Source organism: Acinetobacter sp. IRS14, assembly GCF_034650275.1.
Taxonomy (GTDB): domain Bacteria; phylum Pseudomonadota; class Gammaproteobacteria; order Pseudomonadales; family Moraxellaceae; genus Acinetobacter; species Acinetobacter oleivorans.
On the sequence record NZ_JAOVFN010000011.1, the window covers coordinates 57,672 to 104,288 of the forward strand.

40 protein-coding genes and 1 pseudogene (1 of these 41 cut by a window edge) are annotated in these 46,617 nt (G+C 38.3%); 18 read left to right on the forward strand and 23 right to left on the reverse strand.

Annotation, left to right across the window (positions count from 1 at the left end; all coding sequences use genetic code 11):
• The 6 genes from rapA to ODQ17_RS11830 form a co-directional block, all read right to left on the reverse strand.
• Window positions 1–695, reverse strand: partial view of an RNA polymerase-associated protein RapA gene (rapA, locus tag ODQ17_RS11805; RefSeq protein ID WP_322903798.1) — the start only. 2,143 nt of this gene lie to the left of the window's left edge; the window shows 695 of its 2,838 coding nt (coding positions 1–695); its start codon is at window positions 693–695; its stop codon lies off the left edge, out of view.
• A 144-nt stretch (window positions 696–839) separates the two neighbouring features.
• Window positions 840–1,478: an RluA family pseudouridine synthase gene (locus tag ODQ17_RS11810; RefSeq protein ID WP_322903800.1), complete on the reverse strand. Its 639-nt coding sequence runs from the start codon at window positions 1,476–1,478 to the stop codon at window positions 840–842.
• 132 nt (window positions 1,479–1,610) lie between these two features.
• Window positions 1,611–2,315, reverse strand: coding sequence for an acyl carrier protein (locus ODQ17_RS11815; RefSeq protein ID WP_322903802.1), 705 nt, complete (start codon window positions 2,313–2,315; stop codon window positions 1,611–1,613).
• 61 nt (window positions 2,316–2,376) lie between these two features.
• Window positions 2,377–3,675 (reverse strand): glutamate-1-semialdehyde 2,1-aminomutase, encoded by a 1,299-nt coding sequence (gene hemL / locus ODQ17_RS11820; RefSeq protein WP_013197129.1) that lies wholly within the window; start codon window positions 3,673–3,675, stop codon window positions 2,377–2,379.
• Window positions 3,676–3,717: 42 nt separating this feature from the next.
• Window positions 3,718–4,329, reverse strand: a complete 612-nt coding sequence (gene thiE / locus ODQ17_RS11825; protein ID WP_322903805.1) for a thiamine phosphate synthase — start codon at window positions 4,327–4,329, stop codon at window positions 3,718–3,720.
• Between the two features lie 115 nt (window positions 4,330–4,444).
• On the reverse strand, window positions 4,445–4,828 hold the full coding sequence (locus ODQ17_RS11830) for a DUF962 domain-containing protein (RefSeq protein WP_151766888.1): 384 nt from the start codon (window positions 4,826–4,828) through the stop codon (window positions 4,445–4,447).
• A 165-nt stretch (window positions 4,829–4,993) separates the two neighbouring features.
• Here ODQ17_RS11830 and ODQ17_RS19190 point away from each other — a divergent pair, with 165 nt between their 5' ends.
• On the forward strand, window positions 4,994–6,457 hold the full coding sequence (locus tag ODQ17_RS19190; RefSeq protein WP_336624782.1) for a CYTH and CHAD domain-containing protein: 1,464 nt from the start codon (window positions 4,994–4,996) through the stop codon (window positions 6,455–6,457).
• Between the two features lie 35 nt (window positions 6,458–6,492).
• Here ODQ17_RS19190 and ODQ17_RS11850 read toward each other — a convergent pair whose 3' ends face one another.
• Window positions 6,493–7,125 (reverse strand): hypothetical protein, encoded by a 633-nt coding sequence (locus tag ODQ17_RS11850; RefSeq protein ID WP_322903809.1) that lies wholly within the window; start codon window positions 7,123–7,125, stop codon window positions 6,493–6,495.
• 107 nt (window positions 7,126–7,232) lie between these two features.
• Here ODQ17_RS11850 and ODQ17_RS11855 point away from each other — a divergent pair, with 107 nt between their 5' ends.
• Window positions 7,233–7,616, forward strand: coding sequence for a DUF3144 domain-containing protein (locus tag ODQ17_RS11855; protein WP_322903810.1), 384 nt, complete (start codon window positions 7,233–7,235; stop codon window positions 7,614–7,616).
• A gap of 61 nt (window positions 7,617–7,677) precedes the next feature.
• Here ODQ17_RS11855 and ODQ17_RS11860 read toward each other — a convergent pair whose 3' ends face one another.
• From ODQ17_RS11860 to ODQ17_RS11875, 4 genes are all read right to left on the reverse strand, one after another.
• Window positions 7,678–10,440 (reverse strand): M16 family metallopeptidase, encoded by a 2,763-nt coding sequence (locus tag ODQ17_RS11860; RefSeq protein WP_322903812.1) that lies wholly within the window; start codon window positions 10,438–10,440, stop codon window positions 7,678–7,680.
• Window positions 10,441–10,562: 122 nt separating this feature from the next.
• Window positions 10,563–11,381, reverse strand: coding sequence for a PhzF family phenazine biosynthesis protein (locus ODQ17_RS11865; protein ID WP_322903814.1), 819 nt, complete (start codon window positions 11,379–11,381; stop codon window positions 10,563–10,565).
• 149 nt (window positions 11,382–11,530) lie between these two features.
• A complete protein-coding gene (locus ODQ17_RS11870) occupies window positions 11,531–12,925 on the reverse strand; it encodes an L-cystine transporter (protein ID WP_005307367.1) in 1,395 nt (464 codons plus the stop codon).
• A 208-nt stretch (window positions 12,926–13,133) separates the two neighbouring features.
• On the reverse strand, window positions 13,134–14,015 hold the full coding sequence (locus tag ODQ17_RS11875) for a LysR family transcriptional regulator (protein WP_322903816.1): 882 nt from the start codon (window positions 14,013–14,015) through the stop codon (window positions 13,134–13,136).
• A gap of 48 nt (window positions 14,016–14,063) precedes the next feature.
• Between ODQ17_RS11875 and ODQ17_RS11880 the strand changes: the two genes are divergently transcribed.
• Together ODQ17_RS11880 and ODQ17_RS11885 are read left to right on the forward strand one after the other, a co-directional pair.
• Window positions 14,064–15,290 (forward strand): YbfB/YjiJ family MFS transporter, encoded by a 1,227-nt coding sequence (locus ODQ17_RS11880; RefSeq protein WP_322903818.1) that lies wholly within the window; start codon window positions 14,064–14,066, stop codon window positions 15,288–15,290.
• Window positions 15,287–15,412: a hypothetical protein gene (locus tag ODQ17_RS11885; RefSeq protein ID WP_013197121.1), complete on the forward strand. Its 126-nt coding sequence runs from the start codon at window positions 15,287–15,289 to the stop codon at window positions 15,410–15,412. The genes ODQ17_RS11880 and ODQ17_RS11885 overlap by 4 nt, the downstream gene beginning before the upstream one ends.
• A 35-nt stretch (window positions 15,413–15,447) precedes the next feature.
• Here the strand turns inward: ODQ17_RS11885 and icd are convergent, their stop codons facing one another.
• On the reverse strand, window positions 15,448–16,704 hold the full coding sequence (icd, locus tag ODQ17_RS11890) for an NADP-dependent isocitrate dehydrogenase (RefSeq protein WP_107882855.1): 1,257 nt from the start codon (window positions 16,702–16,704) through the stop codon (window positions 15,448–15,450).
• A gap of 196 nt (window positions 16,705–16,900) precedes the next feature.
• Between icd and ODQ17_RS11895 the strand changes: the two genes are divergently transcribed.
• Window positions 16,901–17,689 (forward strand): rRNA large subunit pseudouridine synthase E, encoded by a 789-nt coding sequence (locus tag ODQ17_RS11895; RefSeq protein WP_004790791.1) that lies wholly within the window; start codon window positions 16,901–16,903, stop codon window positions 17,687–17,689.
• Window positions 17,690–17,806: 117 nt separating this feature from the next.
• On the opposite strand, the gene ODQ17_RS11900 is transcribed toward ODQ17_RS11895, so the two are convergent.
• Window positions 17,807–20,044 (reverse strand): NADP-dependent isocitrate dehydrogenase, encoded by a 2,238-nt coding sequence (locus tag ODQ17_RS11900; RefSeq protein WP_322903821.1) that lies wholly within the window; start codon window positions 20,042–20,044, stop codon window positions 17,807–17,809.
• 398 nt (window positions 20,045–20,442) lie between these two features.
• Window positions 20,443–22,146, reverse strand: a complete 1,704-nt coding sequence (locus ODQ17_RS11905) for a M61 family metallopeptidase (RefSeq protein ID WP_322903823.1) — start codon at window positions 22,144–22,146, stop codon at window positions 20,443–20,445.
• Between the two features lie 171 nt (window positions 22,147–22,317).
• On the opposite strand from ODQ17_RS11905, the gene ODQ17_RS11910 reads away from it, so the two are divergent.
• From ODQ17_RS11910 to ODQ17_RS11950, 9 genes are all read left to right on the forward strand, one after another.
• Window positions 22,318–23,637, forward strand: coding sequence for a D-alanyl-D-alanine carboxypeptidase PBP6B (locus ODQ17_RS11910; RefSeq protein WP_322903824.1), 1,320 nt, complete (start codon window positions 22,318–22,320; stop codon window positions 23,635–23,637).
• Window positions 23,638–23,736: 99 nt separating this feature from the next.
• On the forward strand, window positions 23,737–25,023 hold the full coding sequence (locus ODQ17_RS11915; RefSeq protein WP_322903826.1) for an NAD(P)/FAD-dependent oxidoreductase: 1,287 nt from the start codon (window positions 23,737–23,739) through the stop codon (window positions 25,021–25,023).
• A 135-nt stretch (window positions 25,024–25,158) separates the two neighbouring features.
• Window positions 25,159–25,641 carry a peptidylprolyl isomerase gene (gene slyD, locus ODQ17_RS11920; RefSeq protein ID WP_005307390.1) on the forward strand — a complete coding sequence of 161 codons (483 nt, stop codon included), beginning with the start codon at window positions 25,159–25,161 and terminating at the stop codon, window positions 25,639–25,641.
• Between the two features lie 118 nt (window positions 25,642–25,759).
• Window positions 25,760–27,202: a cryptochrome/photolyase family protein gene (locus ODQ17_RS11925; RefSeq protein WP_322903828.1), complete on the forward strand. Its 1,443-nt coding sequence runs from the start codon at window positions 25,760–25,762 to the stop codon at window positions 27,200–27,202.
• 191 nt (window positions 27,203–27,393) lie between these two features.
• A complete protein-coding gene (locus tag ODQ17_RS11930; protein WP_151766878.1) occupies window positions 27,394–28,143 on the forward strand; it encodes a hypothetical protein in 750 nt (249 codons plus the stop codon).
• Window positions 28,143–29,039 (forward strand): hypothetical protein, encoded by an 897-nt coding sequence (locus tag ODQ17_RS11935; protein ID WP_322903831.1) that lies wholly within the window; start codon window positions 28,143–28,145, stop codon window positions 29,037–29,039. The genes ODQ17_RS11930 and ODQ17_RS11935 overlap by 1 nt, the downstream gene beginning before the upstream one ends.
• Window positions 29,026–30,276: a glycosyltransferase family 2 protein gene (locus tag ODQ17_RS11940; RefSeq protein WP_005307402.1), complete on the forward strand. Its 1,251-nt coding sequence runs from the start codon at window positions 29,026–29,028 to the stop codon at window positions 30,274–30,276. Before ODQ17_RS11935 ends, ODQ17_RS11940 begins: the two co-directional genes overlap by 14 nt.
• The gene (locus ODQ17_RS11945) at window positions 30,277–32,121 is read left to right on the forward strand and encodes a hypothetical protein (protein ID WP_322903833.1); all 1,845 of its coding nucleotides are present in this window, start codon (window positions 30,277–30,279) and stop codon (window positions 32,119–32,121) included. It begins immediately after the preceding gene.
• Window positions 32,099–33,019 carry a hypothetical protein gene (locus tag ODQ17_RS11950; RefSeq protein ID WP_322903835.1) on the forward strand — a complete coding sequence of 307 codons (921 nt, stop codon included), beginning with the start codon at window positions 32,099–32,101 and terminating at the stop codon, window positions 33,017–33,019. The genes ODQ17_RS11945 and ODQ17_RS11950 overlap by 23 nt, the downstream gene beginning before the upstream one ends.
• Here ODQ17_RS11950 and wecB read toward each other — a convergent pair.
• Both wecB and ODQ17_RS11960 read right to left on the reverse strand, forming a co-directional pair.
• Entirely contained in the window at window positions 33,004–34,146 is a 1,143-nt protein-coding gene (gene wecB, locus ODQ17_RS11955) for a non-hydrolyzing UDP-N-acetylglucosamine 2-epimerase (protein WP_111854457.1), read from the reverse strand. The two genes, ODQ17_RS11950 and wecB, sit on opposite strands and share 16 nt — an antisense overlap.
• A gap of 1 nt (window position 34,147) precedes the next feature.
• Window positions 34,148–35,365, reverse strand: a complete 1,218-nt coding sequence (locus tag ODQ17_RS11960; protein WP_322903839.1) for a tetratricopeptide repeat protein — start codon at window positions 35,363–35,365, stop codon at window positions 34,148–34,150.
• Between the two features lie 266 nt (window positions 35,366–35,631).
• Between ODQ17_RS11960 and ODQ17_RS11965 the strand changes: the two genes are divergently transcribed.
• Both ODQ17_RS11965 and ODQ17_RS11970 read left to right on the forward strand, forming a co-directional pair.
• Window positions 35,632–36,333 carry a VIT1/CCC1 transporter family protein gene (locus ODQ17_RS11965; RefSeq protein ID WP_322903841.1) on the forward strand — a complete coding sequence of 234 codons (702 nt, stop codon included), beginning with the start codon at window positions 35,632–35,634 and terminating at the stop codon, window positions 36,331–36,333.
• 117 nt (window positions 36,334–36,450) lie between these two features.
• Window positions 36,451–37,497, forward strand: a complete 1,047-nt coding sequence (locus ODQ17_RS11970; RefSeq protein ID WP_322903843.1) for an NAD(P)H-dependent flavin oxidoreductase — start codon at window positions 36,451–36,453, stop codon at window positions 37,495–37,497.
• Window positions 37,498–37,534: 37 nt separating this feature from the next.
• Here the strand turns inward: ODQ17_RS11970 and dusB are convergent, their stop codons facing one another.
• Window positions 37,535–38,560 (reverse strand): tRNA dihydrouridine synthase DusB, encoded by a 1,026-nt coding sequence (dusB, locus tag ODQ17_RS11975; RefSeq protein ID WP_322903845.1) that lies wholly within the window; start codon window positions 38,558–38,560, stop codon window positions 37,535–37,537.
• 83 nt (window positions 38,561–38,643) lie between these two features.
• Here dusB and ODQ17_RS11980 point away from each other — a divergent pair, with 83 nt between their 5' ends.
• Both ODQ17_RS11980 and ODQ17_RS11985 read left to right on the forward strand, forming a co-directional pair.
• On the forward strand, window positions 38,644–39,852 hold the full coding sequence (locus ODQ17_RS11980; RefSeq protein WP_322903847.1) for a DUF1615 domain-containing protein: 1,209 nt from the start codon (window positions 38,644–38,646) through the stop codon (window positions 39,850–39,852).
• The gene (locus ODQ17_RS11985; protein ID WP_013197107.1) at window positions 39,819–40,475 is read left to right on the forward strand and encodes an HAD-IB family hydrolase; all 657 of its coding nucleotides are present in this window, start codon (window positions 39,819–39,821) and stop codon (window positions 40,473–40,475) included. The genes ODQ17_RS11980 and ODQ17_RS11985 overlap by 34 nt, the downstream gene beginning before the upstream one ends.
• Window positions 40,476–40,501: 26 nt before the next feature.
• Here ODQ17_RS11985 and proB read toward each other — a convergent pair whose 3' ends face one another.
• The 6 genes and pseudogenes from proB to ODQ17_RS12015 form a co-directional block, all read right to left on the reverse strand.
• Window positions 40,502–41,635, reverse strand: coding sequence for a glutamate 5-kinase (proB, locus tag ODQ17_RS11990; protein ID WP_016137396.1), 1,134 nt, complete (start codon window positions 41,633–41,635; stop codon window positions 40,502–40,504).
• A 15-nt stretch (window positions 41,636–41,650) separates the two neighbouring features.
• Complete coding sequence (cgtA, locus tag ODQ17_RS11995) at window positions 41,651–42,871, reverse strand: Obg family GTPase CgtA (RefSeq protein WP_004790763.1); 1,221 nt, start codon at window positions 42,869–42,871, stop codon at window positions 41,651–41,653.
• A 182-nt stretch (window positions 42,872–43,053) separates the two neighbouring features.
• The gene (locus ODQ17_RS12000; RefSeq protein WP_005307432.1) at window positions 43,054–43,728 is read right to left on the reverse strand and encodes a hypothetical protein; all 675 of its coding nucleotides are present in this window, start codon (window positions 43,726–43,728) and stop codon (window positions 43,054–43,056) included.
• Between the two features lie 11 nt (window positions 43,729–43,739).
• A complete protein-coding gene (locus ODQ17_RS12005; protein WP_004790761.1) occupies window positions 43,740–44,465 on the reverse strand; it encodes a hypothetical protein in 726 nt (241 codons plus the stop codon).
• Window positions 44,466–44,614: 149 nt separating this feature from the next.
• On the reverse strand, window positions 44,615–46,072 hold the full coding sequence (locus ODQ17_RS12010; protein WP_004790760.1) for a glyceraldehyde-3-phosphate dehydrogenase: 1,458 nt from the start codon (window positions 46,070–46,072) through the stop codon (window positions 44,615–44,617).
• A 216-nt stretch (window positions 46,073–46,288) separates the two neighbouring features.
• Window positions 46,289–46,617: pseudogene (locus ODQ17_RS12015) on the reverse strand (EamA family transporter RarD); the annotation flags it as partial.

Sequence of the window (46,617 nt, forward strand, 5' to 3'; positions counted from 1 at the left end):
TGCAAGTTAAAACGACGGCGCATTTCAATCATCCACTGATACTGTAAAGAATCAGGGACTAAAATAAGAATTCGTTCAGAGCGACCGGTTTTAAGCTGTTGGTGGATAATTAAGCCAGCTTCAATTGTTTTACCCAAGCCCACTTCATCGGCAAGTAAAACACGAGGTGCAAAACGTTTACCAACTTCATGTGCGATATAAAGCTGATGAGGGATCAAACCAACGCGCGCCCCAACCATACCACGTAGAGGGCTATTCTGCATTTGTGCTTGCATAAGCATCGCTTCAATACGCAGGTCATACCACTCTTTATAGTCAACCTGACTTGCAAGCAAACGATCTAAAGGCTTCGATAACTGAATTTGCGCACCGATACGTGTTTCATTCAGCGCTTTACGATCTTGTTCGCCATTTTCTAAGGTACGAACAACGTTGTAACGCAAAACACCATGTCGGTCTTCAACAGACTCAACAATCCATTTCTTGCCTTCTTGATCTTGAACTTCATCATTGGTGTTAAAGATGATACGAGATAGTGGAGCATTGTTACGTGCATAGACACGTGTCTCATCACTTTTGGGGAATAAAATGCTGACAGATCTTTCATCTACATCAATAAGCACACCTAAACCGAGTTCAGTTTCTGTGTCTGATAGCCAACGTTGACCAATAGCATACTGCTGCAATTTTTCCACCTTTCTCTCAAGTTCGCACTACATATTGTACGATGCAAATTAGCTTATTTTTGCATCTTTTTATGTAGTCTTTAAAGCAAAATTTTGAAGCAAAAACCAATTAAATGACTTTGCTACAAAAAATCACGCATTAAATTTTTTACATTAAAACGGTACAGGACAGTCAAAAGTTAATATTTCTGCTGTTACAGGATGATTAAAACTTAACTGTTTGGCATGCAAACACAAACGCGGAACAAGTTGCTGCTCCGGTGTTGCATACAGCGTGTCACCTACAATTGGATGCCCAAGATATTGCATGTGTACACGGAGTTGATGGGATCGGCCTGTAATTGGTGTTAATTTCACACGAGTTACAGGCTGTCCCTGAATCTGAAAATGTTCTATTGCCTGCCAATGTGTTAAAGCAGGTTTGTTGTGAGAAGCGTCGACAATATGTAAAGGTGGTCGGCTTGGATCATAGATGACAGGAATATCTACAGTCCCCTCACCCTCTAAATGACCTGCGACAAGCGCTTCATATATTTTTGAAGTCTGACGATCTTGAAATTGACGCGCAATCCCACTTTGACCGCGCTTTGATAAACCAAATACTAAAATACCTGAAGTATCTCGGTCTAGACGATGAATGAGCAAAGTTTTAGGTTCAATTGCAACCAACCTTGTCAAAACACTATCATGTAAATCACCTTTACCAGGAACACTCAAGATGTCCGAAGGTTTATGAATCACCATAAAATCATCATCACGATAGATCAGATGTTCACTTAGAAAATCACTCAAAGTTGTATTCCCAAGGCAAGATGAAAAACAAGCGGGCAATAATAAAAAGCTTACGTCCGAATTACAATGCCGTTCGGGTAAATTAACAGCATAATTTGCAAATATTATGGATCACTTAGAGTCTATAGTTAGTCAAGGCTTCAATAACTGCATAATATGCTGCAATATCGGTGCTTGCATTAATTCTTCAGCGCTCAAGCTCGCACCATTTGCACGCCAAAGTTCGACCAGATAATCCACAGCAGACTGATCTAATCCGTAGTTTCGTAAATCTATTTCCGGGTGAATCTCCATGGGGTGTCGCCCCACCTGTTCAGCAATTGCCAATAAGATTCCTTTATCCGACAAAATATATTCAGACGGCGCACTTAAAGACCATAGGCGCATTAAGGTCTGTGTATTTAAGTGTTTTATATGGTCAAAACTAATCTTTTCAACCCATTGAATGTGCTGCTCTAGATTAGCCGCCAACATCGCATCATTTACAATAGCTACATAATCGGTAATAGATAAAACAAGCTGCATGACTTGTTTAAACAGAGGTGACAAATCACCAGCCATCACAACTTGGGCTTTAGCATTTGACGACAGTCGCTGCCCTAACTGCAACATGGTTTGTTGAAGCTGAGATGCATCAATAAAAATAACTGGAATTTCGAGTGCCTGTGCTCTTTTACTTAGTAATTCTAAATGATCGGCTAATGGCTGGTTCGCCCAGTCAGGTGATTTCTCAAGTTCATTTAGCCCAACCATGAGCAAAATACTTTGTGTAGATTCAATAGGCCAATTTGAAGTATTTGCTGCTAATTGGATTTTTCGAGGTAAGGGATAAAACATTGTTCTCAACAAGTAAAAAATAGCTCAAATTAAAAAGCCCGTTTAACACGGGCTTTTTTGCTTACTTCATTTCAGCGAAAGTTTCTTTGGCAGCCTGAATCGTATATTCGATATCTTCATCAGAGTGAGCAGATGAAATAAAGCCTGCTTCAAATGCTGAAGGTGCTAAGTTTACCCCACGCTTTAACATGCCATGGAAGAACTTTTTGAAAGCTTCAATATCACACGCCAACATTGAGTCAAAGCTTGTAATGTCTTCTTGGTCGGTAAAGTAAAGACCAAACATTGCACCAGCTTGCTGAGTTTTAAATGGAATACCTGCTTCATTAGCTGCGGCTTGTAAGCCTGCAAGTAACTTTTCAAGTTGAGCAGATAAATTGCTGTAAAAGTCTGGTTGGCGTAAATGTTTAAACATCTCGATACCAGCACGCATAGCAAGTGGGTTTCCAGACAATGTACCTGCTTGGTATACACCGCCTAAAGGTGCGATACACTCCATGATTTCACGCTTACCGCCAAACGCACCTACAGGTAAACCAGCACCAATAATTTTGCCTAAAGTTGTTAAATCAGGTTTAACGTTATAAACCGATTGAGCACCACCTAAAGCAACACGGAAACCTGTCATCACTTCATCAATAATGAATACAGATTTATATTCATCACACACATCACGAATAGCTTGTAAGAAACCGTCGATTGGTTTCACCATGTTCATGTTACCCGCGACAGGCTCAATAATAACGCCAGCAATTTCATGACCAAATTTGGCAAAACACTCTTTTAATGCAGCAATATCGTTGTAAGGTAATGTTAAAGTGTGTTTAGCAAAATCAACAGGAACACCCTTTGAAGTCGGTTCACCTTCACCTAAAGTAAGTAAGCCCGAACCTGCTTTTACTAGAAGTGAGTCAGAGTGACCGTGGTAGCAACCTTCAAACTTCACAATTTTGTCACGGCCAGTGTAACCACGCGCTAAACGAATAGCAGTCATGGTTGCTTCTGTACCAGAGTTTGTCATACGTACCAATTCAATTGATGGCATGATTTCACAAATAATATCTGCCAAAGTTGTTTCATGTACAGTTGGCGCACCAAAACTTAAACCATCTTCTGCGGCTGTTTGTACTGCTTTAATAATTTCTGGATGAGCATGACCCAAAATCATTGGTCCCCAAGAACCAACATAGTCAACATAACGCTTACCATCTACGTCCCATAAATAAGCACCTTTTGCTTTCTCGATGAAAACAGGTGTTCCTCCAACGCCATTAAAGGCACGTACCGGAGAGTTCACACCACCTGGAATGTGTTTGCTGGCTTGTTTAAATAACTGTTCTTGCTTTGGAGATAAACTCATGGAAATGCTCGTCTTAAATATCTAAAAAATAATTTTGAAAGCTTAAGAAAATAATTGTGCCCAGGCCTGTACACGGGCAGGAATTTCAGCAGTTGATCGGCCTAATATATCACTAATGACTGCACAGAGGTCAGCCCCAGCCTCAATCACAGGTTTTGAGTTTTCAACAATTAAACCACCAATCGCGCAAATTGGTAAATCATATTGGACTGCTGCTTGCTTAATCACTTCAATACCCACATTACCTGCTTCAGGTTTTGTAGAGGTCGCGTAGACTGCACCAAATGCAATATAAGTCGCGCCATCTGCAATTGCTTTTTGGGCGAGTTCTAATGAGTTTAGACAAGTACGACCAATAATGACGCCTTCTGGTAATTGCGATTTTGCATCAGTAATTTCACCGTCACTTTGCCCTAAATGCACACCTAATCCAAACTGAGCGGCCAGTTTTAGGTCATCATTAATCACAAAAGGAACTTGATATTTTTCACATAAAAGTTTGATCTGTTCAACTTCTGCGGGTTGGTCTGCTTTTTCTACTTTCTTACGGCGGTACTGTAAAATTGCGACCTGATGAGTTGCGAGTGCGGCGTCTAATTTTTCTAATAATAATTGGATTGGGTCATCATTGGTAATGAGATATAAACCGCGCATACTCTACTCTCGCTTTAAAAAACTTCGCTAGTATAACGGATTTATAGGACATCATAAGTACCGATTGATATAGGCTTACCAGTACCAATCGGTATATTTAGAATAGAAAGTAAAATTAACTTGGTATTTTGTCATGCTTGCGATCAACCAAACTCAAACGGCCACGTGCAACATCAGATAGCATTCGCCAATCAGAAATAAAGCTATAGAAAGGTTGTTTAAAACTGGCAGGCTTATTTTTTTCAAACACAAAATGTCCAACCCAAGCATTTGCGTAACCCGCCACCAAACCATAGAGCACATATTTGGCCTGTTTCTTACGAATTGCTTTTGAAAAAAAGTATATGCCAATACTGCTACCCACCACATGTAAGCGTCTGCTCATGATGTTACGGTGTTCAGTTAAATAAAAACGATAAAATTCCTGATAGTTTTTAATCGGCAATTCAAACTCTGGCTGAGCTTCATGGCTAAAGTTTACTGGTGCATTCACAATCATCTTCCTGATTTTTATTTGATCAAAACGTCACCTGATTGTACACCTAAATAAAAACCTAGCGTCATATGTTTGATTGTAACTTTCTCTATCAAAAGCATTACTTTTAGCGCTAAGCTATTATACTTATTCAAGATAGTTTAAATACCTGATTCAGGGAGATATATTATGGTCGAAGTCGAACTAAAGTTTCAGTTACCTGAATCGAAGAAAAAAACTGTCCAGCAATACTTAAAAAAACATAAAGCGAAATATATTCACTTACAGGCAAAGTATTACGATACCCCTGATCGATTACTCGCAAAAAACGGCATGGCTCTACGTTTGCGTAAAGAAGATGATCAATGGGTACAAACATTTAAAGCCGCAGGTCAAAGCCACCTGCACCGTGTTGAAGAAGAAATTCATTTAGGTGTGTGTGACCAAGAACCTGACTTAAACCTTGATTTATATAAAGATAATAAAGTCGTAACTGATTTAATTAACACAGTTTTAGGAACGCAAGCTGAAAAATTAAGTTTGCAGTTTGAGACCGATGTACAGCGTACCTACCATGTGTTTGAAGCAGATAATACAGTTATTGAAGTTTGTTTAGATGACGGCGTCGTAAAAACAGCAGATACACAAAGTATAATTTGTGAAGTCGAATTTGAACTCAAACAAGGCGCAGTAAAAACGCTAATTCAATTTGCACAGCAATGGATTAATCGTTACGCCCTTTGGCTTGATGTAAGAAGTAAAGCCGAGCGTGGTAATTTATTAGCACTGGGGCAAGCAGCCTCGCCCGCTGTACATGCTAAAGCTCTGACATTAAATAAAGATATTACTGCTGAACAGGCTCTAAAAAAGATTATCGAAAACTGTTTAGGACAATTCTTACCAAATATGGCTGTAATTGCCGATGGTGTTGCCGAACCTGAGCATATTCATCAGGCACGTGTAAGTTTACGTCGTTTACGCAGTGCACTAAAACACTTCTCTGGTTGGTCAAGCGAGCTAAATCCTATTTGGGAAGAACAAATTGCGGAGCTTTTCCGTAAGCTTGGAGACACTCGTGATGAAGATGCTATTCGTACCGAGGTGTTACCTGTCATTCAACAACATGGTTCACCTGAGCTTTTACTACCCGTTTCAGTTCAGCCCTCAAAAGAACTCTCAACAATCTTTACCTCTGCGGACACGATTAAGCTATTACTCGATTTATTAGCATTTGCGTATTCAGAAGAAGATTCAAAGAAAAAAACAGGTGGGTTAAAAAAACATATTAAAAAGAGTTTAGATAAATTACATCATAAAGTGATTAGCAATGCTGAACACTTCTCTGAGCTTGAAGTGACTGAACAGCACAAAATACGAAAGACAGCTAAGCAGTTACGTTATTGTGTTGAGTTTATTGCAAGTCTTTATCCTGACAAGAAAGTACAACAATATTTAAAACAGCTACAGCCTGTACAAAACACCTTAGGTCAATATAACGACTTATTTATTGCGGAAGGTATTTTCAATAAAGTTGTCGAAAATGACTCATCTTTCTGGTTTGCATTAGGCTGGGTAAAAGCCAAACAACCTCACCTACAAAAACGGTCTGCCAAAGCTTTACAAACTTTTAGTCAAACTGAAACTTTTTGGTAATTTATAAAAAGTCGCTGTAAACAAGCAGCGACTTTTTATCGGTACTTACCAAATACTTTCCACACGCCATTATCTGCTAACGGGTCATTATAGCTATCACTACGTTGCTTTCTTGGTTTATCACGGGCATCGACCAATTTAAAATGCGGTTCAACACCTAACACAATACCGTTGGTATAAAAACGCGAACGGGTATATTCACTTTGCCCGTGCTGGAATACATACGTTCTTAAATCGATAAATTCACGGTGAGCAACTAAAGCCGCGGTATCATCGCTCTGCAACCATTCTTTCATCGTAAAAATCTGATCAGTTTCGAACTGCCCGCATTTTTCAATAAGACTCGCAACACCACGGAAAGTTTTCGATTCTTTTGCCCGTGTTTTATTAATCCGAATTCGGTCTACATGAAAAAAGAATAGCGGTAAATTTAAATGACTTGGCAAATGAATAGCGTCTGGTAATTCATCTTCCATAAATGGCTGGAAAAGTTCTTGTGCCCTTTCAATTAGACCTTGCCATTGGCGATAATAATTTTCGACTTCTTCTTGCAAGCCATAATAAATCGGCAGTCCTTCAACATGCTCTAAATATTGAGGTGGGAAAACATGTTGGCGTAATAAAGCAATATCTGTTTTTAAACTTTGAATAGCAATCGCATCTTGCATATTAAACTCTCCAACCAATACTTAGGCTATTTACAGACTAAGTCAAAGGTTTTGTTTCCGCAAGCGTTTGCCTATAATAAGCAGCTCTATTTTTGCGGGAATAAGTCATGTCTCAAAAGATTAATGCAACAGATATTACTGAAGAAGAAGCGTTAAATGCGGTTTTCTTTGAGCGTGCGGATGAATTCATTAAAAAAGCCAATGATTTTTGTCGCCCGCCAAAAGGTGAAAAACCAGATCCAGCCGAACTGCGTGGTCAAGTAAGTGCAGCAATGTTGTTTGCTAGTGCCCGTTTTAACACGTGGGTAGCAGCAAATAATTTTAAAGATGGCGAAGAAATGCGCGCTGCTAAAGATCAAGTGATGTCTTATCTTGTGCAACAATTTCAAATGATGCTTGAAGATAACTTTGATGAGTACTGTGAACAGTTCGAAAATTATTTACGTTTCCGTAAAAATGAAGATTTTCATGCGCATAAACATGATCATTAAGATGGGTTAAACATCCAAATAAAAAGCCACAATTTAGTGGCTTTTTATTTGCGATAAGACTTTATTTTTTTGCTGCCTGACCATATTGATCAGCCATCACTTCAACTAAATGTTCAGGTTTAATATACTTTTTAATTACTGCATTTACGTCTGCAACAGTCAGTTTAGTCAAGTTCTGATCATGTCGAACACGATCTTGTAATGTTTTATCTGTTTCAAGCTGTAGATTTAACATTCCATGAATATTACGCTCATCTTCTAATGCCGTAACGCGTTTCTTCATGATATCTGCTTTAGCAGCTTCAAGCTCTTGCTCAGTCACACCATTTTTCAACAAGTCATTCAACACTTTATGTATTGATGCAGACACTTGTGCTGAGCGACCAGAAGTATAATTTGCACTAATGCTTAAGGCCCCTACATTCGTATCACGGTCAAGTTGCAGCCCACTTCCAAAACCATAGACTAGCGCATTTTTCTCACGAAGCTCTTGAGCCAAACGTGATGAAATTTGAGACTCACCTAAAATATAGTTAAGTAAAATTAATGCAGATGCATCTGGATGGTTTTTTCCAACTGGAATTGAAAGCACACTTTGGTAGCTACCAAATTCGCGCTGCTCAGATAAAACATGAACTTGCTGAGCTGGAAAATCAACATGATTAATCAAGATTTTTTGATAAGGCTGTTTACCATTCCAACGACCAAATTCCTGATTAAGTAATTTCTGCATTTTTTTCGCATCAAATTTACCCGTAATAGCAATTTGAGCATGGTTCATTGCAAAGAAACGCTCGTACAACTCTTTCACTTGCTCTTGAGTGGCGTTTTTCAATTGCTGTTTTGCCAGTTCAGGTTCAAAGTGATAACGTAAATCACCCGGTTGATATTCTTCAAGCAAACGTGAAAGTGTTAAGCCAGCCACGACATCTGGTTCAGTATAAGGACGATCAAGACTTGATAAACTTTGCGATTTAATTAAATCAAATTGAGATTGCTCAAATTTTGGATTTTTCATCACATCAAGAACAAACTCGAAAAACTCATCAAATTTTTCTGATTTAGACTGAATATTAATAGTCATGCCATTGCCGTCAGCACTTGCATAAGCCGCGCCGCCCGCATCAATCGATTTATCAGCAATATCTTGCAAACTGTATTTATCAGAACCACGAAGCAATAAATATGAGGTTAAATCAACGACCGTACCTTTATTAAATAAAGATTTTTCTGTTCCGAAGTCCATCGTAATCGTTGCATAAGTACGATCATCACGTGTTTCAACTGGGAATAAAGCGTACTTCATTCCATTTTTCAGTTTTCCACGGATAATCTTTTTCTCATTGCTTTCAACATATTGCTTAGAAGTTTTTAAAAACTCCGCGACTTCTTGTTGATACACCTTTGGATCTTTTAAAGGCTCTGCCTTTGCTTCTACCTGATCTAGAGTTTTAGGTGCGTCTTTTGCATTTTGTTGTTGAGCTTTTTTCTGATCTTCAGGTGTTGGCAAAATATCACCGTCAATTCGATGCTCAGCCACAAGGAATTGTTTTAAAGTTTGATTCACTTGGTCTAACTTAACGTTTTCTACTGAATCTAAATCTTTAAAATATTGATCCCACTGACCGCCAGCAACCGTGTAATCACTTAAACGTGACCCAAGTGCTACCGCATCTTTAGTAATTAAATCGCCTTGAGTTTTCATTAAACTCTTAACACGATTTAATTCAACTTCAGTAAAAGGCTTACCTTTCTCAATACCCGCTAGCAAAGAGCTTTCAACTTTTTTAGGGTCATTACTTGGTGCATAAATGGCACCCAGAAACACCACATTAAAATCTTGGTCTAACCACGTACTTGCATCAACATTTGTGGTAATGCCTGTTTCAACCATGTTCTGATATAAATGACCACTTGGCTGCATGGTATATAACAAAGGCGCTAAAGCGAGAGTCGGCTGAATTTTTGTATTTTTACCATTCATATAGATATGGAATTTAGCGAGGTCGCTCCCCTTTTTCACCACAAACTGACGATTTTTTATTTTTGTAGAGTCGAGCACAGGAATCTGTACAGGTTTAGGAACATCACGCGCCGCAATTGGGCTAAAGTATTGATCAATGGTTTTTAAGACATCTGTCTTATCGAACTTACCTGAAATTACCATGACTGCATTATTAGGCGCATACCAGTTACGATAGAACTGATTCAATTCAGGCATTTTAATAGATTTAAGCTCAGGTAAATCGCCAATCGGTAAACGACCTAAATATTGGTTACCATAAGCTGACTTCCACATTTGATCCATCAGGACAGCAAAAGGCTGATCCATACGGACTTCACGTTCACGTTTTACGATTTCGATTTCAGAAGGAACAAATTTTTCTTGTAGAACTAATTTATCCATACGTTCCGATTCAAGATATAACACTTCATTGAGTGCAGTCTTTTCCGGACGAACAATATTGGTATATTTGGTCGAGTAATAATCGGTGCTGGCGTTCGTCATCAATGTATATTGATCTAGACGACGCTGGAATTCTTCCCCTTTAACATTTTTTGTCCCTTTAAAAGCCAAGTGTTCAAGCAAATGAGCTAATCCGCTTTTACCTTGCGGGTCATTTAATGAACCAGTTAAATAAATGGTATTAATAAAGATTTTATTTTCTTTGTCGTTCGGTGCAAGTACAACCCGAAAACCATTATCTAATTTATATTCCTCAATATTTTGCTTGCTTTTTACTAGTGTGGTTTGTGCAAAAGACGCAGCACTTAAACCAAGAATACATAGGGAGAGAGTCAGTTGTTTAAACTGCATAAACATATAAATACCAATTAATTTGAATAATAAAAAATCAATAGTTGTGGCACTATAGTAGGAAATTTAAGCTGACATTAATAGTAAAGATTTGAAAAAAAAGCCGTTTATTTAAACGGCCTTATATTTTAAAGAAAAATTTCAGCTTGCATATAAAGTTTTCCATAGCCTGAAATTTCAATACGTTCTTCAGACAGGATATTGCAATATAAAACGCCTCCACGGCTAGAAGCCTGATAAGCCAAAATATTATTTTTGCCCAGTTTTTCTGCCCATAACGGCGCTATTGCAGTATGAACTGAACCTGTAACAGGGTCCTCATTAATACCCGCGACAGGTGCAAAATAACGCGATACACAATCGTATTTCTGGTCTGCTTTTGAGGTAATTGCAATATCCATGTCTTTTGCTGTAATAGCAGTACGCAACTTACCTAAAGTTTTGAGCAAATTCATATCAGGCTGCTCATCCAATACATCTTGCACTGACTCATATTCAACAATATAAGCGTAATCATTTTGATAAACCGCTTTAAAGGGTTTGGTTAATGCTTGACGTAAAACAGCCGGATAATCTTCGACTTGATGAGCTTTACGAATTGGGAAATTCATTCTGATTTTGCCATCTTCATCTTGATGAACGATAAAAAGACCTAAGTTTCGCACATGAAAATTAATGGTCTTTTTATCTGTAAAATCTTTAAATATTACAAAAGCACTTGCAAGAGTCGCATGCCCACAAAAATCAGCTTCAACCGTTGGCGTAAACCAACGAATTTCATAATTTTCAGCGTCTATAATTTTTACAAAAGCCATTTCAGATAAGTTATTTTCAAGTGCTATCTTTTGCATTAAATCTGCATCTAGCCATTCTTTTTCAACAATCACAGCCGCAGGATTGCCGCGAAATAACTCTTTTGTAAAAGCATCGACTTGATACATTTTCATGATAGTGCTCTCTTTTGTAATAGGTCCATTTTCGAAAATTATTTAAAAGAAAAACAGATACAGTTTTTTAAAAATTAACATCACATGGGCAATTTAAGCATATAAAAAAACGGCTCATCCAACGTGGATGAGCCGTTTAATATTAATTCTTAATGATGTTGAGTTAACTCAATTTCATCTTCACTATTTAAGATGTCTTTATCGGTCTGTCCCATAAATTGGCTCGTAACTACGCCCGCAGTCATTGAGCCATTTACGTTTAACGCAGTACGTCCCATATCAATGAGTGGTTCAATTGAAATAAGAAGTGCAACCAAAGTCACAGGTAAGCCCATAGCTGGAAGAACAATCAGTGCAGCAAAAGTCGCACCACCACCTACTCCAGCAACCCCAATTGAACTTAAAGTCACAATACCTACTAACGATGCAATCCACATTGGGTCTAGCGTATTAATTCCCATAGTTGGCGCAACCATGACTGCCAACATTGCTGGGTATAAACCCGCACAACCATTTTGACCAATGGTCGCACCAAAAGAAGCAGAAAAACTTGCAATAGATTCAGGAATACCTAAACGGCGAGTTTGCGTCTCAATGCTCAGTGGAATACTGGCAGCACTTGAACGGCTGGTAAATGCGAAAGTAAGAACAGGAGCAACTTTTTTGAAGAACTTAACTGGAGAAACACCGGTCAGGGTCAAAATAATGGCATGCACGACAAACATGATGGCTAAACCTAAATAAGATGCCACCAAGAAACCGCCTAGATTTAAGATATCTGCAACATTCGAACTTGCCACAACTTTGGTCATGAGGGCAAAAACACCATACGGTGTAAGTGTCATCACTAAACGAACCAGCTTCATTACCCAAGACTGTAACGTCTGAATCGCGGTCAGAATACGCTGGCCTTTCTCTGCATCATCTTTCATTAGGTTAAGCGCAGCTATACCTAAAAAGACAGCAAAAATAACCACACTAATAATTGAAGTTGGGTTTGCACCAGTTAATTCAGCAAATGGATTACTTGGAATAAAGGAAAGAATAAATTGCGGTACACTTAAATCAGTAACTTTGCCTACATAATCTGTATTAATGGCAGTTAAGCGTGCAGTTTCAGCAGCACCTTGCACTAAACCTTTTGCCGTTAAGCCAAATAGGTTAGTAACAAATACACCTACCAGTGCAGCAATCAGAGTTGTAAAGAGTAAAGTGCCGATCGTATAAAAACTGATTTTGCCTAAAGATGAGGCTTGGTGTAATTTTGCAACCGCTCCCAAAATAGACACAAATACCAAAGGCATAACGACCATTTGTAAAAGTTTTACATAGCCATTTCCAACGATATTAAACCAGCTAATAGATTCAGCAAGAATCGGATGGCCACCGCCATAAATCAAATGTAGTCCTAAACCAAACACTACACCTAGAACTAAGCCAGCCAGAACTTTTTTTGATAAGCTCCAGTCTGTTTTACGTGTTTGGGCGAGTAAAAATATTAACCCGACAAAAACCACAATATTGATGATTAAGGGTATATTCATTCCCAAACTCCAAATTATTGCTTGTGTCATCTTTCAAGGGGGCATATTTGACCATAGCCGGCCTATATAAACTACCCTTTTCAACAATTTTATAGCATCAAGATGATTACAAACTTGCGTGAGAATATAAAATGACTTTTAAATACATATATATCACTTTTAACTTATAAATTAAGTGAGATATTTATGTATAAAAATCAGCCTCTACTTAAGCAACCTTTAATTCAAATTGTTGCTCAATAAAATGAATAAATTGCTTTAAATTGGTTCCCCATGTTTCTGGTAACTGGGCAACTAAATATGTAGTGAAAAAAGCAGATTCTGTATTTAATCCAAAACAATTGACTGAAACTTTATCTGCAACTTTTGTGAGATATGATTTCGGTAATAAAGCAAAACCAACACCCAACTCTACACAACTCACGATTCCGTCAAGACTTCCCATTTCCATAATTTGCGAAGGCGGAATACTAAAGTCATTCAAGAAAAGTTCTATAGCATGTCGATATGAACAACCTTGCCGAAAAGCAATAAATCTAGTTTTTGCAAGAGTTGCCTTATCTGGAAAACTCTGTTGTTGCTTAGGACAAACTAAAACCAGCTCTTCATGCCACACAGGAAAACTATATAACTCAGGAATTGAATGTTTAGATGCCACAAAAGCACAGTCCAATTCCCCCTGATGTACCGCATTTAATAAATAACGAGTCGGATGAGTTTGAAGCTCAATAGGCAAAGTAGGATATTGCTGCATAGATTGATTGAGCAACTGTGGCAAACGTATTGCTGCGGTTGTTTCCATGCTGCCCAAACGAATGATTTCATTCGGGTCAATATCACCTTCTTGAAAGATCTTCTTAGCTTTGTCATGCAGTGCAATCATTTGAACAGCGTAACTATGTAGCTGTTGTCCGGCATTCGTTAAAGTCACAGGATTATTACGATTGAATAAAATAACCCCTAACTCTTCTTCAAGTTTTTTTATATGGCTCGTGATATTCGATTGAACCGTATACATTTTTTGTGCAGCCAATGAAAAACTTCCACTCTCTGCAACAGCTAAAAAAAACTCTAGAGACTTAAGCAACATATCACTATCTCAAAATAAGATAACTACCATCATATTAAATCATTTTTAATGATTGATAAACTCGCTTTTAATAATAAAAAAATTGAGCGTCTTCTCATGTCTACATTTTATCGAATGAGCTTAGTTGTCTTTTTGGCAACTTGTTTGGGAATTGGTGTTTTTAGATTTTCCTATACTGCGCTTATGCCCATCATGATCGAGCAGTACCACTGGACCCATGATTTTGCCAGTTACTTAGGCAGCGCAAATTTATTGGGATATCTCATAGGTGCCTTATTAGCGCTATTGAGTATTAAAGAAAAGTTCATTCCATCCATGATCGTACTTTCGACTATAGCTGGCAGCCTCAGCCTACTATGCTGTTCATTCATGGATATGCCTTTGGTGTGGTTCATTTTCTGGCGCACAATTTCAGGTATTGCTGGCGGCTTACTTATGATTTTGGCACCTAGCTTTGCAATGAAATACATTCCCACCACGCAAAGATTAAAAGTTAATTTTTTAGGATTTAGCGGAATTGGTGTGGGGGTTTTATCTGCCACCATTATTATTCCCCTACTTAAAAATATGCCCGTACATTATGTTTGGGATATTTTTGCAGGTATTTCCCTATTAGGAAGCTTAACTCTTTATCGCTTATTAAGTAGCAATACTGCCCAGATGATTAAGCCACCATCTCCTACTCTTCAAGTCTCGCAAAAATCACGTTTGGGCCTTGTCATTATCATTGCCTATATGTGTAGTGCCTTTGCCTATATTCCACATTCTTTGTTTTGGATGGATTATTTATCTGGAACTCTGCATTTTCCCCTACAGCAAAGGAATTTATTTTGGGTTCTCTATGGAATCGGAAGCTGCATTGGTGCATTTGTCGCTTATTGCTTAAGCCGAATGGTGGGATATATACAAGCCATTAAATGGTTATATGGCATTTACTGCCTAGCCGTTGTTTTACCTTTCCTTTCACAGACCACTTCTTTACTAGCTTTGTCTTCGCTTCTGACAGGCTTACTGACTCCCGCAACCGTATTTATTAGTTCTTATAGTCTGCTACAGATTTATGAGCAACGTTATCAAAAGCTTTGGAGCCTTGCCACTATTGGGTTTGCTAGCACTCAGCTTTTAGGTGGGGTGGTCATTAGTACTTTGCATCATTTGCATTGGTCTTATGCCCACCTCTTTCTTTTGGGTGGAATCGTTCTTCTTTTTGCGGTTTGCCTTTTATTTCCTGTACGCCCTTCTTTCACCTCAACTCTCGGAGAAACCAAATCGTGAAAACTCTGCTCTTTCCTTTATTTCTAGTTGCTTTCGTTCTTGTTATTCAAGCCCTAGACCAGAGTTATCAAAAGAAAACTGGTTTTATTAAAACTCCGAAGCATCCCGAATTTATGCAATAAAAAAAGCCCTCAATCGAGGGCTTTTTAATAGAAGACTACTCTCCCATATGTTTGATAATCGCATCACCAAATTCAGAACAACGCAACAAGGTTGCACCCGGCATTAAACGCTCAAAATCATAAGTTACGGTTTTAGCTGCAATCGCTCCAGCAATTCCTTTAATGATCAGGTCTGCAGCTTCTGTCCAGCCCATATCACGTAGCATCATTTCCGCAGAAAGAATAATAGAACCCGGGTTTACTTTATCCTGACCTGCATATTTAGGTGCCGTACCATGCGTTGCTTCATAAACTGCAATTGCACCACCAATATTTGCACCTGGTGCAATACCAATACCGCCTACTTCTGCTGCCAAAGCATCAGAAATATAATCACCATTTAAATTTAAAGTAGCAATAACCGAGTAATCGGCTGGACGCATGAGGATCTGTTGTAAAAATGCATCTGCAATGACATCTTTAATAATGATGTCTTTACCAGTTCTAGGATTTTTAATTTTAACCCATGGACCGCCATCAATTAGTTCTCCACCGAAGCGATCTAGAGCCAATTCATAACCCCATTCTTTAAATGCCCCTTCGGTATATTTCATGATATTACCCTTATGAACTAGCGTCACAGAAGGCTTATCATTTTCGATTGCGAACTGAATGGCTTTACGGACTAAACGCTGTGAACCTTCTTTTGATACAGGTTTAATTCCAATACCACATCCTTCTGGGAAACGGATTTTTGTGACACCCATTTCTTCTTGAAGAAACCTAATCACTTTTTTAGCTTCTTCAGAATCGGCTTTCCATTCAATACCTGCATAGATATCCTCCGAGTTCTCACGGAAAATCACCATATCTGTTAATTCTGGATGCTGAACAGGAGAAGGAACGCCTTCAAACCAACGTACTGGACGTACGCAAACATATAAATCCAATTCTTGGCGTAAGGCAACGTTGAGTGAACGAATGCCTCCACCCACTGGTGTCGTTAACGGACCTTTGATAGATACAACGAATTCACGAAGTGCTTCGAACGTTTCTTCCGGCATGTAGTTGCCATAAATTTTATTGGCTTTTTCACCGCAATACACTTCCATCCATTCGATTGAGCGCTTGCCACCGTAAGCTTTTAAAATAGCAGCATCTACGACTGCTTTCATGGTTGGTGTAATATCCACACCAATACCATCACCTTCAATGAAAGGAATAATTGGATGATTTGGTACGTTCAGTGACAGGTCTGCATTTACTTTAATTTTGTCGCCGTCAGCAGGAACCACGATCTTCTGATAACCCATTGTGTAAATTCTCCCTTTTATAATACTTAATTAACTAAAAATAATTATCGATAAACAATACTTTCAACTTTTATTAACGCATAATAGCTTAATCGAATTTAATTCTTTTTGAGATTTATGTGAGAAATAAGCAAATTTCACACTTAAATATAGCTCAATGTTTTCTCTAGTTATTTGAAAGAAGAAGCCATTTTTTATGAAAATTGTCATTCTCAACAAGCCTTATGACGTTCTCTCCCAGTTTCGTAAAGACGAAGCGCATATGACCGTCTCGGACTTTGTTGATGACCCGACTTTGCGCTTGGCAGGCCGTCTTGATATGGACTCTGAGGGTTTAGTCTTTTTAACCGATCATGGTGGTCTGAACCAGTTCATTACCAATCCTGCAAATAAAAAATACAAAACGTATTTAGTTCAAGTTGATGGCGATGTAACTGAAGAAGCGCTTGAGCAGCTTCGTAAAGGTGTAGAACTTAATGATGGTATGACGCTTCCGGCTACTGCCATTAAAGTAAGTGAACCTGAGTGGTTATGGGAACGTAATCCACCTGTACGTTATCGTGCAAATATTCCAACATCTTGGGTCGAAATTTCAATTTGCGAAGGCCGTAACCGTCAAGTTCGTCGTATGACTTCTGCGGTAGGTTTTCCAACTTTACGTTTAATTCGTACTAAAATTGGTTCAATTGATTTAGTTCAACTCGGTTTAAGACCTGGTGATGTGAAAGAAATTGAGCCTTTGCTTTATCCTGACTTTAAAGATGTTCCTGCGGAAGAGCCTTATCGTTCACGTTCATATGTGAAAAAACCAGGTGGTACTGGCGGCAAACCGATGGTTCGTAAAAACAAAGATGGTTCTGCGAAAAAGTCGGGTACAAAACGTATCTGGCAAATGGATGAAAGTGAAAAGCCACGTCGTAAGACTAATGGTACAACTCGTCCAAATACAAAAGCACCACGTGGTCGCGGACGTAATAGTCGTTAAGATCTAAATTTTCAAAGCTCACTTCGGTGGGCTTTTTTAATGTCATTTATTTTTATAAAAATAAAAAAGCCGGTGTTTATACACCGGCTTTTGAGCTATTCACTAACGAATTAGTAATTAAGCACCAACAGTTGCAAGAGCTGCATTAAATGTAGCACTTGGACGCATTACAGCATCTACTTTTGCTTTATCAATTGCATAGTAACCACCGATGTCAGCTGGCTTACCTTGTACTTGAGCAAGTTCAGCAACAATCTTCGGTTCTTCTTCAGCTAAAGTTTTTGCAAGTGAAGCAAATTTAGCTTTTAACTCAGCATCTTCGTTCTGTGCAGCAAGTGCTTCTGCCCAGTAAAGTGACAAGTAGAAATGGCTACCACGGTTGTCAATCTCACCTGTACGGCGTGATGGAGACTTACCATTATCAAGTAACTTGTCAGTCGCTTCATCAAGAGTCTTCGCAAGTAACTTAGCACGAGCATTATTTTCTTTAATGCCCATTTCTTCTAAAGAAGCTGCTAGAGCAAGGAACTCACCAAGCGAATCCCAACGTAAGTGGTTTTCTTCAACAAGCTGTTGTACGTGTTTTGGTGCTGAACCACCTGCACCAGTCTCGTACATACCACCACCCGCCATAAGCGGAACGATAGATAACATTTTCGCAGAAGTACCAAGTTCCATAATTGGGAACAAGTCAGTTAAGTAGTCACGTAAGATGTTACCAGTCACAGAAATAGTATCTAGACCGCGTACTACACGCTCAAGTGTGTAACGCATTGCACGAACTTGAGACATAATCTGGATATCAAGACCAGTCGTGTCATGATCTTTTAAATACGCTTGTACTTTCTTGATCAATTCATTTTCGTGTGGACGGTACGGGTCAAGCCAGAAGATCGCAGGCATGCCTGAGTTACGTGCACGAGTTACTGCAAGTTTTACCCAGTCACGAATCGGAGCGTCTTTAACCTGACACATACGCCAGATATCGCCTTCTTCAACATTTTGAGTCAATAACACTTCACCAGTGTCAAGATCTGTAATGTTTGCAATACCAGCTTCTGAAATTTCAAAAGTCTTATCGTGAGAACCGTATTCTTCAGCTTTTTGAGCCATCAAGCCAACGTTCGGTACAGTACCCATAGTCTTCGGATCGAAGTTACCATGCCACTTACAGAAGTTGATCATTTCTTGGTAAATACGGGCAAATGTTGATTCTGGCATAACAGCTTTAGCATCATATTGCTTACCATCAGCACCCCACATTTTACCACCCGCACGGATCATTGCTGGCATAGAAGCATCAACGATGATGTCGTTTGGTGAATGGAAGTTAGTGATGCCTTTTGCTGAGTCAACCATTGCAAGTGCAGGACGGTGTTCTTGACAAGCATGTAAGTCTTCAATGATTTCTTCACGTAATGAAGTAGGAAGAGTTTCGATTTTCTCGTATAACCCAGCCATACCGTTATTTACGTTAATGCCTAATTCGTCAAATAACTTACCGTGTTTTTCGAAAGCTTCTTTGTAGTAAATTTTCACACAGTGACCGAAAACGATCGGGTGTGAAACTTTCATCATTGTCGCTTTTACGTGTAGAGAGAATAAAATTCCCGCTTCTTTACAATCATCAAGTTCTTTTTCATAGAAATCACAAAGTGCTTTCTTGCTCATGAACATTGAGTCAATGATTTCGCCTTCTTGAAGCGCAACTTTTGGCTTAAGAACAATGCTCTTACCACTGGTCGTGATAAGTTCCATTTTCACATTACGTGCGCGATCAAGTGTCATTGATTTTTCACCATGGTAGAAGTCACCTTCTTCCATATGTGAAACGTGAGTTTGTGACCACTGTTTCCACTCGCTCATTGAATGAGGGTGTTTTTTCGCATAGTTTTTAACTGCTGCTGGAGCACGGCGGTCAGAGTTACCTTCACGAAGGACAGGGTTTACTGCTGAACCAAGGCACTTACCATAACGAGCTTTGATTGATTTTTCTTCTTCGGTTGCAGGATTTTCCGGATAATCAGGAATTGCATAACCTTTTGATTGAAGCTCTTTGATACATGCAGTTAATTGCGCAACAGACGCACTAATGTTCGGGAGTTTGATAATGTTAGTATCTGGATCTTGTGTAAGACGACCAAGCTCTGCAAGGTTGTCGGATACCTTTTGCTCTTCACTTAGGTAATCAGCGAATTCTGCGAGCACACGTGCAGCTACAGAGATGTCACTTTTAATAATCTCGATGCCAGCTGGCTTAGTAAAGGTCTCAATGATCGGCAGTAGCGAATAGGTCGCCAATAGTGGCGCCTCGTCAGTCAGTGTGTAAATAATAGTTGACTTTTCACCAGCCATATATAGCCCCTTCCGTTTGATTGAGTGTTGAGGACCGAGCTTTTGGCCCAGTGCCTACGAACCGATATGCTTAAATAAAACCCTGAGAGTATCGGCTCTCATTGCCTTCCAGTCAACGAAATATCCAGTGATAACGACATTTCGCAGCGAAATAATACATAATTCAAATATATAGATAATTTTCTGATATCTAAGTCATTGTAATACGCACATTCAGATCACTTTTCAGGCATTAAACATCATTAAATTACATGAGATATCTTTCAGTGTTCTGACAATTATTATACTTTTCATTCAAAATAAACTCAAAGGCAAAACGGATTTCGCCATCTGGAAGTACTTAAAACTAAAAACCGATGTGCAAAACATCGGTTTTTTATAAACTATTTAGCTTTAATCTAAGCTTTTAACCATTTTTCAGTTTTAGCTTGATCTTCAACGATGAGTTCAACTTCGGTTAAATCAGATGTAGCGCAATCGACTTCAAAAGAGATTAACTCATCACGACGGAAAGCAAAGACAGTATAAGTTCCACCCTGCTTTGCATACTTCTCGACAAGCTTAGTGGATGCTTTTAAACCATCAATTGCAATAATCACATCATTAGCAGAAATACCTGCTTTCGCTGCTGCACTATCACGGCGAGCACTTTGCACAAGCACACCTTCTGGCTTATCGACAAGTTTTAAACCTAATGGCAAAGATTTGTCAGTTTTAACTCTATAGCTTAAGCCAAATTCAGGAAACAATTGATCAAGCGGTAATTCATCAGTCGTGTTAATCAGATGATTAATTTGTTCAATCCAATTATCACCCGTCAGTTCTTTACATAAATCAAAAATGGTTCTTTCGTTTACCTGCATACCATTTTGAGTATTTTCATATAATCGACGCATTAAAGCATCAAGACTAGAACCACGTAGACGTAAGCCTAAATCTAGGCACAACGCAACTAAAGCACCCTTATTGTAGTAACTCGTACCCGCGTTATTTGAGTTTTCATCTTGACGATAAAATTTAATCCACGCATCAAAACTTGATTCAGCCACTGTTTGAACAAAACGGCCTGGATTTTGTAAATAGCGATCAATTTGTGCTTTGAGTAAATCAAGATAAGACTTCTGAGAAATTACGCCACTACGCAATAAAATCAGGTCGTCGTAATATGAAGTAAAGCCTTCAAATATCCAAAGTAAAGAGGTATAGCCTTCTTGGTGCAAATTATAATTTGCAAAGTTTTCTGGGCGAATGAACTTTACCAACCATGAATGAAAATATTCGTGACTACATAAGCCTAAAAAGCGTTGATAGTCTTTAGAAGGTTCAGTTGGTTCATTTGATTTTGGCAAATCGTCACGCGGTGTAATCAGACTTGTACTATTACAATGTTCTAATCCACCATAACTATTCCCTGTTGCCATCGTCATAAAGGTATAGTTTTTAAATGGCGCTGAACCGAACATATTTATTTCGGCTGCACAAATCTTTTCAATGTCAGCTTTTAAGCGATCAACATTGGCATTATGTGGGCCAGAAATTACAAACTCATGTTCAATATCATGTGTTTCAAAACTAAAACGTGTTTGATCAGCCAATTCAAACGGGCTATCAATCAATTGATCATAATGATCAGCTTTTAAAGTAAAGCGACCTTTAACTAGACTTTTTGAAGCCAAACCTGTCGCTAGCTGAAAATGTTTTAACTCATCTGGCAAGAAAACTTCGACTTCACAAGCAGACTGTTCTTGGCCTTCTAAAGCTAAACATACGCATGCTGGATTAATATATAAGCGTGTCTGATCAACATATGCACCACGTACAGACAAATCATATGCATATACATCATATTCAATCGTCATTAACTCATGATCGGTATTAAATAAACGCCAACGATTCTTGCTCGTTTTTTTAATATCCAACAGACGTCCAGCTTCATCATAAGCTTTAACGGCTTCAATATGTTTTGAGAACTCTCGAATTAGATAACTACCTGGAATCCACGTTGGCAGCCAAAGTTCCTGATTCGGATTGGCTAAAAAACGAATTGTTACGTGAACAAGGTGTTGTTTGTAATCATCGAACTCAATTTGATAATGCAACATAAATTCTTCAATTTAAAAATAAGAACGGCTTCGCATTAGATTATCACTTTTTTGTATCGTCTTGCGTACATGTATTTTTTGGCAACAATTTCCACTAGCCTTCCATTAAAAAAAGGCATAGCATGCTGTGCATCTGTGTCCCGTATTTGCCAGTAAAAGTTAAGGTCATCCGTGAAATTTTTTCTATCTCTTTTTACCCTCTTCAGTCTTTTCTGCACCACCCTAACCAATGCTGCGCTACTCAATATTGCACCTGAAAGTGTTGAAGCCGCCGCATGGACTATTGTAGATACTCAATCGGGTCAAATCATTGCCGAGCATAATAGCCACGTGCAACGCGCGCCAGCATCTTTAACCAAAATGATGGTTGCCTATATTGCTTTAAAAGAGATTAAAGCTGGAAAGCTGAAAAAAGAAGAAATCATTACTGCAACACCAGTGGTTGGTGTGGTGCAATGGGATGAATCACAAATGTATCTTAAAGCTGGTGAACAAATTTCTGTTGATCAGTTATTAGCAGGTTTAATTGTTATGTCTGCGAATGATGCAGCCGTGACCTTAGCTGAAAAAATTTCTGGTGATGTTCCTCATTTTGTACAACGTATGAATCAGGAAGCTCAGGCTTTGGGTATGAAAGATACCCATTTTAGTAACCCTCCTGGAATTACGATGCCGGATCATTACACTACGGCACATGATTTAAGCTTATTAGGTCAAGCCGTAATTAAAGAAACGCCTGAATATTTGCATTATTCAAAAATGCCAAGCTTTAGCTACAATCAACGTTTTCACCATGCGACTAACCTTGCTTTGAAATATGATCCATCTGTTGATGGTCTAAAAACTGGCTACACTAAAGCAGCGGGCTATAATTTGGCACTCACAGCTTCACGTCCTTCATTTTCATCAGACTTAGCTCAAAGACGTTTATTGGTCATTGTTTTAGGTACACCGAGTGCGGTGAAACGTGCTGAGATTGCAGATAAATTAATGAATCTTGCTTATACCTATACACGTGATGAAGTCATTATTCCTGAGCAAAAATTAATTGCCGAACTGCCTGTTATAAAGTCAACTTTAAAGATGTTTAAGGTAGCGACAAAGCAACCTACGATTGTAACGACTTCTTTATATGCTGACCCAGCACCAATTGACCTAAATAATTTTGATAATATCACTCAGCGCGTTCAAGTACTTGATAGCAACCTGCAACCAAAAGTTATCGCTCCGCTTGAAACAACTCAAACACGTGTAAACATTGAACTCAATGAAAAACAATTAACTGCGCCGTTAATGAAAGTAATGAGCTTAGCCACAGTATCGATTTATCAAAATAATCAACTGATCCGTAGTCTTCAAATCGAAGATAACGTACATATTGAAGAAGCCAATATTTTCCAAAAAATTGCAATGTGGTTTTCTAGCCTCTTCTCTATTTTTTCATCAAGTGAACATAGTGCTGCAAAACTCTACCCTGTAGATTCGCACTAAAAACATCAAATTGTGCACAGACGCACAATAAATTTTATAAATAAAAGATGGCATAATTTAGCCATCTTTTTTTATAGAAAAATAATTAGGTGAAAAAAAATGGCCCAAAATTTACATCATATTGTAATTGTTGGTGGTGGTGCTGGTGGCTTAGAACTGGCAACACAACTCGGTGAAACTTTTGGGAAAAATCGTAAAGCAAAGATTACATTGGTTGACCAAAACCTCACTCATATTTGGAAACCCTTGCTTCACGAAATCGCTGCTGGTTCTTTAAATCCACACGAAGAACAAACTAACTATTTTGCACATTCAGAAAAACATCATTATGAATTTGTGCTAGGAACATTAATTGGAATCAATAAAGATAAAAAATTAATTGAACTAATGCCTCCTCAAGTGTCTAAGGATCAACAGAATCATCCGCAAGAGCTCAGTTATGACACACTTATTTTAGCGCTTGGCTCAGTATCAAATGACTTTAATACCACGGGTGTACGTGAAAACTGTCATTTCCTCGACAGCAGAAAACAAGCCGATGTTTTCCAGCAAGATTTATTACATCTTTATATTGAAGCTCAAAATCAACCTAATCAACGGACTTTAAATATTGGAATCGTTGGTGCGGGGGCAACAGGTGTAGAGCTTGCAGCCGAGTTAATTGAAACAACCAAAAACTTTTATCGATATGGCTTAAAGAAAATTCACCCTAACCAAGTCAAAATTACTCTCATTGAAGCCTCTGAGCGCATTTTACCTGCTCTGACGGATAAAACTGCTGAACATAGTGCCGAGCAACTCAGAAAAATGGGCGTTGAAATTTTAACTCAACACCGCGTTGAAAAAATTGATAAGCATTGCATCTACTTTAGTAATGGCAACCAACTCAAAAGTGATATTACCGTTTGGGCAGCAGGCGTAAAGGCACCTAAGGTACTAGAAAGTTTTACAGATTTTAAACGCGATAACATTAACCGCTTAATGGTCTATGCAACCCTGCAAACCTATTCTGATCCAAATGTATTTGCGTTTGGTGATTGTGCTCATTGCCAACTTGATGCACGAAACCCTCCACTTGGTCCGCGTGCTCAAGTTGCCAGCCAACAAGCAAGCTTTTTAGTTGATGCTATGGCTGCCAGACTTAATGGCCGTTCACAGCCAATGTTCACTTTTAATGACAAAGGTTCACTTGTGTCTTTAAGTCGTAATAAAGCCGTTGGAGAATTACTTGGCGATGTAAGTGTGCAAGGTTATATTGCAAAAACCATGTACGTATCTTTGTATCGTTTACATCAAGCAACGATTCATGGATACACTCAAGCTGGACTACTCACAATGAAAGATTTACTTACAAGACGTGTACGTCCAAAAATTAAGCTGTATTAAGTTGAATTTTTTAAGTTCGTCCCTATTTATATAAAAACGCATTAGAAAAAGTGCCAAAGATTAAGATTTTGTAGTCTACAAAATTTATTTTTCACTTTATGATGTACGCTTCAATTGATTGAATGGATCAAAAACATGACTGCTATTGCAAATAACCACGTGGTTTCATTCCACTACAAATTAACAAACGCTGAGGGTGAAACACTTGATCAATCTCAAGGCGAACCACTTGCCTATTTGCACGGTGCAGGCAATATCATTCCTGGTCTTGAAAATGCATTAGAAGGTAAAACTGTTGGTGACAAATTTACTGTTAATGTACCAGCAGCTGAAGGTTATGGCGAATACAACCCAGACCTAGTACAAGAAGTTCCAGCTCAAATGTTCCAAGGTGTTGAAAACATTCAACCTGGTATGCAATTCCAAGCTCAAACAGATGACGGCGTTCAGATCGTAACTGTTAAAGCTGTTGAAGGCGACAACGTTGTTGTAGATGCTAACTTCCCACTTGCTGGTCAAGATTTAACTTTTGAAGTTGAAATCGTAGAAATCCGTGAAGCTTCTGAAGAAGAATTAGATCACGGTCACGTACACGGTGCAGGTGGTCACCACCACTAATTCATCTTTAGATGAAGATAAGAGCAAAGCTTCGGCTTTGCTTTTTTTATGTATTTATTTTTATATAATATCTTGATAATAAACCTCTAACTCACTCAACTTTATAAGGGTATCTTTCATGTCAAACGTAAATCAGCTGATTTGGTTTCGTCAGGATTTGAGAGTTCGAGACCATGCTGCTTTATGGCATGCTTGCCAGCAAGGACCTTCAATTGGGTTAGTTATTTTGTCGCCTGAACAATGGAAAATACATCACGATGCACCTATAAAAATTAATTTCTATTTACATCAGCTTCAACAACTTAAAAAAGAATTAGAACAGCTTAATATTCCACTGATCATTCAAGTCATTCCCTACTGGAAAGATATTGCAGAGTATATTTGCGAACTCACACATCAACTTCATATCGAAAATGTTTACTCAAATATAGAAGTAGGTGTGAATGAGTTAAAAAGAGATAAAACTGTACAGCAGGCTTTAAATCAACAAGGTAAAGAACTTTTTTTATTTCATGACCGTACGATTTTTCCTTTACGTTCTATTCGCAACCAGTCACAGCAACCATATCAAGTTTTCGGCGCATTTAAAAAAGCATGTTATTCGAAACTAGATATCAGTGGTTTGCCTCAGTGCTATCCAATTCCTGAAAAGCAAAAATCTATCCCAGAGTCTGATTCAAATATAAAAAGTTTAAGTCTAGAAAATTTAGAAGCTTTTTTTGACTCATCTATTTCTAAAGACCAACAAAACTTATGGCCGACTGGAGAAGATTTTGCTTTGGAGCAGCTCGACATATTTATTGAAGATCATTTATGTGATTATAAATTAGAACGTGACTTTCCAAATGTAAAAGGAACTAGCCAACTTTCCCCCTATTTAAATCTTGGAATTTTGTCTATTCGTCAATGTTTACAAGCCCTTTTCCGAACTGAACATGGCAACTTCCATATTGCAAACGAAGGTCAGCAGACTTGGTTAGATGAACTACTTTGGCGAGAATTTTATCAGCATATTTTATTTGATTTTCCACATGTGTCTAAACATATTCCGTTTAAAAAAGATACTCAGAAAATTAAATGGAATCATAATCCAGAGCACCTAACCGCATGGCAAACTGGCCAAACAGGTATACCAATTATTGATGCTGGCATGCGTCAACTTCTAAAAACGGGCTGGATGCATAATCGAGTCCGCATGATTACCGCTATGTTTTTATGTAAAAACCTACTCATCGATTGGCGAATCGGTGAACAATGGTTTATGGAACACTTAATTGATGGTGATTTAGCAGCGAATAATGGTGGTTGGCAATGGTGTGCATCAACTGGAACTGATGCAGTACCCTATTTCCGAATTTTTAACCCTATTGCTCAATCTAAGAAATTTGATCCAAACGGAGACTATATTCGTCAATGGGTAAATGAGTTAGCCCATCTAGACAATAAAGTGATTCATGAACCCTACTCAAGTAAAACTCCGCTTCAGTTGAATTATCCGAAGCCAATTGTTGATTTGAAAGAAACTCGTCTGAAAGCAATTGAAACTTTCAAGAGTATTTAGATAAGACTTGCGTCTTATCTGTTTATTTTTGATTAAAAAAATACGAGAAATTTGACTATATTGTGACTTTACTCTAAAAATAATACTAAAAGGATTTATAAAAGGACAAACACAACAATAAATTCAAAAAGCATCACAGCTCATTATAAAAGTATAAAAATTAACATTACAAGAAGGTAGTCATAGCTCGCATGCAACAGCAACAGAAGAACCCTGGAAGAACACTCGTCTTATGGATTATCGCAGCTCATCTATTTATGGGGATGGTGGCATATGAGTGGCTGCCTGTAAGTTTTAGAGGAAGCTGGATTTTTATTCTTATTCTTTTAATTTCTGGGGCTTTTTTAGAAGTTGGCGCATCTTTAATTGTTGGTTTACTCGCTTTTATAGGTGTTGCAGTATATTTTCTACTCGACCTAGGGGCACAAACACATATTGAACGTCAGCTCCTTTTACTTTTTATTATCCCTCTTATTCCTCTTTTTCTTAGTGCTGTACGCCACAATATTGAAATTAACGTTCAAAAATACCGTGATATACAAAGTTATGATCGAAATTATCGTCGTGATATTTTCCCGCTTAGCGCACTTAAGTATTTTCAACGTAGTTTCTTTAAACTTCTTGATCATCACCATATACAAGATTATGAAGTCTTTGAAATCAGGATTCTCAACCGAAGCTTAATTAAAGAAATGTTAGGCGATGATGTATGGAAAACAACTCAAAATGAAATGATTAAAATTTTGAGTCAGCATCATCCACAAGAAATTGTCTTCCAGTTTGCTGATGATGATCTAGAAACGATATACAGTATTGTTATTCGCAAACAAAAAACAGAAGAAGAACCTGAATTTATTAAAAAGCTAAGAGAGATTATGACTTTGCGGCTTGAAGTCGAATATAAAGTTATTCAGATTCCACCTGAAGAGGAGATTACTTAATGTCTAATCTTCTTAATATTTGTGGAATTATTATCGCCTCTAGTCAATATCCAGATGGCACTTTGCAGCAGTTCTATCGTCAATATTATCATTGTGAAATTAAATCTGAACAAACAAAAACTGAAGTTCAAAGTATTAATGACCTTTCCATGTTTTTCCCGTCACAGGACACATGGTGGCCTATTTTTACAATTGATCAAATCAGTTCCGATAGCTTTCAAGGACTTATTCATAAAGGAATAAAGCCGGGCATCATATTACCGGATGAAGTTTTTAGCTTTTCTCACTATTTCTTATTAAAAGAAGCGGTGAGCCAAGGTGCTATTCCTATTGCTCTTTTTAAATCTGAACAACCCCAATATTTTGCTGCCAAAGCTACATTTTCAACTGCAATTGGCTTGCGACCTATGGCTGCTTTTGTTTCAACAGGTTGGGATGAAAACTTAATTTCCCAGACCGCTGGCAGCTATATTGTTAAGTTTAATCCAAAGGAACTTCCTCTACCCTCCAGAGAAATTAAACAAAAGCAGCACTTATTTTATTCAGCCAAAAATTTTAATGGTCATGTTTCAGGTTATGAAATCATTATTAACCCTCCTGCTGATCTTCCGACCACAAATATTCGATACCCTCAACTCGGTATTTCATGGAAATTTAATAATATTAAATACATCAGCACGCCTGATCATGTAAACACTAGTTTTTTTGGGTATATTTTTATTGGTTTAAGCACAGTTGTAGTTCCACTCGATCTTATTTTAACCACAACCTATCCTGACCTACTTGGTACTTTCGGCAGCTATATTTCTTGGATCTCCTTGGTCATCGGGGTGATTTTATTGTTATTGCTGATCTCATCTATTATTAGGAGGGTTAAATCAAATGGCTCCCATTGATATTCTCTTCCTATTTGGTTTTTTAGGCATCTGGATTCCTCAAGCATTTTGGGCATGGCTAAGTTATCAGGCTTGGAAATACTCAAAAACAGCAGAAAAAGAGTTACAGAACCTACCCGTACCCGATAGATGGCCCGTTTTGAGTGTTTTGATTCCTGCCTATAATGAAGGCGTAGTCATTGAAGATACTTTACATGCAATCGCGCAACAGGATTATCCAGCCGAAGCATATGAAGTTTTGCTGATTAATGATGGTTCTAAAGATAACACCCTAGAAATCGCCGAAAATCTAGCGCAGATTTATCCTTGCATAAAAATTGTCAACGTTCCTAAAGGAATGGGAGGCAAAGGTAAATCTAGAACACTAAATAATGGCCTCCCCCATGCCAAAGGTGAACTCATTGTTGTTTATGATGCAGACAGTACACCTGAACCCGACTGCGTAAGGTTATTAGCTCAAACACTACTTGCAGATAAAAAATTAGTAGCTGTAAATGGCAAAGTAAGAACCCGTAATTGGCAAGATAGTATTCTGACTCGATTTATTGCCATTGAGTTCATATTTTTCCAATGGATTTTTCAGGGCGGTCGTTGGCAACGTTTTGAACTATCAACATTAATGGGTACCAACTATGTCATTTGGCGTGATGCATTAGAAACCTTAGGTGGTTTTGATGAGAAATCATTGGTCGATGACACTGAAATGAGCTTCCGAATTTTTATCGGTCAGAAACGAATTAAATGGGTTCCCTACGCAATTGGTTGGCAACAAGATCCGCCATCTTTAAGTGTGTTTGTTAAACAGCGCTCACGTTGGACTCAGGGTAATTTTTATGTGACTCGTAAATATTTACCCGTAGCGTTAAGAACCCCATTTCCTATTGGAATTGAAATTCTAAATAACATTATGTGCTACATACTTTTCGTACCTGCTTTATTCTGGAGTCATATTACCTTGACGCTTGGGTTACTAGGTATCGCAGGCATTTCAGTTCCAGGCCCCTTCACATTACTGTGGGGCCTCTCGTTTTGCCTATATGTCGCACAAATGTGGTTTACCCTTTCACTCGAAAAAGTTAAACCAGAACTCTATTTTTACTCTGTTTTATCTTATGTAAGTTACTCACAAATATTTCTATTTATTGTTTTTAAAGCCGCATATGACATGCTTAAAAATAAAATACAGGGCAACTCCCTTCAATGGTACAAAACGGAACGTAGCAAGGAGAAAAAATAAATGAAAAAGACTTTTGATCTCTACAAAACAGCTCAAGTGCTCCTTGCCAGCACCAGTCTTATGCTCGCCATGTCTGCTCATGCGTACATATGGAAACTCGACGATATTAGTACTTCAACTAAATATACGGTCGAGCCTCATTTTTTCTATATTGGAAAAGGTGCCCAGTGGCAAAACATTCAATTTTCAAGTGATTATTCCACTGAAAGTGATACAACTTTACTCGTAAAATATGATGATAAACTCATTTATAACACTACACTGAGTGGGGACGGTCAATTCAAATTTGATATCCCAACAAGTCAGAGTGGCTTTCATCGTTTAGATTTTATTATTCAACAGTATGCTAAACCGACTACGCTGAATCAAACTAAAGAAACATTCTGTACAGAAGATATTGATCACTTAACTTATTTAAGCAATTCCCAACTCGACTTTACGCCTATCCGTAATATATACCGTTTAAAAGACTTACCAGATGCTTTAGCTAATCCACAAGCGAGACGGCCTACTCCGTTTGTTGGTATTTTAAAATATAATCGTAAAGAGATTATAGAAGCTTCTATGCTCGCTAGATTAGCAAGTTCATGGACTTCAATCACACCAATTGAATGGGTTGATTCAGGACAAACTAATTTAAATGATGAAACAAATTTCATTATTGAAGTGATTCGCTCAGCTACACCACTCAAAGGGGGTGCTTTAGTACAAATTGCAAAACCAGCAGATGGAGTGGCTACTCTTTCAATTACTTATCACACACCACAAGAACTTACTGCTGCCATAAATGGACTAATCAACCCCTCGTATGTAGAGCAACTTGATACAGGAAGTGCAATTTTCCCTACTACAATCTCTACCCCAACTTGGGCACAATTTAAAAAAATCAATACACTTGCCGATTTAGGCATTGAAGACTTCAGATTAAATCACGCTGAAAAGAATTTATTCCTTGATTTCCCAGCAGTATGGCAACCAACTGATATCTTGCAAGGGCAAATTGCACTACGTATTCAAAGTGGTCTATTGCAAGGTTCAAATATTACGGCTTGGATTGATGGCGGACTTGCAGGCAGCATGAAAACAGCTGACCTTGCTTCCGATCCCGTCAACCGACAATTCAACATTTTTGCCAAAGCTATTTCTAATACGACCAATTTTAATTTAAAGCTAGAAAACTCAGTCATTGCTAATTCACAGTGTTTACCCACTGCACATGGTTCGCTCTGGATTGATACAGCTAAATCTACCCTAAAGTTACCCCATAAACTCAAAAATGGCGTAGCCGCAATTTCAATGACTTTAGCAACGACTCCGACAATTGCAATTGATAATCAATCTGGTGCATTAAATATCGCGATTGTATTAGGCCAAACTGCGAAAAAAATGCTTTTAACACAAGGACCAATGCCGCTTAACCTAGTCCGTTATTCGCCAAGTGCTCCACAAGCAATAAATGTTCGTGTGAATAAAGATATTTATCAACAACAGGTATTAATGCATCAAGATACTATTTATGCGCCTGCTGCTGTTAATGGTTTTATTGTGAGTTATAACAATAATCGCTTTGACGTGATTACCGACTCACAAGGTGGAGCACAAGCTTTCATGCACCTGTGGGAAAAAATACAACATAAAATTCCAAATAACGTGACAAAAATGCTCGTTTCAGAAAATGGAAATATTTATGTTTTACAAAAACTTATTGTCGGAAATCAAAAAGCACCTTTAGTTCAACAATCTTCTTTCTTCTTATTAGTTGTGATTATCTCTGCAATCATGATAATAATTATCTTCTTGTGGTACTGGTTAAGACGAAATAATGAAAAAACAGATACCAATTAAAATAGCTGCTTTTATTATTTTAATTATTTGTAGTGTTATCGCTTATGCGGGGTTGTTCAAACATCAAAGACAAGCCCCGCATATTGAAGGAATTTTCTGGCAGCCCGACAATAACACTACTCCACCAGAGGGAAACTGGCACTATTTAGGTGTTGATACATTTGTTCCCCAATGGTCTGTTGTTGAGTCTAAATCATGGTGGAAAGAATCAAATTTTCCTCAATGGGAAAAAGCAATTAATTTAGAAAAAATTAAACAAGAGCCTTGGGCTAAAAATCTAATATTGGGTTTAGCCGGCGAATATAATGAACCTAAAGCTCGGGCAAATGTCACTGAGTTAGGGGAAAAGTCTGCTGAAATTATAAAAGAGCAAAAAACTGCACCTAAAGGTTATTATTTTCCAGTGGAAGCAGATCCGACTTGGTTAAGAGTAAGTGCTTTAGGTCAGGTTTTAAATAAACTTCCAGTACCAGTTTGGGTGAGTATTTATAGTGGTGAAACCGAACCCGAACATTATGATTTATGGGTTAAAAGCTGGTTACCAGAACATAACGGCGTTTTCTTCCAAGACGGAGTTGGCGTAGGTGTACGTTCTCCGCAGCAAGCTAAACATATTTTAGATCAACTTGAACAAAAGCTTGGAAAAGATAAAGTAATTATAGTACTAGAAGCCTTTAGAGTTAAAAAGAATGGGCAATTTAGAGCTGCATATCCGTGGGAAATTATTTCTCAACTAAAAGCATATGAAGGAAAAACTGTCTATATTTTTGATGGACCACATTACATGAGCCGCTGGTGCGTCAATATTGTGAGCTTGTGGTATCGCCTCACTTATGGTGGTGTTAATAAAGCCATAAGTGAGAAGAAATTCTTAACTCATAATTATGCCAATTCATAAGATTTAGCAATTTGATCGAGAATACGTTGAGCTGCTTGCCCATCACCGAATGGATTTTCTACATGTGCCATTTTTTCATAGTGCTGTTGGTCGGTGAGTAGCTTTTCAGCTTCTTCAATAATTTTTTGTTGGTTTGTCCCTACCAAAACGCCGGCCCCTACTTCAACAACTTCAGGTCGTTCTGTGGTATCTCGTAAGATTAAAACTGGCTTATTAAATGATGGACTCTCTTCTTGTAACCCACCTGAGTCCGTCAAAATAAAAGTAGATCGGTCTATAACTGCCAATAAACTAGGATAGTCTAATGGTTTAACTAAATGGATTTGCGGATGGTCTTTAAACTTATCATGAACCACATCATGTACTGCTGGGTTTAAATGGACTGGCCAAATAAAATGTAAATCAGGATGGTCGTGGGCTAAGTGCTCAACGGCATTACAAATATTTTGAATTCCTCCGCCAAAGTTTTCACGACGATGCGCAGTAATAAGCACAACTTTATCATCTTGCTTTAATTGAATTCCATAAGGTTCAAGCTGGTTCTTCAAATCAGATTTTTCAGAAATTAATTTACGTCCTAAATACACCGCATCAACAACGGTATTGCCTGTAACTGTAATGAGTTCTAATGGAATTTGTTCATTGAGTAAATTTCTTTTTGATTGTTCTGTCGGAGCAAAATGCCATTTGGTAATACGTGACACTAACTGACGATTTCCCTCTTCTGGAAAAGGATGATCCAAATCATAAGAGCGTAAACCAGCTTCCACATGTGCTACAGGAACTTTCATTGAAAACGCGACTAAGCCAGCTGCTAAAACAGTTGTTGTATCTCCTTGAATAACAATTGCATCTCTTTTTTGCCCATCAGTGTATACATTCTCGATTTGGCTCAAACCGTGTATGAGTAGCTGATTTAAACTTTGTCCCGCATTCATAATTTTAAGACGATGGTCAATTTCAACCCCAAAGAAATCTATCGCATCTCTTACTAATTCATCGTGTTGTCCAGTAAAAATCACCTCAACTTGAAAACGAGGATCTTGCTTTGCCAATAAAATAACAGGGGCAAGTTTGATTAATTCAGGACGAGTTCCAAATACAATAGATATAAAAATTTTCTTCATTTTAGAAATCCTTATAAAAGACGAGTTCCACTCGGGTATTGTTGTAATGATCTTTTGTATTTACTGGCACATCTTTAAAGTAATTGCCATATAGTCGCTCAACACGTAGTTTTATCGGCTGATAATTAAAAGGCTGCCATGAAATACCGGGGCCATATTCAAATAAATTGTTGTAATACTCATCTTTACTGTCAGCTAAGCCATGCAATTTCAAATAAGCCTGTACAGTTCCGTTCTCGCCTTTATAGACATTCAAGCCCGTACGTAAGCGTAAATCGCCAATAACGTTATAATCTTCTCTAGAATACGTTGCTGCATTACCATATAAATCAGTGAAGTAATCATTAAAGCAAAGTGAATGATTACAATTATTTTGAGAGTACCATTCTTGATAACCTGTCACCCCACCGACAACACTTTCACGAAATTTATCTCTATTTCGATCAATCAGATCGTAACTTCCCCCCACTTCTAAATACATTCGCACAGGTATAGATGTCCAAGGTTGATAATTAGCGCCCACACCTAGAGTCACTGCATTTTCATCAATAATTTCAGGTCGTACCCCGCCCTGAGATTGGGTATCACGGTTTAGGTTTAAAAAGCCATACACTTGTGCTCGACCATTATCAAGATTCCTACCATAGCGAGCTTTAAATGGAAAAATCACATCGTCGTAACGTGACTCATATGAAGGTGCAAAATACACATCACGGAAATAAGTTTTGACTTCCCCTCCACTTAAATTCTTTACGGCCTGTGTCGCTTTGTTGGCAATATCGGCATCTTTAGATTGCGTAAGCTCCTTAAAAACTACCAAAGCTTCTTTATTATTTTTTTGAGAGTTAAGTAAATAGGCTTCTTGGAGTTTTAAATTATCATCTGCTGGGTCTAATGCCTCTGCTTTTCTTAAACTTTGCAAAGCTGCTTCCTGTTTGCCTATTCTAATCTGCAAATAAGTTAAGCTTTTCCAAACTTTAATATCTTGAGGTGTCATTTCGCCCAGTTCTAATAATAACTTCTCGGCATTTTCCGGTTGAGTCTTCTCAATTTTATAAAATTGGTCCCATTTATCATAAATCGGATTACCTGGTTTATATTCTTGATTCACAATCTCTTGGGCAAATGTAGTCTCTATGCTTAAGAGGCCTAAAGCTGGGCAGATCGAACCAATAACGATAAAGGAACGGGTTAGAGATTTTATTGTTTTGTTATTCATTGAGACCTCTAGAGTAAAGTGAATAGAATGTTTGCGCAGAAGTAAGGTTAAAATTTAATCAATAAATATTATAATTAAACTCATAAATTACACTATTTGGGCAAGTAGGCTAGGTTCCATAAGTTGTTCATTTTATCTCCTTTTATATTATGTTTTGAAAAGTAGTTATCTGATTGTTTTTCCTATAATGACACATTTTTTAATCGTATTATTGTAAATAATCTTATAGGATAAGATAAAAATTTATAACTAAAAAAGGTAAAGTCATGTCCTTTTCCCAACACCCCGAACATCATTTTATTCACCGCTCAGGTTGGTTAAGGGCTGCCGTTTTAGGTGCTAATGACGGAATTATTTCTGTTACTAGTCTTATCATGGGAATGGCTGCAAGTGGAGCCACTGCTCATACGCTTCTTATTACCTGTATTGCTGGTTTAATTTCTGGCGCCACCTCTATGGCAGCCGGAGAATATATTTCTGTAAAATCACAAGAAGATATTGAAAAAGCAGACTTAAAATTTGAGGCACAAGAACTCAAAAAACATCCGCAGCGTGAATTGGATGAGCTCACCCAAATTTATATAGCCAGAGGCTTAGCACCAGATTTAGCTCGACAAGTTGCGACTGAACTTACAAATCATGATGCCTTGGGTGCTCACGCACGTGATGAAATTGGCATTCATGAAAATACAGCAGCAAATCCTATTCAAGCTGCATTAGCTTCAGCTGGCTCATTTTCATTTGGGGCATTGTTTCCTATGCTCGCTATTTTACTCAGCCCTGATATATGGATCGAAAAAACAGTTCTAATATTTGGCATTATTTCATTAGCTTTTTTAGGAGCACTATCAAGTCATTTCGCAGGTACTTCTAAGCTGAAAGGAAGTTTACGCATTACCTTGTGGGGAATTTTAGCAATGGCTTTTTCAAGCTGGATCGGATCTTTGTTTCATGTTACTCCACTTTAAAAAACCAGAACTTTTAAATATTTAAAAACTAAATATTTAAAAACTAAATGCCCAATATTATTTGCTCTTGGTTCTGATTTCACGTTATGGTGAAGAGAAAGAAATGAGGTGAATAAAATGACCCTGTTACAACAACTTGAAATTAAACATCCTATTTTTCTTGCCCCTATGGCGGGTGTGTCTACCCCAGAACTTGCCGCAGAAGTTTCTAATCAGGGTGGTCTTGGGTCATTAGGGCTTGGAGCAAATACGGCGCAGAGTGCTCGAGAACAAATTTTAAAAACCCAAACACTTACAGAAAAATCATTTCAGGTTAATTTTTTCTGCCATCAGCCCGAACAACTTAATCCTCAAACCTCAGCACAATGGATTGAATATTTACGTCCACAGTTTGAAAAGTTCGGAGAACAGCCTCCTCAAAACTTAAACTGTATTTATCCAAGTTTTCTTGATAACGATGATTTTCTAAATGTCGTATTAGAAACCAAACCTAAAGCGGTCAGTTTTCATTTTGGCATTCCCCATCCCCATCAAATTCAGGCATTAAAAGATGCCGGAATTATCACTATGGTTTCTGCTACTAATCTAGTTGAAGCACAAGCCATTGAAGCGGCTGGTATAGATATTATTATTGCTCAAGGTATTGAGGCTGGTGGACACCGTGGAATCTTTAATAAGACTTTTGATGCAGCAATTAAAACGAGTGATTTAGTACATCTGATTGTCAAACATTGCAAACGACCTGTGGTAGCCGCTGGTGGCATTATGAACGGCGCACAAGCACGACATATGTTGAGCTTGGGGGCTACAGCTGTTCAACTCGGAACTGCTTTTGTTCAATGTCCATCTTCAAATGCATCTACCGAGTACCGTAAAGCTTTATTTAATGAGCCTGTGACGCAAATTAGTGCCAGTCTTTCTGGACGTCCGGCCCGTGGATTGCTCAATCATTGGCACACACAAATTGATTTACCTAATCGCCCTCCTCAACCCGAATATCCCTATACCTATGATTTAGCCAAGCAACTCAATTCAATTGCAAGTAAGAATAAAGACTATGGCTTCGGTGCTTTTTGGGCGGGTAGTAATGTCTCACAAATACGTGAATTAGCTGCTGCCGATTTAGTTAATCAGTTAGTGGTAGAAATGCTAGAAGATGAGTAAATTTAAAAAAGCCAGTAAACATTTACTGGCTTTTTCTTTAATGAGTTTCTAATAAGTTAACCTGCTCAACTTGCACATCACTTATCAAATTACCTTCAGCTAATAACTGATTAAAATAGTTTTCGACCACTAATGCTTGTTCAGCAGTACTTTCAACTTTATACATATTTTGGCGGAATTCGTTACTTGAGCGTAATCCTTTTGTGTACCAAGCAATATGTTTACGGGCAATACGACATCCAGAATATTCACCATAAAATTGATAAAGTTCTGATAAATGCCCAAGTAGCACATGCTTCACCTCTTCAATATTAGGTGCAGCTAAGTGCTCTCCAGTTTTTAAATAATGAGCAATTTCACGGAAAATCCATGGTCGACCTTGAGCAGCGCGACCAATCATGATTGCATCAGCACCTGTATAATCGAGCACATATTTTGCCTTTTCTGGACTATCAATATCACCGTTCGCAATAAGTGGAATATTGATTAACTCTTTGACATGTTTGATCAAATCATAACGTGCTGTATTTAAATACATGTCTTCACGGGTGCGACCATGTAAGGCCAATGCAGCAATTCCCGCTTCTTCTGCTCTTTTTGCGACTCTTAAAATATTTTCTTGACCATTTAAAAAGCCCAAACGGGTTTTTAATGTCACAGGAACATCAACAGCAGTAACCACTGCATCAAGAATTCGTGCCACTAAATCTTCATCTTGTAATAATGCTGAACCAGCAAGTTTGTTACATACTTTTTTGGCTGGACATCCCATATTGATATCAACAATTTGTGCGCCATTTGCCACTTGATAACGTGCAGCTTCTGCTAATTGCTCAGGATCAGAACCTGCAATTTGAGCAGAAATTGGAGCGAGTTCGCCGTCAAAATTTGCACGGTAGAGGCTCTTTTTGCTCATCCGCAAAGTCTTATCGGCAGTCATCATTTCACTGACTGCATGGCCTGCGCCAAAATACTTGCAGAGCGTTCTAAATGGACGGTCAGTGACCCCGGCCATAGGAGCAACGATTAAATTATTTGACAGTTGATAGGGACCAATATACATATATATTCATACAATTGATGATCAACATAGTATACTTCATCCGCTTAATCGGCTCATCTTTTTATGCAGGTGCTTTCCTCGCCATGAACAAACCGTTGTCTTCCCGTTTTTTATTAAAATCATTCGGTATGGCTGCCGTATGCATGAGTTTAGCTGCTTGTGGTGATAAAGCTTGGTGGTCAAATAATGATGAGCCCGAATTAGAAAGCCAACAGATTAAACGTCTAATCCCATCACGTGTACATGATCGTGAGTCATGGGCTAAAGATATTGACGACATTATGAAAGACTTGGATATTCCTAAAACCAAGAAAAATGTCTGTAGTATTGTGGCTGTAGTAGATCAAGAATCTAACTTTGTTGCCAATCCCCAAGTACCGGGTTTAGGCCAAAAAGCAGTTGAAGAAGTCAGCACACGTTTAAATGAAAAGTTTGAAGATAAGCTTGGCAAAACCATTGGTGGAACAATTGCCGGTTATTTTGAAGAAGTGCTAAGAACTCAGCCTTCTCCCGATAACAACTATATGAGTCAAATGCGTAAAGTTAAAACCGAGAAAGACCTCGACTTACTTTACCGAGAAATTTTCGATTTTATGGCTAAGCATTACCATGTGAGTGCATTAACAGGTGCGGCCAAATTAGTTGGGCAAGATATTGGCGAGAAAATGAACCCTATTACGACCCTGGGTTCTATGCAAGTTCATATTAACTATGCGAAAGCCAATAAACGCTCAAGCATGAATACCGCTGCACTTCGTGATGACTTATATACTGAATATGGCGGTTTATATTATGGTATTCATCGTTTAATGGTTTATCCAGCAGACTACGATAAAGCCATTTATCGATTTGCAGACTATAACTCAGGTATGTATTCTAGCCGTAATGCTGCTTTTCAAAGCATGTTAAATGACCTAACAGATACAGAAATCAGTCTTGATGGTGATCTACTTCTTTATACAAAAGATGGTGATCCGCGTCCGACTCAAAGCCAGTCAGAAAAAGAATTGATTACTGTATTTGCAAAAAATAATGTATTGGTTACCCCACGACAAATTCGTGATGATCTTAAATTAGAAAAAGAGAAAAAGTTTGAAAGTACTCAAACCTATATTGCTCTGACGAAACTTTATAAAGCAAAGACAGGTAAAGAACCTATCTATGCAATCATGCCGCAAGTGGTCATTTCTGGCCCAAAATTAAGTCGTGACTATAATACCAACTGGTATGCAACCCGCGTAAACGGACGATATGAATCATGTATGCAACGAGCGAAACGCATAAGACTATAAAAAGTCTCGCCCTGTTCGATTTTGATGGAACCTTGTGTAGTAAAGATAGTTTTACAGGGTTCATCTTTTATGCTTTGTCTAAGCGCCATATTGTTAAACAAGGTTTGAAAATCCTGCCATGGATTCAAGCCTACTATCTTAACTTTTATCCAGCTCATGCTATGCGTGCCAAGTTATTTCGCAGCATGTTCAAAAATACCCCTGCAATTGAGCTGCAAAGATTAGGTGAAGAATATGCACAAGAGTTAGTCTCTTCGCTTTCACCTGAACTTTTCGCACAGTTACAACATCATCAGTTACGTGGTGATCGAGTGGTACTGGTTTCAGCTTCAATTGATGTCTACCTTGCTCCACTTTGCAAACTACTGAATATCGAATTAATTTGTACTGAAACTCAAATTAAAAACGGTATGATGACAGGTTATTACTCCACCCCAGATTGTAGTAGTGAACAAAAGAAATTAAGAATACATCAGCAATATACGCTCCAGCATTACCATCAAGTTTATGCATATGGTAATAGCTCAGAAGACCTAGATATGCTCAGTCTCGCGACACACCCCTATATGGTGGGTGAAGACCGTGTTTTACCTAGTTTAACGCCAGAAAAAAAGCTCGCATAAAGCGAGCTTTTTTATTTAGATATAACTTAATAAATTGCCATATGATCACGATGAATCATTTCAAGTGAACGAGCTTCACCTAACACTTGATAAACCTTATCTGAGGCTAAGCCTTTAATAATTTCAGCAGATCGTGAACTGAAATTCACTCGACCTACTGCAATACGTTTACCTTGTTTATCTACACATTCAACCACATCACCACGATCAAAATGTCCTTCAACAGTTTTAACCCCAACTGGGAGTAAACTGCGATGTTTCAATTTAATCGCCTCAATGGCACCATCATCAATTACAAGACGGCCTGCCGTTTGTAAATGAGCAGCGAGCCATTGTTGATGAGCAGTCATACGGTCTTTATCTGTAGTAAACAACGTACCTAGCATTTCACCGGCCATGGCACGTGACAAGACATTGTCACTTTCACCACTCGCAATGAGCGTTGGACAGCCCGACTTAGCAGCTAAACGTGCGGCACGAACCTTAGTCACCATACCACCTCTGCCGAGCACACCACCACCGCCAGCCATTTCGAATAAAACATCGTCCATGGCACGAACAGTAGATAGTAATTTCGCATCGGGGTTGTGACGCGGATCTGAATCAAACATACCCTGCTGATCAGTTAAAATGATCAACAATTCTGCATGAACCTGACCTGCAACCATCGCAGCTAAAGTATCGTTATCACCAAAGCGAATCTCGTCGGTAGATACCGTGTCATTTTCATTAATAACCGGAATCACACGCCAATCAATCAAGTTTTGCAAAGCATCACATGAGTTTAAATAACGACGGCGGTCCGCTAGATCATCATGAGTGAGTAAAACCTGAGCAGTACGAATGCCATGTTCTTCAAGCACACTAGACCAAGTATGAATTAAACCCATCTGCCCAATCGCAGCACAGGCTTGTAGACTGGGTAGATCGGTGGGTCGACTTGCAAGCTTCATACGAACCATACCTTCAGCCACAGCTCCAGAAGACACTAAAATAATTTCGTGTCCGGCATTGTGTAGATCTGCAATCTGTTTCGCCCAATGCGAAATAGCATTCAAATCTAAACCTTGCCCATTGGCTGTGAGTAAAGATGATCCGATTTTAACAACGATTCGTTTACACTCACTGAGCTGACGTTGCCCATCGACCACTTCTATCATGTTTTCCTCGGTTTTTTAGTCACGAACGTAGATGCTTTCTACATCATTGTCGTCTTCATCATCGTCAAAATCATCATCATCGCCCAACATGCCTTCAAGACGTTGTGCTCGACGCATAGCGCGATATGCTTCTTTTGCCGCAATGGTTTGTTCACGTGTTTCAACTTCTAGTTGTTCACGGAAAGCTCTTACTTCTGCTGCATATTCAGGATCTTCAACTTCGCGTTCACGTTGTTGTTCAATCTGATCCATGAGGTAATACACAACGTCTTTTGTACCTTCACTTAATAGACCTGATGTCTTAAAGACAGGCCCAGTCCACTCTAGTTCATCTAGAATATGCTGACACCACTCTTCACGACTTTCTTCAGCAATCTGATCAAGTTTATTCAGCACTAAAACAATCGGAAGTTTAGCCAAAGTAGGAGAAAACTTAGCTAACTCATTCATAATTGCTTTTGCATTATGCGCAGGATCCGAACCGTCAATTGGTTGCACATCAATAATGTGTAAAAGGATACGCGTACGTGCCAAATGTTTAAGGAAACGAATTCCCAAACCAGCACCTTCCGCTGCACCTTCAATCAAACCAGGAATATCGGCCATTACAAATGAACGATGACGGTCAGCATCTACAACGCCCAAGTTTGGAACCATGGTTGTAAATGGATAATCTGCTACTTTTGGTTTTGCAGCACTTACAGCACGAATAAAGGTTGATTTACCAGCATTTGGCATACCCAATAAACCAACATCTGCCAATACTTTTAATTCAAGACGAATTTCACGAAATTCACCTTTGATGCCTGTCGTACATTTACGCGGAGCACGGTTAGTTGATGATTTAAAGTGGGTATTCCCCAAACCACCGTCACCACCACCTGCAACCAGAATTCTTTGGCCATCTTCAACCAAATCGCCAATAATATCGCCTGAATCTGTATCAACAATTGTTGTACCAACGGGTACTTTTAAAACCACATCTTCACCACCACGTCCAGTACAGTTAGCGCCTGCACCATTCTTTCCGCGCTCAGCACGGAACTTACGTGTGTAACGGTAATCGACTAGCGTACTCGTATCATCATCAGCTTGAATATAGATACTTCCACCACGTCCGCCATCACCACCATCTGGGCCACCAAATGGTACAAATTTTTCACGGCGAAAACTGGCTACGCCATTGCCACCGTCGCCAGCCTCTACGGTAATGACTGCTTCATCAACAAAGCGCATCTGCCAATCCTCTAAAAACTCTAAAACCGCCTATTCTGCCATATTTTCATAAAATTCTCGAATAGAAAATGGGACAATTCCCATTTATAACGATCTGTTTTTATCTTTAAGTCACCAAAAGCATTTTAGATTTACAAATACAGGCTTTACCCAACATAAAATGCAGAATAACTATTTAATTTTTAAGGATGGACATTACGCAGTGGCAAGGTCATTTGCATATCAAGATTTGCTTTTGTTTTTGGAACAGAATTATACATGATGGCATTAAATGAAGAGACATTCCCCATTTCCATAGGGTCATTCACTTGTAGACTTGGGTTAAACCGATGTTTAACCGATAAATTTACTGGCTCATCAAATTCAAAATAAACAGGACCATCAAAAACAATTTTAACTGGAATGGTATAACTACGTTTTAAATTAAAAGGAACATCCAGCTTGATGGGAATATCTAGTTTAAGTGGAAATTTTGGCAAAAATTTACTTTGATAGACGAGGTCTGTCGTAGTTTCAAGAGGCATAACCTGATCAATTTTTAAAGTTGTCGAATAGTCAACACTCACTGTAATTGGCGTCTCTACAGCAAAACTTAAATCTGCCAGATATTTCCCTTTTAAAGGTAAAGTTAGTTGGCGGTCTATATCTAATGTTGTATCAAGTTTACCAATAGATTGAACCTGTAAAGTATTGCCAACTTGAATCTTTGTTTCTAAAGAGTCAGGCAAACTAATATCGGCATTATGAGCCGAAACAACTAAATTAGCTTGAATATTGAGATATACCCAAAACATAACAGCAGCAAGGATCATCATTAAGAAAAAACTGATCAACATACTCTTGAGTGAACGAAACATTACTATTCACCCTATTGATCAGTTGTTGTCTGCGATGTTTCTGAACCTACTACCCGATTTAATCGCATAGTGGACAGAGGAATTTTTAACTCACCATTTGCAATCTTCACAGGCAATGTGTTTTTCACATCGACCGAAGCATTTAGTGCTGTTTTAACAGGGACATTCAAATTACCCTCAATTGGAATATTAGTATCCAATCTTGCTTTTAGAGGAATATGTAAATTTTCTTTTAATACCGTCCGTACAGGCGCATCAAATTTCAAATGAACCTTTTGCTCAAGCGGAACATTAATATCAATCGGAACATCAAGTTTTAATGGAATTGTCCCTTTCAATGGTAACGTAATATCACGTCCCAAAACCCTCACTTGAACCTTCGTATCGATTGGTAAATTCTGTTCAACTTTTAATGTTTCTTTGACAGGAATTGTGGTGCTAATCGGCACCATATTATCGAAGTAAACACGCGGAGTTAATGTCTGGGTTAATGGAATATTCAGTTTCTCATCAATTGGAATACTGGCATTTACTCGCCCTTTTACATCCACATTTAAAGCATCTTGTACTTTAACCTTAACTTGTAGAGGTTCTTGCAAGTCAATAGCAACTGCTTGATTCTTCAAAGGAATATAAATATTAAAATGCTTAAACACCCATATTGCAATGAGTACACCACATAAATTGGCAATAATGATGAATATAAAAACGACCAACAAACGTTTAAACTGCGACAATTCCTATCCCTTACTATTTTCTTTTTTTCCTTAATTCCTATTCTCATTTATTTACAAAAAATAGTCAGCATATATTTTGTACGGTTGTAAAAAAACCCAGTCTAAACTGGGTCTTTTTGTGAAAATCTTTTATAGATCGTTAAATGATCTTAAGCATTCAATTCTGCTGGAATTTTTTTGTAGCTTACGCCGCACATTTGTTCAGCGATACGTAATACCTGACAGCTATAACCAACTTCGTTATCGTACCAAACATAAGCAGTTAAACGGTTACCAGAAGTAATCGTTGCTTGAGCGTCATACACACCAGCAGTACGAGAACCGATAAAGTCACTCGATACAACTTCAGTCGAGTTGGTATAACCAATTTGACCTTGAAGGCTAGAGTTAATCGAAATTTGACGAATGTATTCGTTCACTTCTTCACGATCAACTTCTTTATCAAGCGTTAAGTTCAAGATAGCAAGAGATACGTTTGGCGTAGGAACACGTACAGAGTTACCAGTTAACTTACCTTTCAATGCAGGTAATGCTTTAGCAACAGCTTTAGCAGCACCAGTTTCAGTAATAACCATGTTCAATGTAGCTGCACGACCACGACGATCTGCTTTATGGTAGTTATCAATTAAGTTCTGGTCATTTGTAAATGAGTGAACAGTTTCAACGTGACCGTTAAGAACTTTATATTTGTCATCCAATACTTTAAGAATTGGAGTAATTGCATTTGTTGTACAACTTGCAGCCGAGATGATTTTGTCTTCATCTAAGATGTCTGTGTTGTTTACGCCAAATACAACGTTTTTCATTTCGCCTTTACTTGGTGCAGTCAATACAACACGTGCAACGCCTGGGCATTTCAAGTGTTGGCTTAGACCTTCAGCATCACGCCATTTACCAGTGTTATCGATTAAAAGCGCGTTTTGAATACCGTACTCAGTATAGTCAACTTCACTTGGGCTCGATGCATAAATCACTTTAATGAAGTTACCGTTAGCAATGATTGCTTCGTTTTCTTCATCAACAGCGATTGTACCAGCGAAAGTGCCATGAATAGAGTCACGACGAAGTAAAGAAGCACGTTTTGCTAAATCGCCATCAGAAGATTTACGCACAACAATTGCTTTAAGGCTTAGGCCACGACCTAAACCTGATTGGCTAATGATTAAACGAGCCAAGATACGGCCAATACGACCAAAACCATAAAGAACTACATCTTTAGGTTGTTCAGAAGTTGCACTACCTTTAATTGACTCAACTGCTTGAGCAACAAAAGCGTCAACATCACCGCCTTTTTCTTTATATTCAACAGCAAGTTTACCGATATCAACTTCTGCAGAACCAATGTTTTCAACTTTTGCTAAAGCTTCTAAAATTGGAAATGTATTTACAACAGAAAGCTCAACATCTACAACACGTGTACGACGGTGAGTTTTCAAAATTTGAATAACAGAACGGTTAATTAAAGAGCGACCGTAAACAGATACGACAATATTTTTTTCACGGTATAATTGACCGATTACGGCAATCATACGTTCCGCGATTTCTTCACGGTTTTTCCAACGGCCTTGGTGTTCAGCATGCAGGGCGATGATAGTGTCTTTGCTCACAGATACGTCCTCTAATTAATTATATCTAGGCGTGATTTTTTAAACCCCGTAATTGTAATGGAATTATCGACAAGAATGAATCAAAAGCTGACGTTAGTGGCTAGATTTTCCTAAAATTCATCATAAATTCATAAAATACCTATAATTATTTTTTATTATCTTATTGTTTAAAGCAGCTAAATTTTTGCTTTTTCTTACTTTTTAGATTCTGATGCTCTAATCATGAGCATCATTTTTTAATCTTTTTTGATATTTTGCGACGTTTAGCTGCAAATTTTTGGCTTTTTGACGTTGTTGATAAAGGTGAACTGCGCCTTCTAAAACGAGTACAAATACTGCACACCAGATCGGAATATAAGTAAACCATTCTTCTTGACCAATACTCTCCCCTAAAACTAGAGAAGCTAAAGCAAGCAAAACTGGTTCCAGATATCCTAAAAGTCCAAACACAACTAAAGGTAAAAAGCGACTTGCCAGAATATAACTTCCCAAACCAATAGCACTTAAAATTCCAAGCCCAATAATGATCAAAGCAAGGCTCGGTT

Excerpts from the sequence above, each read along its gene's own strand:
- icd (WP_107882855.1), bottom strand. The coding sequence starts at position 16,704 with ATGGGTTATCAGAAGATCGTGGTTCCTGCTGACGGCGACAAAATTAAA.
- ODQ17_RS11945 (WP_322903833.1), top strand. The coding sequence starts at position 30,277 with ATGAAAAAGACTTTTGATCTCTACAAAACAGCTCAAGTGCTCCTTGCC.
- ODQ17_RS11940 (WP_005307402.1), top strand. The coding sequence starts at position 29,026 with ATGGCTCCCATTGATATTCTCTTCCTATTTGGTTTTTTAGGCATCTGG.
- ODQ17_RS11900 (WP_322903821.1), bottom strand. The coding sequence starts at position 20,044 with ATGGCTGGTGAAAAGTCAACTATTATTTACACACTGACTGACGAGGCG.
- ODQ17_RS11830 (WP_151766888.1), bottom strand. The coding sequence starts at position 4,828 with ATGATTGTGAATGCACCAGTAAACTTTAGCCATGAAGCTCAGCCAGAG.
- ODQ17_RS11950 (WP_322903835.1), top strand. The coding sequence starts at position 32,099 with ATGAAAAAACAGATACCAATTAAAATAGCTGCTTTTATTATTTTAATT.
- ODQ17_RS11850 (WP_322903809.1), bottom strand. The coding sequence starts at position 7,125 with ATGCAAGATGCGATTGCTATTCAAAGTTTAAAAACAGATATTGCTTTA.
- ODQ17_RS11985 (WP_013197107.1), top strand. The coding sequence starts at position 39,819 with ATGTATGCAACGAGCGAAACGCATAAGACTATAAAAAGTCTCGCCCTG.
- ODQ17_RS11925 (WP_322903828.1), top strand. The coding sequence starts at position 25,760 with ATGTCAAACGTAAATCAGCTGATTTGGTTTCGTCAGGATTTGAGAGTT.
- ODQ17_RS11815 (WP_322903802.1), bottom strand. The coding sequence starts at position 2,315 with ATGTTTTATCCCTTACCTCGAAAAATCCAATTAGCAGCAAATACTTCA.
- dusB (WP_322903845.1), bottom strand. The coding sequence starts at position 38,560 with ATGTATATTGGTCCCTATCAACTGTCAAATAATTTAATCGTTGCTCCT.
- ODQ17_RS11865 (WP_322903814.1), bottom strand. The coding sequence starts at position 11,381 with ATGAAAATGTATCAAGTCGATGCTTTTACAAAAGAGTTATTTCGCGGC.
- wecB (WP_111854457.1), bottom strand. The coding sequence starts at position 34,146 with ATGAAGAAAATTTTTATATCTATTGTATTTGGAACTCGTCCTGAATTA.
- ODQ17_RS12000 (WP_005307432.1), bottom strand. The coding sequence starts at position 43,728 with ATGTTTCGTTCACTCAAGAGTATGTTGATCAGTTTTTTCTTAATGATG.
- thiE (WP_322903805.1), bottom strand. The coding sequence starts at position 4,329 with ATGCGCGGTTTATATCTCATTACCAATGATGACCCAATCCAATTATTA.
- ODQ17_RS11860 (WP_322903812.1), bottom strand. The coding sequence starts at position 10,440 with ATGTTTATGCAGTTTAAACAACTGACTCTCTCCCTATGTATTCTTGGT.
- cgtA (WP_004790763.1), bottom strand. The coding sequence starts at position 42,871 with ATGCGCTTTGTTGATGAAGCAGTCATTACCGTAGAGGCTGGCGACGGT.
- ODQ17_RS11970 (WP_322903843.1), top strand. The coding sequence starts at position 36,451 with ATGACCCTGTTACAACAACTTGAAATTAAACATCCTATTTTTCTTGCC.
- ODQ17_RS11870 (WP_005307367.1), bottom strand. The coding sequence starts at position 12,925 with ATGAATATACCCTTAATCATCAATATTGTGGTTTTTGTCGGGTTAATA.
- ODQ17_RS11960 (WP_322903839.1), bottom strand. The coding sequence starts at position 35,365 with ATGAATAACAAAACAATAAAATCTCTAACCCGTTCCTTTATCGTTATT.
- ODQ17_RS11935 (WP_322903831.1), top strand. The coding sequence starts at position 28,143 with ATGTCTAATCTTCTTAATATTTGTGGAATTATTATCGCCTCTAGTCAA.
- ODQ17_RS11915 (WP_322903826.1), top strand. The coding sequence starts at position 23,737 with ATGGCCCAAAATTTACATCATATTGTAATTGTTGGTGGTGGTGCTGGT.
- ODQ17_RS11880 (WP_322903818.1), top strand. The coding sequence starts at position 14,064 with ATGATTGATAAACTCGCTTTTAATAATAAAAAAATTGAGCGTCTTCTC.
- proB (WP_016137396.1), bottom strand. The coding sequence starts at position 41,635 with ATGATAGAAGTGGTCGATGGGCAACGTCAGCTCAGTGAGTGTAAACGA.
- ODQ17_RS11855 (WP_322903810.1), top strand. The coding sequence starts at position 7,233 with ATGTCTCAAAAGATTAATGCAACAGATATTACTGAAGAAGAAGCGTTA.
- ODQ17_RS11930 (WP_151766878.1), top strand. The coding sequence starts at position 27,394 with ATGCAACAGCAACAGAAGAACCCTGGAAGAACACTCGTCTTATGGATT.
- ODQ17_RS19190 (WP_336624782.1), top strand. The coding sequence starts at position 4,994 with ATGGTCGAAGTCGAACTAAAGTTTCAGTTACCTGAATCGAAGAAAAAA.
- ODQ17_RS11965 (WP_322903841.1), top strand. The coding sequence starts at position 35,632 with ATGTCCTTTTCCCAACACCCCGAACATCATTTTATTCACCGCTCAGGT.
- ODQ17_RS11980 (WP_322903847.1), top strand. The coding sequence starts at position 38,644 with ATGAACAAACCGTTGTCTTCCCGTTTTTTATTAAAATCATTCGGTATG.
- hemL (WP_013197129.1), bottom strand. The coding sequence starts at position 3,675 with ATGAGTTTATCTCCAAAGCAAGAACAGTTATTTAAACAAGCCAGCAAA.
- ODQ17_RS11875 (WP_322903816.1), bottom strand. The coding sequence starts at position 14,015 with ATGTTGCTTAAGTCTCTAGAGTTTTTTTTAGCTGTTGCAGAGAGTGGA.
- ODQ17_RS11905 (WP_322903823.1), bottom strand. The coding sequence starts at position 22,146 with ATGTTGCATTATCAAATTGAGTTCGATGATTACAAACAACACCTTGTT.
- ODQ17_RS11895 (WP_004790791.1), top strand. The coding sequence starts at position 16,901 with ATGAAAATTGTCATTCTCAACAAGCCTTATGACGTTCTCTCCCAGTTT.
- slyD (WP_005307390.1), top strand. The coding sequence starts at position 25,159 with ATGACTGCTATTGCAAATAACCACGTGGTTTCATTCCACTACAAATTA.